Genomic DNA, 57,671 nt, shown 5'->3' with positions numbered 1-57,671 from the left:
GAACCCTCCAGGTGGATCATGGTCAGGGGTGGTCAGCCTATGGTCCGCCGATCGTCCCCAGGCTCTCGACCGTTGACACGCGCGCCGCGTCGATCGGGTTCATCCGTTGGGCCGTACTCCCGATCTTGCGTGGCTGTGTCGGTGGCCACCCGGAGCAGGCGACGGTTGTCGATGCGGACCGGGCGTGCTGTCATTGGCCAATGTCCGGTGCCGAGGAGCTGCTGCGGTCGAGGGGCCTTCGTGTCACGCGGCCACGCCTCGCGGTGCTCGACGTGCTGGCCGACGGCGGCCATCTGGAGGTCGACGAGATCACCCGGCGGGTTCGCGAACGCCTCGACTCGGTCTCCACCCAGGCGGTCTACGACGTGCTGGGCGCGCTGTCCCGGGCCGGGCTGTCGCGCCGGATCGAGCCGGCGGGCAGTCCCGCCCGCTACGAGGCGCGCGTGGGAGACAACCACCACCACGTGGTCTGCCGGGGCTGCGGCGAGATCGCCGACATCGACTGCGCGGTGGGCAGCGCCCCGTGCCTGGAGCCGAACAGCGCCCACGGGTTCGAGGTGGACGAGGCCGAGGTGACCTTCTGGGGCCTCTGCCCGGGCTGCCGGGCCCGCCGCTCCGCCGACGCCTGACCAGCGTCGCCACAGTCCAGGCACGGCACCGGCGGCAGGTGAACGGCGAGACCGGCCCGACCGTGGCACTCTTGGACGGTGGACTCCGATGACCTCGGCCTCTTCGGTCCGGGTTCGGTCACGTGGAAGGTGCACGACGAGCCGATCCTGATCGTCGCCGGCCTGCGCTCGCTCTACCTCCAGGCGTTGCACCCCCGGGCCATGGCCGGGGTCGCGCAGAACAGCAACTACCGCACCGACGCCTGGGGCCGACTGATCCGCACCGCCACCTACGTGGCGACCACCGTCTACGGGACCACCGCCGAGGCGGAGGCCGCCGGGGCGCGGCTGCGCCGCCTGCACGACCGGCTGCGGGCCACCGACACGCTCACCGGTGAGCAGTTCCGGATCGACGAACCGGACCTGCTGCGCTGGGTGCACGTGACCGAGGTCGAGTCGTTCCTGAACACGGCCCGACGCGCCGGGCTGCCGCTGAGCGACGACGAGGTGGACGGCTACTACACCGAGCAGCGCCGCGCCGCCGCCCTGGTCGGCCTGGACCCGGCCACCGTCCCGGGGACCGCCGCCGAGGTCGCGGACTACTACAAGGCCGTACGACCACAGTTGCGGATGACCCGGGAGGCAGCCGAGACGGCGGTGTTCCTCACCGCCCCACCGCTGCCGTGGAAGCTCAGCCTGCCGGTCCGGTTGGGGCTCACACTGGGCCCGCCACGCTGGGCGTACCTGGGGATCGCCAGCACTGCGTTCGCGCTGCTGCCGACGTGGGCACACCGGATGTACGGAGGTCTCGGTCTACCGACCACCGCACTGTCGGCGGACCTGACAGTGCGCGCGCTGCGGCTCGCGTTCGCCGCCGTCCCCCGCCGCTACCTGGAGGGGCCGTTGATACAGGCAGCCAAGGAGCGGGCCGCGCGGCAGGCCGCCGCCTCGCTGGCCGGCTGACCCGACCCTCGGCCGGGGTATCAGCCGTCGGCGGGCCGGTCCATGGCCGCCCACGGCTCCTTGCCCGGGACCTGCGAGCCCGTCGGGCAGTGCCGCCGGAAGTCGCACCAGCCACAGCGCGGGCCGGGTGCCACCGGGAAAGCCTCGTCCGCGTCGGCGCCGTCGGCGACTGCGCGCTCGGCGGCCATGATGTCGCGGGCCGTCTCTTCCGCGCGGGTCAGTTGTCGGGCCAGTGACTCGACGGTGTGGTCGTGGCCGGCGACAGTGCCGGTCGGCAGGTGGTGCAGCTCCACCCGGCGGCACGGGCGACGGAACACCCGCTCGGCGGCGTACGCGTAGAGCGCCAGCGCCTGCGAGCCTCGGGCGTCGTCAGTGTCCAGCCCGGTGCGACCGGTCTTGTAGTCGACGATGACCAGCTCCGGCCCCTCCGGGCCGGGCCGCGAGTCGATCCGGTCGGTGCGGCCGTTGAACGCCAGCACCGCGGTCTTGACCGCCACCACCCGCTCCACACCGAGCGGGTCGGAATCCGGCTCCAGCGTCTCGACGTACGCCTCAAGCCACCCCAACGCGCGCCGGTAGGCGGCCCGCTCCTGCTCGTCGTCGCGGTAGCCCTCGCGGACCCAGGTGCCCTTGAGCAGCGTGGCCAGCGCCTCGGGGCGCCGGCGGTCGGCGGGCAGCGCATACCAGTTCTTCAGAGCGGTGTGCACGCTGGCGCCGAGCGAGTTGTGTGCCCACGGCGGGCCCTTGGGTGGGGCGGGCCGGTCGACGTAGGAGTAGCGGTAGCGACGCGGGCAGTCCGCGTACGCGCCGAGCTTGCTCGGGGTGCAGACGAACAGCCGCTCCGGCATGCCCTCGAAGCCGAGCTGCTCGGCGTCGCCGGCGCGCTGCCGAGGGGCCCGGCCGCCGGCGGCCGGCCGCCCCGCTGATGAGGATCGTCGCACGCCTGCGATCCTGCCATCCGCCCCCGACATCGCGCGCGTGCCGTCAGGCCATGTTGACGTACTGCGTGACGAAGGCGGCCACCGCGTCGGCGATGAGCTGCACGGCGATCGCGGCCAGCAGCAGGCCGGCGATCCGGGTCAGCACCTCGATCCCGCCCGGCCGGAGGATCTTCACGATGCCGCCGGAGAAGCGCAGGACGATCCAGACGGCGACCATCACGGCGAGGATCGCCACGGCGATGGCGCTGAACTCTCCCAACCCGTCGGCCTGCTGGACGAAGAGCATGGTGGCCACGATGGCGCCCGGGCCGGCCAGCAGTGGCGTACCCAGCGGCACCAGCGCGATGTTGGAGGTGACCTGCTGGCTCGGGTCGTCGGCCTTGCCGGTCAGCAGCTCCAGCGCGACGAGCACGAGCAGCAACCCACCGGCCGCCTGCAACGCCGGCAGGTCCACGTGCAGATAGTCGAGCAGGGTCTGCCCCGCCACCGCGAAGATCACGATGACGCCGAGCGCCAACGCGACGGCCTGCCAGGCTGCCCGGTTGCGGTCGCGGGCGGGCAGCGGGCCGGTCAGCGCCAGAAAGATCGGCATCATGCCCGGCGGGTCGGTGATCACCAGCAGGGTCACGAAAACCTCGCCGAACAGCTTCAGATCCACGTGATCAACCTAGCCGCGCGACGATGGGCGAAATACCCGGATCAGCCCGAAGCGACCTCGGTCACCCCCTCGGCGACGATCCGCTCGTACGCCTCGACGCTGGTGCTGAACGCGCCGAGTTGGACTGTCTTGTGGGTGCCGTGAAAATCCGAGGAGCCGGTGACGAGCAGACCCAGCTCGGCGGCGAGCGCCCGCACGTGTTCCCGCTCGGCCGGGCTGTGGTCCTCGTGGTCGGCCTCGAGCCCGGCGAGCCCGGCGGCGGCCAGCTCGGCGATCAGCTCGTCGGGCACCACCCGGCCGCGTCGGGTGGCCCGCGGGTGGGCGAAGACCGGCACGCCTCCGGCCGCCCGGACCAGTCCAACGGCCCGGAACACGTCGATGTCCTCCTTGGGCAGCCGGTACCGCTCGCCCAGCCAGTCCGGGCCGAACGCCTCCCGAACGCTGCCGACGAGGCCGGCGCGGATGAGTGCCTGCGCGAGGTGCGGGCGTCCCACGGTGCCGCCACCCGCGCCGGCCAGGATGTCCGGCCAGTTCACGTCGACGCCGTCGGCCCGCAGGAGGTCGACCATCCGCTCGCCGCGCTCCTCCCGGGCGGCCCGGACCCGCGCCAGCTCGGCCACCAGCTCCGGGTGGTCCGGGTCGAACAGGTACGCGAGCAGGTGCAGCGGCACCGCCGGCTGTGCACCGGACCAGCGGCACGACAACTCCGCACCCCGGATCAGACGCAGACCTGGCGGCAGCGCGCCGACGGCCGGCGCCCAGCCGGCCGTGGTGTCGTGATCGGTGATCGCCAGCACGTCCAGCCCGGCGTCCGAGGCAGCGCCGACCAGCTCGGCCGGGGTCAGCGTGCCGTCGCTGGCCGTCGAGTGGGCGTGCAGGTCGATCCGGGGGGCGGGGCCGGTACGCGAGGTCACCGCCCGACGCTACCGAGGAAACAGTGAGCCCGGCTCACATGGGTCGCCCAGGTCACCCGGGATCAGAAGCCATTCACCAGGATCGGAAGCTCTCCGGCTGGCACGCCGGGCACCGCAGCGGGGGTGGCGGGCTTTCCCGCCCGCACCTGGCCGACGTCGACCTGGACCAGCTCGCCGGTGCCGTCGAGGTAGGAGGCCTGGGTCTCGTCACTCCACACGATCACCCCGGTCATCGGCGGACCGGCCGCAACGGCTGTCGCACCCGGCCCGAGCCGCTGGAGGTCGACCAGCAGGGACCGACCGGCCTTGCCGCTCCCCCCGTTGACCAGCAGCCAACGCCCGTCCGGCGAGACCCCGCCGACGCCGTCCTGGCTCAGGCCCGGACCGCAGCCGGTGCGGACCGGGTCGAGGTGACGTGTCGGGGCGAGGATGGCGAGGCAGGTCCGGCCCGGTTCGGTCGTGGTGACCTGGGCGACGAGCCGCCCGTCGGGCAGCCCCCCGTAGACGTTGAGGCTCTTCCGGTCCACGGCGTCGGGCAACGGCCCCGCACCGGGCCGCCAGAGCGTGTGACCGGCGCCGACCCTGTCGAGTCGGACCAGCACGCTGTCAGCGACGAACCGGACGGGCTCCGCCGACGCGGGCACCGGGGTGCGCACCGCCCCGATGAGTTGGGTGCCCACCACCCCTGCCACCAGCAGATCGTCTCCTTCGAGCCAGGCGACCTGGCGGCTGTCCGGGGCCAGGACGATCGCGCCGGCCCCGGCCAGCAGCACCTGCACCAGGCCGTCGTCCTGCACGACCGACAGCGAGCGTCCCGCGATGCTCGGCGCACCGATCACCAGCCAACCGCCGCCGCTGGGCAGCGGCTGGACGTGTTCGGCCGGCCCGACGTCGGGCAGCACCAGCCGCCGCCCGTCGGCGTTGACCAACGTCTCGCCGACCAGGTGGGAGGACGACGTCGTGGGCGAGGGTGCGGGGCCGGGAACGCTGGCCGTCGGGAGCGGTCGGTTGGTCGGGTCCGGGTCGCCGATCACCACGATGGGTGAGCCGTCCCGCCTGGTTTCGGTACCGAGCTGGGCCATGCCGGCACTGAGCAGCACTGTGGTGACCGCCGCGAGGGCGAGGCCGGCGGCGGTGCGTCGACGCCGGATGCGGTTCGCGCGGCGGATGGCCTGGCCGGCCGGATCGACGCGCAGTGGGCGGGCAAGGGCGACCTGGTGCGAGAGTGTCTCCCGCACCGCACCTTCCAGCTCGTCAGGCCGCACCTGGTATGAACGCTGCGGGCCGGCCGTCAGGTTGTCGCGCCGGCCTGGGAACTGACTCACTGCCCTTCCCCGGAGCCCGTGCCGACGGGCACGGCCGCCGGGGCGGTGGGAAGCACGACCTGCGGGGTGATCGCACGCGGCACGGCGGGGCGCGACGCGGCGGGGCGGGGCACGGGTTGGCTGGCCGCCCGTCCGGGCCGGGGTGTGGCGGCACCGGTCGGGACCCGCCCGGTCCGGGAGCCCGAGCCCGTGGTCCGGCCGGCGGCACCGGTCGCGGCACCGGCGGCAGCGGCCGGCCGGGCGGCGATGCCGGCGGCGGCCGCGAGCTCCGGTGCGTCCGCGCCGAGCCGCCGACGCAGCGTGGCGAGCGCCCGGGACGCCTGGCTCTTCACAGTTCCCGGTGAGATGTCCAGCATCGCGGCGGTCTGCGCCTCCGACATGTCCTCGTAGTAGCGCAGCACCAACACTGCCCGCTGCCGGTTGGGCAGCTCCCGGAGATGCCGCCAGAGCAGGTCACGGTCCAGTTGCTGCTCGATCTCGTCGACGCCGGCCCGCTCGGGCAGCACCTCGGTCGGGCGTTCACCGTGCCAGCGTCGCCGCCACCAACTGGTCGACGTGTTGACCATCACACGCCGGGCGTACGGCTCGACGGCCTCGATTCCGCCGAGCCGCTTCCACGCGAGGTAGGTCTTGGTCAGCGCGGTCTGGAGCAGATCCTCGGCCGTGGCCCAGTCTCCGGTGAGCAGATAAGCGGTGCGTAGGAGCGCGGCGGAGCGGGCCGCGACGAACTCGCGGAACTGCTCCTCCAACGAGTCCTTGCTCGCCACCGCCCACCTCCACACCCCTGCCGTCCTGGCAGAGTGCCACGTCAGGGGCGCTCTGGTCCATGACGAAAGGTGCGCACTTGCTCCGATGTTCGGTCGAAAACCTTTACGCCCCGTCGTCGGCCTTGGCCTCGTCGGCCTCCTTGCCGAGCCGCGCCTCGACCGCCTGCGGCTCGTACATCTCCTCGACGACGCGCAGGTAGAGCTCGTTCGGGTTGGGCAGGTTCTTGATCTCGCGGAGCGCCTGCTCCTGGCCGGCCGACTCCAGCACGAAGGTGCCGTAGTTGAGCGCGCGACCGGTCGGGGTCTGCTCGTACTTCATGTCGGTGACCCGGACCAGCGGCATCATCGCCACCTTGCGGGTGACGATGCCGTTGACCACCATGACCCGCTTGTTGGTCAGGATGAACCGGTCATACCACCAGTCGGCGACCTTCCACGCCACCCAGCCCATCACCGCGAACCACAGCAGCACGGCGATGGTGGTCAGCACGCCGACGTCCTGGCCGGCGAGGAAGCCGGAGAGGTAGCCGAGCACGAAGGTCGCCGCGACGCCGATCAACAGCGGGTTGGTGAGGTGGATCCAGTGTCGCTTCCACTCGCCCCGGTAGCGCTCGGTGGGGAAGAGGTAGCGAGCCACCAGCGAACTGGGCTCGTCTTCCAGTGGCAGCACCCGCCGAGGGGTCGAGCCGGTCGCGTCCGCGCGCAACCCGGCCAGCTCGTCCTCGGAGATCTGCGGTGGCTGGTAGCTGGCCTCCGGATCACGGACCCACCCCCGACCGGAACGACCCTGGCCGGCATAGCCGGGCCCGTCGCCATAGCCGACGTCGTCCGAAAGGGACGGACCGTCGGACAGGCCGGGACCGGCCCCGTAGCCCGGGCCGTCATCAGGCCCGATCCGCGGGATCGGCTCGGTGTCGCGCTCGCGGCGCTCCCGGTCGGGGTCGTCCGGGTCGAAGGGTGGTCCGGAGGGGCTGCCCATCGGCGGCTAGGCGACGAGACTGGTGAAGAAGTCGCCAAACCCCTGGGCAATATCCATGATCCCGCCGCCGAGCGACTTGAACACGTCCGCCGCAGAGTTTGGCCGGTAGGCGACGAAGAAGATCAAGAATGCGATTCCGGCCCAGGTGAGGACCTTCTTGACCATGGCGGGCCATCCTCTCGCGCGGCGCCGGGTCCCATTACCGCAGCGGCACCCAGAGTATCAGTGTGGTGTCGTACAGTGAATATCTGCGTCCGTTCTCCGTCAATCCGGAAGAGTTGTCAAGCTCTACCGGGTAGATACGGGGACGGTGCGCCGTACACGAGCTCGGGCGGAGTCCACTCGGTCAGGTCGTGTAGCACGACGTCTTCCGCGAGCAGGTGACCCGCACTCGCCGGCCAGGCTATCGCATGGAGCCACATTCCCCGAGCTTCGCCGGCGTACGCGCTTCGATCCGTTGGTGAATTCACCAACCACAGTGGAGTGGGGTGCCCGCCGACCTTGATCTTCGCCTGTCCGACGTGGTCAGGGTGACCCGACCCCGGGTCGGTCAGCGCGTCCACCAACTCCGGCCCCGGATCCGGGCCGGCCAGACCGGCGAGCCTGGTGCCCAGGCCGACACCCGGTTCCTCGGCCACGAAGACCAGATCGGCCGGGCCGCCACCGAGCGGGGCCGGGCCCGCGCAGGCCACCACCGTCGCCCGCACGCCCGTCCGGTCGTCCCCGGCGTACGCCACGCCGGTGAGTGTCCAACCGGGCGGCAGCGGCCACGGGCACCACAACGGCGTCACCGGCGGATCGCCGGTCGCGGTGATCCGTTCCACCACGCTCGCCACGATGTCCGCTCCGATGTGCTCCGGCACGTGCAGCGGCGGCACCGGGCCGCAGCGCACGCACCTCGAGTCGGTGTTCATCAGATCCGGCGCCCGTACCGGGCCCCCGCATCTCGGACAACTCACCGCGACACTCACATCCCCACCGTCTCCCCGCAGTGGCGGCACGTCAAGCCGGAACGTCCGATTCGGCACCGTACGTGGGTCAGTCCGGCGGCGTACCGGCGTGCGCACGGATCCAGGCGTGCATGGCGATTCCACTGGCCACGCCCGCGTTGATCGACCTCGTCGAGCCGTACTGGGCGATTGAGTAGAGCTGGTCGCACGCGGCACGGGCCGGCGCGGAGAGGCCGGGCCCCTCCTGACCGAACAGCAGCACGCAGTCCCGCGGCAGGGTGCCGGTCTCCAGCGGGCGCGACCCGGGCAGGTTGTCGATGCCGAACACCGGCAGCTGCCGCTCGGCCGCCCAGGCCACGAACTCCTCGATCGTCTCGTGGTGCCGTACGTGCTGGTACCGATCGGTCACCATCGCGCCGCGCCGGTTCCACCGTCGCCGTCCGACGATGTGCACCTCGGCGGCGTTGAACGCGTTGGCGTTGCGCACCACAGTGCCGATGTTGAAGTCGTGCTGCCAGTTCTCGATCGCGACGTGGAAGCCGTGCCGGTGCCGGTCCAGGTCGGCCACGATCGCCTCGTGCCGCCAGTAGCGGTAGCGGTCGACGACGTTGCGCCGGTCCCCCTCCGCCAGCAGCTGGGGGTCGTAACGGGGGTCGTCCGGTGGGTCCCCCGGCCAGGGGCCCACACCCACCTCAAGCTGGTCGTCGGTCACGGTCATCAGAGGGTACGGACCGTGTCGGCGCCCGCCGCGACGACCTGCCGGTCACCCCAGGTCGAGGGCGGCACCGAGCCGGTCCAGGAAGCGCCGGTCCGCCGGGTTGGCCGGTGGGTCCGCCCGGCGCACGCCGGCACCGGGCACCGCGCGACAGACCCGGGCCGCGACCGACTGCACCCACTGGCGGTACGCGGCCGAGTCGGCGGGGTCGGCCCGTCGCCGGAGGACCCGGCTCGCCGCCCGGCAGGCGGCCAGCAGATCCACCAGGTCGGTGAGCCGTTCGGCGGGTTGCGGGGCGCCGTCGTGGCGGGCGTAGATCGTGGCGACCACCGCGCGGACCAGGTCGCTGTCGGAGGCTCGGCCCGCGGCCACGGCATCCAGCCCGGCCAGGCTGGCCGACACTCCACGCTCCGTCCGGCCAGGACCGGGTGCCGCGGCGGCCACGAGAACCCGACCGGGCAGGCTGGTGAGCAGATCCCACTCGGCGGCGGAGTAGACAGCTGTGGTCAACGGTGCGGCTCGGCGGCCGGCAGAGGACGGCTCTCCCGCTACGGAGTGGCTCATCGGAACCTCCGGCGTCAGCATATGCCCCGAGACGGGAACAGGGCCCCTTCCCCAGCAGACCCGCGGTGGGGAAGGAGCCCGTGTTCGTCTACGGTCGAGCCCGCCGCGACGGTCAGCGCGGCTCGGGGAAGCTGGGCCGCTCCGGATCCACGCCGTCGGGCACCGCGGCGGCCGCGTACTCCCGCTTGGGGACCATGACCTTGCGCCGGAAGACGCAGACCATCGTGCCGTCCTGGTTGTAGCCGCGGGTCTCCACCGACACCACGCCCCGGTCGGGTTTCGAGCCGGACTCACGCTTGTCCAGCACCGTGGTCTCGCCGTAGATGGTGTCGCCGTGGAAGGTCGGCGCGACGTGCCGCAGCGACTCGACCTCCAGGTTGGCGATCGCCTTGCCACTCACGTCGGGCACCGACATGCCGAGCAGCAGCGAGTAGATGTAGTTGCCGACCACGACGTTGCGCTTGAACTGGCTGGCTGTCGCGGCGTAGTGCGCGTCCATGTGCAGCGGGTGGTGGTTCATCGTGAGCAGGCAGAAGAGGTGGTCGTCGTACTCGGTGACGGTCTTGCCCGGCCAGTGCCGGTAGACCGCGCCGACCTCGAACTCCTCGTAGTAGCGACCGAACTGCATGCTGGTCCCTTCGACGGGCGGCGATGGAGTTCGGCACAGCATGCCTTACCGATGGTTAAGGCGACCGGCGGGGCGCGACGGCGGCGGAAATGTCACACCGGTCACTCACCTGGGGGGAGACGCAATGAGCGGCGGGGCCCTCCCCGGCACCCGCCGCCCACGCTCTGATGTGAGGAATTCTGCCCTACGCCTGCGTAGGTTCACAGAGATCGCGGTCACATTTATCTTTTTGTAACACTACTGTCCGTGACGAAGCGGAGGTTGATCAGCGATCTCCGCAGGCGGGATACCTCCTTGTCAAGGCCCAAGTTACCGATTCGTAGTGCTCAATCGCGTGGATCTCCCTGGAAACGCTCCCATTACCGCAGGTCACGCAAGTGCGTCATGCACTTGCGTTCCGCAGGTCGGGTGTGAACAGATGCCTGTCGATGACCTGCGGCACCCCCCGGCAGCCCCGAGCACGTTTCGTGCCCCACCGCCCGGGAATTCGATACGGTCAGCCCTGGTTCTACGGGACGTAGATAAACCGCGGTGATCGGAGAGTGCAATGGCAACCGTTGAGCTGACCTCGACGAACTTCGACGAGGTGACCGGCAACGACGGCATCGTCCTGGTCGACTTCTGGGCCGACTGGTGTGGTCCGTGCAAGCGGTTCGCCCCGGTCTACGAGCGCTCCTCGGAGAAGCACCAGAACATCGTCTTCGGCAAGGTCGACACGGAGGCTCAGCAGGAGCTGGGCGCCAAGTTCGACATTCGTTCGATCCCGACGATCATGGCGATCCGTGACGGCGTCATCGTCTTCGCCCAGCCGGGCGCCCTTCCCGAGTCCGCGCTGGAGAACCTGATCGAGCAGGTCGAGGCGCTGGACATGGACGACGTCCGCAAGCAGCTGGCCGAGCACAACCACTGAGTCGTCAGCGCGACGACACGCGAGGCCGGGCCCGATGCGGGCCCGGCCTTCGTCGTACCCCCAGCAACCTCCACATGATCACCTGCCTGGTCAGGCCGAACTGCCCGTCGGAGGGACCCGAGGCCGTCGGTACATCCCGTATCGTCACGACCCGATGGAGAACCTGACCACCCGCGGGCGCGTGACCCGGCTGGGCGCTACCGCACTGGGGCTCGTCCTGCTCGTCGTCGGCACCTTCTGGGGCAGCGACGACGACTTCCCGTTCGGCCCGTTCCGGATGTACTCCACCTCCAACCCGCCGAACGCACCCGCACCCGACACCCGCGTCGAGGGGGTGAACAGCTCCGGGACGCTGATCGACCTCGACCAGAACGCGACAGGAATCCGCCGCGCCGAGATCGAGGGCCAGCAGGCCCGATACGCCGCCGACCCGACGCTGCTCACCGAGGTCGCCGACGCGTACGCCGAACGCCACCCGGACGCTCCCGCGCTGGTCGAGGTCCGCATCGTCATCCGCTGGCACGGCATCCGCGGCGGCCGACCGACCGGCCAGCACACCGACCAGACCGTCGTCCGCTGGCAGGCCACCCGATGAACCGCTGGCTGACCGAGGCCGTACCCCGGGGCCGGGTGGCCGCCTTCCGCACTCTGATCTACCTGTTCGTCGCCGCCGATCTGGTGATCTTCACCCCCTGGGTACGCACCCGGGTCAGCGTGCCCGGCGACCTGTACCGGCCACTCCTGATCGGCCGCCTGCTCCCACTGCCGACGCCAACCGAGACGCTGGTGACGGTGATCTTCTGGGCGTTGCTGCTGCTCGCCCTCCTCGCCGCCACCGGACGAGCGCCCCGGCTGCTCGGCTGGGCGGTGTGCGCGCTGTACCTGGAGTGGATGATCATCGCGATGAGCTACGGGAAGGTCGACCACGACCGGTTCGGGCTGCTCGTCGCGCTGGCCGTGCTGCCCACCGCCGGTCGGGCCCGACACGGCGACACCACCCGCACCGAGGCCGGCGGCTGGGCGCTACGCGTCACCCAGATCGCGGTCATCTGCACGTACTTCCTGGCCGCCTTCGCCAAGCTGCGCTTCGGCGGCTTGGACTGGCTGACCGGCTCGGTCCTGGCCCGCGCGATCATCCGGCGCGGCACCGACCTGGCGGACCTCATCGCCCAGGTGCCGCACCTGCTGATCGTCGCCCAGTTCGGCATCGTGGCGTTCGAGCTGCTGAGCCCGGTGGTCTTCCTGCTGCCACCCCGCTGGCGACTCGCCATGGTCGGCTTCTTCTACTCGTTCCACGCGGTCACCATCGCGACCATCACGATCTCGTTCGCGCCGCACCTGGCCGCGATGACCAGCTTCCTACCGCTGGAGCGGGTGCGCCCGCTGGTCTGGGCCCGCCGGCTCATCGGCCGTAGCCCTTCCGAGGCGGCGACGACGGATGCCCCGGAACCGCGCCAGACCGACGTCGAGAGGGTGCCGGCTGACCAGGACCCGGTGGTTGCCGGCGCGGAGCGGTCGCTCGACGATCAGGCGCCGGTGGTCGGGCGGCCGGCCGGCCCGTAGAGCCGCTCCCGGGCCTCCTGCGGGAGGGAGCAGGCAGCCGTGCCACCGGGAAGCCGGTGCCGGTTGCGCGCCACCCAGCGGTACAGCGGCCAGGCCGCAACGCGCACCGGAGGAATCCGCAGGCCGGCGCCGGCGACCCGCCAGAGCGGACCACTCGCGGCGAGAAGCTTCGCGATGGCGTCCGGACCGGCCGCGCGCGAGCCGTCCGCGCCGACCCACTGCACTGCCTCCTCGCACTCGGCCGTGGTGAGGCCGAGCGCGTCCAGGTCGGCGAACTGCCAGGGCACCACCCGGGCGGCGGTGGGGATGCGGCGCTCGATGAACTCCGCACAGCTCGTGCAGAACGCGCAGTCCCCGTCGTAGACGAAGGTCGACGTCTCCATGGCGTCCATCCTCCCCTCTCCGACCGCCCGAACGCCCACCGGTGTACGGCGGGTCACTTGCGCTTGCCTCGTACACGTGTTCGAATAGTGGCCATGCGCTGGGACAACCTCACCGCTCCCCCGGTTGAGGGAGACCCCGAGCGGGCAGCGCCAGCGACGCCACCCCTGCCGCTGGCGCTGCCCGGCGCCGTCGCCCGCACCTTCGACACCCCCGAGTTCGCCGGGATGACCTTCTACGAGGTGCAGGCCAAGTCCATCCTCAACCGGGTGCCCGGGCAGTCCCGCGTCCCGTTCGAATGGACGATCAACCCGTACCGGGGCTGCTCTCATGCCTGCGTCTACTGTTTCGCGAGAAATACCCACACTTATCTCGATCTCGACGCCGGCGCGGACTTCGACCGGAAGGTGATCGTCAAGGTCAATGCCGGTGAGCTGGTCCGGCGGGAGCTGGCCGCGCCGCGCTGGCGGGGCGCGCACGTGGCGATGGGCACCAACGTGGACTGCTACCAGCGCGCCGAGGGTCGTTACCGACTGATGCCGCAGATCATCGGCGCCTTGCGCGACTTCGCCAACCCGTTCTCGATCCTCACCAAGGGCACGCTGATCCTGCGCGACCTGCCGCTGCTGCGCGAGGCCGCCGAGGTCACCACTGTGGGCATCTCCTTCTCGGTGGGGTTCGTCGACGAGCATCTCTGGCGCACCGTCGAGCCGGGCACACCGCACCCACGCCGCCGACTGGACGCCGTCCGGGCACTCGCCGACGCCGGCTTCTCCGTCGGCGTGCTCATGGCCCCGATCCTGCCCGGCCTCAGCGACAGCGACGAGTCGGTCGACGCCACCGTCTCGGCGATCGCCGCCGCCGGTGCGACGAGCGTGACCGCCCTGCCCCTGCACCTGCGTCCCGGTGCCCGGGAGTGGTACGCGCACTGGCTCGCCCGCGAGCACCCGCACCTCGTGCCCCGCTACCGCGAGCTGTACCGGGCCGGTGCGTACGCCCCGCAGGCATACCAGCGGGAGTTGACCGCACGGGTGCGGATCGCCGCCCGCCGGCACGGGCTGCACCGCGGAGAGCGGGGCGACAACCGCAGCCTGCCCGAGCCTCCGCCACCGGCGGCGGCCGAGCAGCTGACGCTGTTGTAGTCGGAGCTACAGTCGGCGGGTGCGTACAGCTCAGCAGATCCTCGCCGACTCCGCCGTGATCGCCGTCGTGGGCGCGTCCCGCGACCCCTTCAAGGCCGCGCACGGCGTGCCGTTGCAGATGCAGCAGTACGGCTGGCGCATCATCCCGGTCAACCCGACTGTCGACGAACTGTTCGGGGAACGGGCCTACAAGACCCTTGCCGACATTCCGCACCCCGTCGACCTGGTGGACGTGTTCCGACCGGCGGCCGACGCCGTGCAGGTGGTCCGGGACGCGGCGGCGATCGGCGCCCCCGCGGTCTGGCTCCAACTGGGCATCGTCTCGGCGGAGGCACGGCGGATCGCCGAGGAGGCCGGCATGGACTACGTGGAAGACCGCTGCCTCATCGTCGAACGCGCCGCCGCCAACCTGACCCGCCTCCCCTGACCCGACCCACCTCCCCACCCCCGCGATCTTGCACTTACTGTCCCGGCATACCCGGCACAAGGGTCAATCGGGCAACCGAAAGTGCAAGATCGCGAGGGTGGGGGCGAGGGCGGGCGGGGCGGGTCAGAGCTTGTATTCCTTGAGGAGACCTCGGGAGATGATGGTCTTCTGGATCTCCGAGGTGCCCTCGCCGATGAGCAGGAACGGGGCCTCCCGCATCAGCCGCTCGATCTCGTACTCCTTGGAGTAGCCGTAGCCGCCGTGGATGCGGAACGCCTCCTGGACGACCTCGGCGCAGTATTCCGAGGCGAGCAGCTTGGCCATCCCGGCCTCGACGTCGTTGCGCTGGCCGGCGTCCTTGAGTCGGGCGGCGTTGACCATGAGGGCGTGCGCGGCCTCGATCTTCGTGCCCATCTCGGCGAGCTTGAAGGCGATCGCCTGGTGCTTGGCGAGGGGCTGGCCGAAGGTCTTGCGCTGCTGGGCGTAGCTCACCGCCAGCTCGAAGGCGCGGATGGAGATGCCGCAGGCGCGGGCGGCCACGTTGACCCGGCCCACCTCGATGCCGTCCATCATCTGGTAGAAGCCGCGACCCACCTGGTCGGCGCCGCCGAGGATCGCGGAGTCGGGCACTGTCACGCCGTCGAGCACCATCTCGGTGGTCTCGACGCCCTTGTAACCCATCTTCTCGATCTTGCCGGGGATGGTGAGGCCGGGGGCGGTCTCGCCGAAGCCCGGCTCCTTCTCCAGCAGGAAGGTGCTCATGTTGCCGTACACGGACTCGGCGCCGGTGTCGGTCTTGACCAGGGTGGCGACCACCGAGGAGTACGCCCCGTTGGTGAGCCACATCTTCTGCCCGTTGAGCACGTAGCTGTCGCCGTCGCGGACCGCCCGCGACTTGATCGCTGAGACGTCGGAGCCGGTCTCGGGCTCGGACATGGAGAACGCGCCGCGTACCTCGCCGGTGGCCATTCTCGGCAGCAGGCGGGCCTTCTGCTCGGCGGACCCGTGCTGGGAGATCAGGTACGCCACGATGAAGTGGGTGTTGACGATGCCGGAGATCGACATCCAGCCTCGGGACAGTTGCTCCACCACCAGCGCGTAGGTGAGCAGTGATTCGCCGAGGCCGCCGTACTCCTCGTCGATGGTGAGGCCGAACAGCCCCATCTCGCGCATGCCGTCGAGGATGTCGGTGGGGTACTCGTCGGCGTGCTCAAGCCGCTGCGCGTGCGGGATGATCTCCTTGTCGGCGAAGTCCCGAACGGTCTCCAGGATCGACTGTTGCACATCGGTCAGGCCGGGCGTCTGGGCGAGTCGGGCCATCTCAGCCTCCGGGGATCCGCGCACTACTCATGGGTAACTGAACGCTGGGTCAGTATCGGCCCCTCGGGTCGACGAGGCCAAGGTGACCAGTCCACACAACCGCTGTGAAAAGGTTCACCGCTGCGGGTAGCGTCCGGCAAGAGGGACTTTTCCGGCACCGGCAGGAGGAGGACAGCTGTGAGCTACCCGCCGCCGTCGGGACCGCCCGAGGACGAGCCGCCGCCGTCACCCTACGAGCCACCGAAGGACCAGTCGCCGTACGCGCCACCGCCGGCCGGCCAGGCGCCGTACGTGCCGCAGCCGGACCAGCCCGCGTACGAGCTGCCAGCGGAACGCTCACCGTACGGGCCACCAGCGGGCGAACCGTCGCCGTACGGCCACCAGGGGCCACAGCAGTCGGCGCACTGGAGCCAGCAACCGCCGTACCCCCCGCAGGGCCCCTACGGCCAGTACGGCCCACCGCCGGCCGGGCCGGGTCGGGGCACCAACGTGCTGGCGATCCTGTCGCTGGTGTTCGCCTTCGTCTTTCCGCCCGCCGGCGCCGTCCTCGGCCACGTGGCCAAGCGGCAGATCCGCACCAGCGGCGAGGAGGGCGGCCAGCTCGCGACGTGGGGGCTGATCCTGGGCTACGTCTTCACCGGGCTCACCGTGCTGGCCTGCTGTGGCTGGCTGGCGCTGGTGGCCTTCAGCAACAACGGCGACAGCGGCAGCTACTGACGAACGGGCCGGTGTGGCCCGTCGCGGTCAGCGGAAGCGGGCCTCACGGACGCTGTTGCCGCCGTCCACCACCAGCATCTGCCCGGTGATGTACGAGGCAGCCGGCGAGCAGAGGAAGCTGATCGCCGCGGCGACCTCGTCCGGCGTGCCCGGCCGCCCCACCGGGGTGCCCAACCCCTGCTTGATCTCGGCCATCGTGGAGGCCGCGGTGTAGATGGTGCCCGGCGCCACCGCGTTGACTGTCACGCCGTCGGCGATCATCTCCATGGCCAGCGCCCGGGTCAGCCCGACGACCCCCGCCTTCGCCGCGGCGTACGCGGCTTCGGTGGGCAGCGCGTTGACCGGGCCGGCCGTGGCCGACAGGTTGACGATCCGACCCCAGCCCCGCTCGGCCATCCCCCCGATGAACGCCCGGCTGCACAGGAACGCGGTGGAGAGGTTGCGGTCGATCTCACCGCGCCACTCGTCGTAGGTCAGCTGCGCCACCGGCCGCAGCACCCCCTGGCTGGCGCGACTGGCCAGACCGGCGTTGTTGACCAGCACCTCGACGTCGCCCAACTGCTCGGCGACCGCATCGGCCAACGCGCCGACCTCGGACTCGTCGGTCAGGTCGGCGACGAAGCCGGTCACGCCCAGCTCGGTAGCCCGCTCGTGGATGCGTCGGGTGGTGGAGACGATGGCCACCCGCGCGCCCAGGTCGGCGAGTCGCCGGGCGGTGGCGTACCCGATGCCGTCCGGGCTGCCCGCCCCGGTGACAAGGGCGACCCGCCCGTCGAGGCGCATGGTGACAGGGTCGGTGAGCGCGATCGGCTCGTCGGGGCCGGGGCTGCCCGCCGGGGCGGCCGTCCGGGCGCGCCGGGCCGCGCCCGGGCGGCTGACGTCCCGTCGGGGTCGACTGCCGGAGCGGTCCGCGGCGCGCGCGTCGTATGCCATGTCAGGGATCCTGCCCGTTACGACCGGCCCGAGCAACGCGGCACCCGGAAGCAGGGGCGTCGGGTTTGGGCGGCGCTGGCTACCCTGTCTCCGCACCCCAACCTGACGGAGAGTTCGCATGACCAATCCCCCGCCGCCCGGCAACTGGAGCGACCCCACGTGGTCGGCCCAACCGTCGAGCCCCGCACCGGATCCGACAGTGGTGGCCGGTCAGCCGGTGCCCGCACAACCTGGCCCGGTCGACCCGTACACCCCCGACCCGTACGCCGCGGCCCCATACGCCCCGGACCCGTATGCCCCTGTCGACCCGTACGCCGGCGCCAAGCAGCCAGCGACCCAGCCGATGCCCGGATACGCCCCGGCCGGTTACCCGCCGCAGTACCCCGGCTACGGCTACCCGCAGCCGCCGAAGACCAACGGGCTGGCCATCGCGGCGTTCGTGCTGGCCCTGATCGGTTTCACGTCCTGCATCACCGCGCCGATCGGCGCGATCCTCGGGCACGTGGCGCAGAAGCAGATCCGGCTCAGCGGCGAGGGCGGCGCGGGGATGGCGAAGGCCGCCATCATCGTCGGCTGGATCCTCACCGGGTTCCTGGTGTTGGTGATCGCCATCTACGCCGCCGCGATCATCTACGCGATCGTGACGAGCGACAACAGCAGCAGCAGTAGCTACTGACCGGCGGGCGGGCCGGCGTACCGCCGATTGTCGGGCCGGACCGACAGCCGGCGGCGGTCGTCCCGGCCCGGCGGTCACTGCTCCGGTGGGGTGAACGACGAGGTACGGCTCATCCCGGCGGCCCGGCCCTTGGCGGCGACCACCAACGCCATCTTGCGGGACGCTTCGTCGATCATCTCGTCGCCGAGCATCACGGCGCCGAGCCGGCCGCCGGCCTCCGAGGTGTAGTGCTCGTACGCGTCGAGGATCAACTCGGCGTGGTCGTAGTCGGCCTGCGCCGGTTGGTAGACCTCGTTGGCGGCGTCGATCTGGCCCGGGTGCAGCACCCACTTGCCGTCGAAGCCCAGCGCGGCCGAGCGCTTGGCCACCTCGCGGAACGCATCGACGTCGCGGATCTGTAGGAACGGGCCGTCGATGGCCTGCTTGTCGTGCATGCGCGCGGCCATCAGGATCCGCATCAGGATGTAGTGGTACGGGTCGCCCGGGTAGTCCGGGATCAGGCCGCCGACCACCATCGACTTCATGTTGATCGACGCCATGAAGTCGGCCGGGCCGAAGATGATGGTCTCCACGCGCGGCGAGGCGGCGGCGATCGCGTCCACGTTGACCAGACCGGCGGCGTTCTCGATCTGCGCCTCGATGCCGATCCGACCGACCTCCAGGCCTATCGTCTTCTCGATCTGGGTGAGCGTCAGGTCCAGCCACTGCACCTGGGCGGCGGTCTGCACCTTCGGCAGCATGATGCAGTCCAGGTTGGCGCCGGCGCCCTCGACGACCTCGATGACGTCCCGGTAGGTCCACGGTGTGGTCAGGTCGTTGACCCGGACCACCCGGGTCTTGCCGGCCCAGTCACCCTCGTTGAGGGCGGCCACGATGTTCTTGCGCGCGTCCGGCTTGGCCAGTGGGGCGACGGCGTCCTCCAGGTCGAGGAAGACCTGGTCGGCCGGGAGTCCCTGGGCCTTGCCGAGCATCTTCACGCTGGAACCCGGCACGGCGAGGCAGGACCTGCGGGGGCGACCGACTGCGGCCATGGATGCGCTCCTTCCAGCGTCCGGCGGGCATGCCGACGCCACCTGACGACAGATCCGAGACCTTAACGATCCCAAAGGGCGTTGTGACGCCACGGTAACCTCGCGCCGTGACCGGGGTGAATGGACCTGTGGAAGATCTCACTGGGCGCCGACTGGTGGTGGTGACCGGGGCCAGCTCCGGCATCGGGCTGGCCGCCGCCGTGAATCTGGCCTGCCGGGGCGACCAGGTGGTGCTGGTCGGGCGGGACCCGGCCCGCCTACAGGCTGCAGCCGTTCGGGTACGGGAGAACTCCGGTGAACGTCCGGAGCTGTTCCGGGCCGACTTCGCGATCCTCGACGACGTACGCCGACTGGCCGAGCAGCTCCGGTCCGCGTACGACCGGATCGACGTGCTCGCCAACAACGCCGGGGCGATCGCCCTGCAACCGCTGAGCACCGTCGACGGTTTCGAGATGTCGATCCAGGCCAACCACCTGGCCCCGTTCCTGCTGACCAACCTGCTCGCCGACCGGGTGGGCCGGGTCGTGGTGACCGCCTCCGGCGCGCACCGCTTCGGCGCGCTCGACCCGGACGACCTGAACAAGCCGCTGCGTGACTACCGGCCGATGGGCGCATACGGCACCAGCAAGCAGGCGAACGTCCTGTTCACCGCCGAGGCCGCCCGGCGCTGGCCGGACGTCGCCGCGTACAGCTTCCATCCCGGGGTGGTCCGTACCCGGTTCGCCAACGACAGCAGGCTGGTCGCGTTCGGCATGCGGTTCATGCCGTTCCGCAGCCCGGAGAAGGGCGCCGAGACCCTGGTGTGGTTGGCCAACCAGGAACGTGCCCGGCTGATCAACGGGGGTTACTACGTCGACCGTCGGCCGCGTCGGCCGCTCCGGAAGGCTGCCGATCCGCAGCTCGCCGCCCGGCTGTGGGCGGCGAGCGCCAAGGCGGTCGGTCTCGATGACTGACCGGGCCGGTGTGCTGACACTCGTCGCGATCGTCGAGTTCGCCGTCGGAGCCGAGGCCGCCGGGCAGCGCTACGAGGACGCCGTGCTGGCCCTGCTCGAACGGCACGGCGGCCGGTTGGAGCGGCGACTGCGCGGCACCGACGGGCAGGCCGAGGTGCACGTGATCCGGTTCGACGGGCGGGCCGGCTACGAGTCGTTCCTCGTTGACCCGGAGCGGACGGCCCTGCGTACCGCGCTCGGCGAATCCGCACCGACCACCCGGGTCATCGAGGTCCAGGAGGTTTAGCGGGCGGGCCGCCGAAGAGCATCGCCGCCGCCCCTGGTGCCGAGTCCCGGACCGAGGCGGTACGCAGCGGCGGGTCGACGAGTCGGGTGGGCAGGCCAGGGACGCGTGACGCGGGCCGGCCGGCATCGGCAGCGCCACCGGGTCACCTCCTGCGGGCTACCGCCGATGAGATCAGTTAGCTCGGGCGCGAGGACGCGCAGCCGGCCGAGGGCGTGCCGAGTCTGACTCTTCACGGTAGTCAAGGGGCGAAAGAAGCCACCTTCTCACGAATGCTGATGACCGACGCCCGCCGTCCGATGGCAAGAGGCGCTCGGATAGCGGTGTCGCCGCTGTCGCACACAGGGCACCATCACCCCGTAATGGATTCGCATCAGGCCGCCTAGCAGCATCAATCGGGTTTGAAGGGGCGGTGGCCAATTCGGGCGTCCTGCTGCGCGCGCTCTGCCGGGTCCAGAATCTCCCAGCCGGGTGGATGCGCTATGTCGGCCAGCAATTGTCTCCTGGGTCGGCTGCCGCTCAGTGCCAGAGGGGGCGGCAAGTGCAACGTCTGTTCAGCAAGCGTTCGCCGATCGGCGGCTTGCCCGACGGCGTCATCGCGGTCACGGTTCTGGAAAACACCGACGACAACGTCGACGTGATCGCTTCGGCGGGCCGGGATGGGCACCGCGACGACCCTGCGCCGGCACTTCCAGCGCACGGTCGGCGTGCCACCGGCCACCTACCGGCGTACGTTCTGGACCTGACAGCGCGGGTCAGGATCGCCGATGACCGCGCCGCCTCACACCTCGTGGGCATCCTTGCCGGGGTCGTGCCATTCGGAACGACGGGTCAGCAGCCAGCCGGCCAGCGCCTGAACGCCGACGAGGGTGTGGTTCTCCGCCCAGCCGCACCGGGTGGTGTTCGCCAGCGGCACGGAGTCTGCCTCACCGATCGCCACCAGGGCCTCGGCGAGCAGGTCGGCCATCTCCTCGAAATCACCGATTCCGATGGTGACGATGTAGAAGCCGGTCTGGCATCCCATCGGGGCCACCGTGGTGACCTTGTCGGAGGCTGACCGCAGCAGGGTGCCGAGGAAATGTTCCAGTGAGTGGATCACCGGCATCGCGACCTGCGAGACGTTGGGCTGGGCGAGCCGCAGGTCCCATTGAAAGACCTCGTCGCCGGACGGGGTCGTACGCCGGTCCGACACCCGCAGGAACGGAGGTGCCATGAACCGATGGTCGAGGTCTGCCATCCCGATGATCCTATCCCCGCATAGACCGATCTCCGCAGACGCATCAACCGGTATGCCGTACGTAGTGGCCGATCGGGCTCAATGTATCGCAGACAGGCGACTCGTCAAGGCCGCGCCTGGCTGGCTCCTGCGGTCCTCATAGGAGCGTCGTTTTAGCTGCCAACCGGTCCAATCCGGACGGACGTTGCGGAGATCCGGCGGACGGCGTCGGCGGCCCCAGCCGCGCGGCCGGATGTGGCGGGCCCCGATGCCGGAAGGTGCAATTTCAGAGTCGACGCAGGGAATCACCGTCGTGCATCCTGAGCCCGGCGCGAAAGCCTGCGCCGGAAAATCCTCCGGAAGGTCGACTGTGAATCGCTCGCTTTACCGCGTATTGGCCACCGCGGCTGTCGCCGCGACTGCCGTAATGATCAGTGCCGTGCCCGCCTCCGCGCACGTCACCGCCCTGCCAGGCGAGGTGACCGCTGGTTCGTTCGCCACCGTGACGTTCCGTGTGCCCAACGAGAGCGACACCGCGGCCACCAGCAAGCTCGTCCTCGATATGCCGCAGAACAACACGTTCGCCTTCACCTTCGTCCAGCCGCATCCGGAGTGGACACACAAGGTTCAGCGGAGCTCCGCCGAGGTGGGCGTCGGCGTCCAGAGCGTGACCTGGAAAGCCGACTCGCGGTCCAGCCGGATCGCACCCGGCGACTTCGACGAGTTCAAGATCCTCACTGGACCGTTCGCGGCGGGTCAGGTCTGCTTCAAGGCCGCCCAGCACTACGACGACGGTACGATCGTCAAGTGGGACGAGGTGCCCACTGCGGCGGTCCCCAACCCGGCCCACCCGGCACCCTGCATCAGGGTCGTCGCGGCTCCCGCCGCCGGCGCGGCGGCAGCGAACAGTGCCGACGCAGCGGGCTCCGCGGTAATTCCGGCCCGCGCTGACGTGTCGGACACCCGGATCGTCCTGGCGTCCGACGCTCCCGCGCCGAACAGTGACAATCGGTCGATGACGATGCTGGTGATGGCGATGCTCGTGATGACCGGCACCGGCATCATGATCGGCCGCTTCAGCCGCAGGCAGGCCCGGAACTCCTGATCTGCGACCGCTCGAACCGACAGTCTGCCCGCGCCTTGCGTTGGCAGACTGTCGGCATGCCCGATGAGCAAATTGTCACCTTCCAGCCACGCTGCGTCAGTTCTCAAAATCGGACTCCGGACGGTTTCGATCGATGAGTTTCAACTTTCGCTACCCTGATCACCGATGTGACACGCAGCTTTGACGTGTTGGTCATCCAGATGGAACCGGACGAACCTGCCGCGCCAGCCTCGACTGCGTGCGCGGCGGACGACCCGAACGGGCGGTTCGTTATCGAACCGGCCCGGATTTCTGTTTTGTACCACCTCATGACGGCGAGACTCTTCGGGCAAAGCAGATAGATAGTTGCTCTTACGCATTATTCGGGGGACTTGTGCAGCAAATGGTAAGCAGTGTGGTGGATACCATTCGAACTCGGTACAGCGAACCACTCCGCCTTGACGACCTGGCCAGCGCGGCTTTCGTGAGCAAGTTTCATCTACTTCGGACCTTCCACAAGCAGACCAACATCACCCCGGGGCGCTTCCTGGCCGCAGTGCGGTTACAGGAGGCCAAACGGATGCTGTACGTCACGTCGCTCAACGTGGCCAACATCGCGACGCAGGTCGGATACAGCAGCACAGGAAGCTTCACCCGGCGGTTCACCGACGCGGTGGGCCTGTCGCCGATCCGGTACCGCCGGATGAGCCGTGGTCAGCGTTTCGACTTCACCCACACCGGCCGATCGGCCAGCTGGTGTGAGGGGGCACGGGTCACCGGCGTGGTGAGCACTCCACACCCGATCGCCTCGCCGATCTTCGTGGGGGCGTTCGACAGCCCGATCCTGCAAGGGGAACCCAGGGCCTCCACGCTGCTGGCGGAGCCCGGACCGTTCGAGATCTGCGGCCTCCCGTGTGGACGCTGGTACTTCCACGCTGTCGCGCTGCGGCCTGGCGAGACCGCACCGTCCGAACTGGACCCCGAGGCGCCAATGCTGGCTGGTTGTGTCGGCCCGGTGCTGCACATCGATCGCGGGTTGCGGAAAGTGCCGTCGGACCTGGTCCTGACTCCACCCGAGCCGACCGACCCACCGATCCTGTTCGCGCGGCTCGGCTTGGCGCCCGCGGCGGACGCACACAGTGACGATCAGCGCTGACGGCCCAGTCAGCGGTGTGGCACCACTACGGCGCGGCCGGTCAGCCGGCGTTCACGCAGACGGCCATAGGCGGCCACCGCCTCGTCCATCGTGAAGTTTTCCACGCTGGTGGTGATGCGTCTGGCCTGGGCGAGCTCGATCACCTCGCGCAACTCGGGCCGGGTGCCCCAATACGTGGTGGACACCGACACGCCCCGGGCCGGCGAGTCGTATCCCACCGATAACGCGCCGCGACCGATCCCGACGATGACGATGTGGCCCGCCGACCGGACGACGGCCGCTGCGGCGTCGAGGGTTTCCTGGGTACCGACGAAATCGATGATGACGTCGGCCCGGTCGGTGACGGTCGCGCTGGTGCGGTGGGCACCCATCGTCATTGCGAGTTCCCGGGCTGCCGGTTCGGTGTCCACGGCGATCACCTCGGCCGGGGTCAGCGCGCGCAGGATCTGGACGGCAAGGTGCCCGAGCCCGCCGACGCCGACCACCAGCGCCGTGCTGCCCTCGGTGAGCTCTTGCCGCACGAGGGCGATCGCGTGGTACGGGGTGAGCGCTGCGTCCGCCAGCGGGGCGGCCAGAACGGGATCGAGGTCGCCGATCGGCAGCAGGTAGCGCTCATCCGCCACCAGGTACTCGGCCAGCCCCCCGGGCGAACCGAGGCCGGGCGGCTGGGCGGGGGTGGCGCAGTAGTTGTCGCGGCCCGCCAGACAGCTCCGGCAGGTGCCGCAACCCCACGCGCCGTACAGGACTACGGCCGTTCCCGGCGCCAGCGTGGTACCGGCGATCACCGTGCCCGCGGCCTCGTGGCCCAGAGTCAGCGGAAGCCGAATGCCGTTGCGGGCCAGCATCCCGCGCGGCATGTCGAGCAGCATCAGGTCCGAGTGACACAGCCCGGCTGCATCGACCCGTACCAGTGCCTGGCCCGGTCCAGGCTCAGGGTCGGGAACGGTGACGATCTCCGGCGGCTTGCGCGCGGCGGTGAGCTGGACGGCTCGCATCGGAGCCGCTCAGCGTGCAGGAGAGGATGACGGCCGGACCCTGGCTCGCTTCGCCTGGCGTTCGGCGGTGAAGTCGGCCAGCCCGAGCTCGACGGCTCGCAGCAGTTCCCCCACCTCATCCTCGGTGCAGGTCAGCGGCGGGATCAGCTCGATGGAGCTAGGACCGCCCTGCACAACGGCGCCCCGGTCGCGAATCCTGGAAAGGATCTTGGTGATGTGCAGCGGCCACAGCTCCGCACCGTTGGCCGCGCGCAAGCCCAGCCCCCGGAAGCAGCCCGCCCCGGTCACTTCGACGGCCAGCTCGACCCGGTCGACGAGGTCCTTGAGCCCCTCCTCAAGCAGCTTGGCCACCCGCGCTCCGCTTTCCAGCGCATGCAACTCGTCGAACTGCTGGAGCGTGGCCACGATCGCCGCGCAGCTGGCGGGTGTGCCCGCCTGGGTCTCACCGTGCACGAACATCGCGTCAGCCTTGGCGAACTCGGCGAACACCGAGTGCCCGACCAGGATGGCCGAGGCCGCGCAGGTGCCGTTGGTCAGCCCCTTGGAGGTGACCAGCAGGTCGGGGGACTCGGCCCAGCGGTCGCTGCCGAACAGCGAGCCGCTGCGGCCGAAGCCGAACGCCACCTCGTCACAGACCAGCAGGAAACCGTGCTCACGGCGCAACTCCAGCAATGTGCTGATCATCTCGGCAGGCACCACATGGGCACCGGTGCCGAGGACGGGCTCGATCACCACCGCAGCGACCTGGTCACCGATCTCGGTCAGCAACGCGCGCATCGCGGCCGGGTCGTCGTGCTTGACGTGCCGGATCAGGCTGGTGTCCACGCCGTACAGGTGTTGGCTCAGGTCGTCGCCGGACAGCGTGAACGAGCCGTAGGTCTGGCCGTGGTAACTGCCCTCCAGACCGACGATCACCTTGCGGTGGGTGTCGCCGCGCAGTAACGCGTGGTGGCGGGCCAACTTCATCATCGCGTCGTTGGCCGAACTACCCGACGTGGAGAACAGAACCCGGCTGTAGCGCGCCGGGCCTGCCGCCTCGATCAGCGCGGCGGCGGCCTCGATGGCGTAGTCGTGGGTGCGGCGGAACAGCGACATGTACGACGCGTCGCGGACCGCGCCGGTGATCGCGGCGGCAATGGCCTCGTTGCCGTAGCCGAGGTTGACGTTCCACAAGCCGCTGGTGCCGTCAATGGCATCCACGCCGTCCGCGAAGACGGCCCGGTTGCCGGACACTCGCACGATCCGGTGGCTGTCCCGGCCGTGCGCACTCGGTGGGAGCAGCGAATCCCACACGGGGTACTCGGTCATTCGACCATCATGGTGGCGTGGACCGGGCCGCCGCGCCTCCGAAAGTGCTCGATGGGCGGATCCCGCGACCTACTGCTTGTTCTTGTAGAGCCACATGGTCAGCGGGCCGAAGATGGCCACTATGACCGCGGAGCTGACCAGCACCCACAGCAGGTCGTTTCCCAGCGGACGGTCGAACATCAGGTTCCGGGTCGCGCTCACCACGTACGTGACCGGATTGACATCGATGAAAGCTTGCAGCCAGCCGGGCATGGTCTTGGGGTCGGCGAAGATGTTGCTGAGGAAGGTCAGCGGGAAGATGATGATCGCGCCCGCCGCCATGGTCGAATGCGGGGTCGGCATGACGAATGCCGCCGCGGTCCACATCCAGCTGATCGCGAATGAGAACAGCAGCACCACCATCAGACCGAGCGCCACGCCGATGACGCCGCCGGCCGGCCGAAAGCCGAGCGCGACCCCGAGCAGGACCACCAGGATGCCGGCGATGCTGTAACGCACGAGGTCGCCGAGCATCGCGCCGATCACCGAGCCGGGCCGCCAGATCGCCAGCGTCTTGAACCGGTCGAAGACACCTTTGGTGCGGTCGCTGTTGAGGGCCGCGCCGGTGTACTGGGTGATCATCAGGATGGCCATCACCAGGATGCCCGGCAGCAGGTCCTGCAGGTAGACCGTTGTGGAGCCGGCAATTGCGCCGCCCAGCAGGTAGGTGAACATCAGGGTCAGCATCAGCGGGAAGACCGTGACGTCGAACAATTGCATCGGGCCGTGCTTGATCTTCAGCAACGCACGCCAGCCGAAGGTCATGGTCACCGTGAAGGCGTTGGCCCGGGGCGGCCGGGTCCCTCGCATGAGGACATCGCGCAGGTCGGAGCTGCCCGAGGTGTCGGCGGCACTGGAGGTGAGTTGAACGGTCATGCTGCCTCCTCCTGGTCGTTCCGGTCGGTGGTGTGGCCGGTCAGGGCGAGGAACACCTCGTCCAGGCTGGGCTGGCCGAGGGCGAAGTCGGTGACCGAGATGCCCCGCCCGGCCAACCGGGACACGGCGCTCACAGCCAGGTCGGCGTCGCTGCCGGGCACCCGGGCGGTCAGGCCGACCGCGTCGGCCTCCTCCTGGGCGGTGATCTGGAGATCCTCGGCGAGGACCCGGATTGCCTCCGGCCGCTGGGCCGCTTCACGCAGGCGGATGCGCAGCGTGCCAACACCGACGCTGGATTTCAGCTGGCCGGGTGTGCCCTCCGCAATGACCTTGCCGTGTTCCATCACCGCGATGCGGTCGGCGAGTTGGTCGGCCTCGTCCAGGTACTGCGTGGTGAGCAGGATCGTGGTGCCCACCTCAACCAGGCCGCGCACCGTCTCCCACACCTGAGCGCGGCTACGCGGGTCGAGACCGGTCGTCGGCTCGTCCAGGAACAGCAGGTCAGGGGTGACGATGATGCTGGCGGCGATGTCGAGCCGGCGCCGCATACCACCTGAATACTTCTTCACCAGGCGGTCGGCGGCCGCATCGAGGCTCACCGCGCCGAGCAGGTCACTCGCCCGGCGCACGGAGGCGGCGCGGGAGAAGCCCTGCAGCCGGGCCAGCATGATCAGGTTCTCGGTGCCGGTCAGCTCTTCGTCCACTGTGGCGAACTGGCCGGTCAGGCCGATCCGCTCACGGACCTTCGCGGCCTCGGAGACCACGTCGCGGCCCAGCACCCGCGCCTGGCCGCCGTCGGGCGTCGCCAGGGTGGCAAGGATGCGGATCACGGTCGTCTTGCCGGCCCCGTTCGGCCCGAGCACGCTGTAGATCCCGCCGCGGGGCACGACGAGGTCAACTCCGTCGACAGCCTTCACTGCATGGAATTTCTTGACAAGCCCGGTTGCCTCGACCGCTGGTTCCGACCGCAATGGGAAAATCACCTTTCAGCGAGGGTGAACTGAGAGAACACTGTCAATAACTGACGGCTGTTTAGTATTCCGGCGACGGTCAGCCCCCGTCAAGAAGGGGGTCAAACACCATGAATGTCTCGTTGAGCAGGCGGAAACGCCTGCGTGAGGCGACGCTCGCCGAGATCCGGGAGGTGGCCCGGAAAATTTTTTCCGCCTGGACCTGCATCTACGGCATCGTGGCGATGGAGATCTTCGGTCACCCAGACCGCGGCGGTGACCGGCTCCGCAACGATGTTCGCCGAGGAGCTGACCGCCCGCCTGGGTCAACTGGTCGTCCGACGGTAGTCCAGCGCCTCCTCGAACCAGTCCCGGGCGGTGGCGGTGATCTCCCGCAGGGAGTCCGCCCGCATGACCGTGTAATGGTCGCCCGCGGTCTGCCGGATATCGATCTGCGGGCAGACGTCCAGCCATGACCTCGGGTCGGGTCCGGGTCCCGCCGCGAACAACAGGACCGGGCCGCCCGGCTCGGCGGGGGTGTAGTCGGCCAGCGCGGCCAGGTTGTGCGCGTGGGTGTCCGCCAGCCGGGTGTAGGTCGCCAGGTCGGTGCCCTCGGGCAGCAGACCGGCAGCCACTGCCGCACGATGGCCCTGCGCCGCGTCGGTGACCGGCTCGAACCAGGTGCCGCCGGCCAGATCGGTGAGGAACTCCCGTTGACGTTCGGCCTCGGTGGTCGGCACGCGGAACTCGCCCAACCTGCTGTCGATCATCACGACCGCGCTACGGTGGCCCTCGTCGGCCAACTGGCGGGACACCTCGTAGGCGAGGAAGCCGCCCATCGACCATCCGGCAAGCAGGTACGGGCCGGAGTCCGGAAGTTCCCGCCGGGCCGCCGCGGCCATCCCCACCAGGTCGCCCGCCGATTCCCGGCCCACCAGCGCCGGGCTCTGAAAGGCCATCACCGGGCCCGGCCATGCCGCGGCGACCGGCCGGTACGCGGTCACCGCACCGCCGACCGGATGAAACAGATACAGCGGCCGGCCCGGCCGGTCGGACAGGCGCACGACGCCGTGACCTGGGCCGCCCTCGGCGATCCGGGCCGCCAGCGCACCCAGCGTAGGCACCTCGAAAATCTCACCAAACCGCAGGTCCACGCCCAGTTCGTCACGTACCCGGTGCACCAGACGGAGCGCGAGCAACGAGTTGCCACCGCAGGCGAAAAAGTCCGCGTCCGGACCGACCGTGGGCAGGTCCAACAGCGACGACCAGATCGCGGCCAGCCGGGCGGTGTCAGCCGCGGGGACCACCTCGTCGGCCGGGGCGGTGGTACGGGCCGCGCTGATGTCGACCTTGCCGTTGGCAGTCAGCGGCAACTCGGGTACGACAGCGATCCGGGCCGGCACCATGTAGTGCGGCAGGCGTGCGCGGATGTGGGCGGCGACGTCCAGAGAGGCACCGTCCTCGGGCACCACCACGGCCACCAGGCGCATCCGCCCGCCGGGTGTGCCCTCGGCGGCCACGACGCACTCGCGTACGCCGGCCAGCTCACGGACCACGGCCTCGATCTCGCCGGGCTCCACCCGGAAGCCTTGGATCTTGACTTGCCGATCCGCGCGGCCGAGGAACTCGATGGTCCCGTCCGGCCAGTACCGGCCGAGGTCGCCGGTGGCATAGAGCCGATCGCCGGTCGCCGGATCGTGGACGAACTTCTCGGCGGTGCGCTCGGCGTCGCCCGCGTACCCCCGGGCGACGCCTACGCCGCCGATGTAGATGGCTCCGGTCGCCCAGGGGGCGCGGACGTTCAACCGGTGGTCGCGGACGGTCATCGTCTGGTTCCGCAGCGGGCGGCCGTACGGGATGCTGCGCCACTCCGGATCGACGGCGCCGACCTCGAAGATGTTCGACCAGATCGACGCTTCGGTCGCCCCGCCCATGGCGATCACCCGGGCCGCGGGCCACAGCGCGCGCAGCCGGTCGGGCAGGGGCAGGGGAATCCAGTCGCCGCTGAGCAGGATCGCGCGCAGCGGCGGCACGTCACGCCCGGCGGCGACTTCCACCAGCAGTTCGGCGAGCGCGGGCACCGAGTTCCACACGGTCGCGCCGTGCCGCCGAGCGGCAAGGAGCCAGGCCTCGGGGTCCGGCCGGGCCGACGCGGCGGGCAGCACCAGGGCGGCGCCCGCGGCCAGCGTGCCGAACACGTCCCACACCGACAGGTCGAAGCTCAGCGACGAGATGGCGAACACCCGGTCGTCCGGCTCCAACCTAATCCGCCGGTTGATGTCGACGACGGTGTTGAGCGCCGCACCGTGCTCGATCATCACGCCCTTCGGTGTGCCGGTCGACCCGGAGGTGTAGATGACGTACGCGAGGCTGCTGCCGTCACCGGACGGGGGCGGCAGCGGATCGTCGGCGGGCGCGACCAGGTCGACGTCGAGACTGTCCACATCGCGCACCCTCACCGACGACTCCGTCAGCACGACGCCCGATGCGCACGCGTTGACCAGGGTTCGGATCCGCTCCGCCGGCAGGCTCGCCTCCACCGGGCAGTACGCCCCGCCGGCCCGCAGCACGCCGAGCACTGCAACGACCTGCTCCCAGCCCTTGGACATCACCACGGGCACCACCACCCCGTCGCCGACACCCCGGGCGCGCAACCGGAGTGCCACTGCCCGGGACAGCGATTCAAGCTCGCCGTACGTGAGCGTCCGGCCGGAGCCGAAGACGGCCGGTGCCTCCGGGTGCTCAGCGGCGGACCGCAGAAAAGAGTCCTCCAGGCGGCCGGCGGGCGGGCGGGTCTGGTCGGAGTTGATCGTCGCGATCAGGTCCAGGTGCCCGGCCGGGGTGACGACGAGCGTGGTCTCCTGATCGCTGGTGATCGTCTCCAGCAGTCGCCGGTACGTGTCGAACAGCGCGTCCGGCAAGCCGGCCGGGAACGCCGCGTCGACCATGTCCCAGATGAACTCGACGCCACCGTCCTCGGCGTCCTGGGTCTGGTTGTCGATCAGAACCTGTGGGGTGCTCAGCGCATGGGTGACGGTCCGGCACACTGGCCGGCCGGCGGCGAGTGTCGCGGTGTCGTTGCCGAGCATGTTGTTGAAGACGTACGGGAAAGCCGGTCGCGAGCCCCACCCCCGCTGGGCGGCCAGCTCGCGGGTGATCCGGACTCCGGTCACGCTCGCGTGCCGCATGTCGCGCCACAGTTGCTTCTGCAGCTGTTGCCCGCGCGTCCAGAAGTCCTCAGCGCAGGTGAGGTCGACCTCGACCGGCAGGGTGGCGCCGAGCTGGCCGACAGGGTGGTCCGCCGGTGACTCGATGCCGGCCCAGTTGTGGTGCATGACCGTGACACTGAACCGGGGCGCGGCCGCCCACGCGCCCAGCACCTCGGAGTAGACGTGCAGCAGCAGGCCCATCGGCATGAGCTTGCGGCGGCGCGCATTGCCGCACAACGCCTTCCACTGCGGCGGGGTCATGGTGAACATCCGCCGCTGGAAGCGGACCGGCGACACCGCCGACAGCGGCCGGGCGAGCGGCAGTTGTGGTGCGTCGGGCAGGGTTTCCAGCCGTTGTTCCCAATACGCCCAGTCGGTGCTGTCGTCGCGGTCCCGTATGCGGGCGAGCGCTTCCCGGAACGTGGTGGTGACCGGGGCCAGTTCGGCCATCGGGTCGCGGACCAGGGCCAGGAACTCGCCGACGACCTGGTGGATGCTGCGGCCGTCGAGCAGCAGCAGCGTCATGGCGATCTGGAGCCGGACCCGGCCGGTGCGGATCCGATGAACAACCAGATCGAACAGCGGCCAGGTCGTCGGGTCGACACCCTGCTCGCGCATCCGCTGCCGGGTCGCGGCAATCGACTTCTCCTGCTCGTCGCGGCCGAGGCCGGTGACGTCCACGATCTCGATCTCGAAGGCGTCAGCGACGGAGACGTCCAGAACTCGCTGGGTGGCGTCGCCGGTGACGACGGTGCGCAGATGCTCGTGGCGGCGGATCAGCGCGCGCAGGACGTCACGCGCGCGAACGACGTCGAGCCCCACGACGTCGAGTTCGAGGTGATAGCCGGGCAGGAAGCCGCCGAGTTCCACCAGCTCGCTGGTGCCCACCAGGTAGGCCGCCTGCAGGTCGGTCAGCGGGAACGGCACGGTCAGGTCATCCACGAGGCAACCCTTTCGGCGAGCATGACGCACGTGAGATTGGTGGGCGCCCGGGTGATGGCCGGCATCACTGACGCATCGGCGACCCGCAGCCCGGACACGCCGCGTACCCGGCAGTACTGGTCGACCACCGCGGTGTCGTCGTGGTCGGGACCCATCCGGGCGGTGCCCGCGGGATGCCACAGCGGGGTGGCGAAGGCCGCGACCGAGCGACGCAACCGGACGTCGTCGAACACCCGTTTCTCCGTCCACAGCAGGACGTCGTCGAGCAGCGGTGACATGTGCTCACCGGTCATCAACGACCAGGCCAGACGGGTGCCGGTCGCGAGCGCGGCCAGATCGTCGGGGTGGCGGGCCATGTCCAGCACGATCTGCGGCCGGGCCTCCGGTCCGGCTCCGGTCACCGACACGTGGCCACGCCCGGCGGGGGCCAACAGCATCACCGAGATCGCCACGGTCATCGGCACCCGTTCGCCGTCACGGACGGCGGAAACCGATTCGTCGGCGACATTGGACGCGAGGACCAGTGCCACGTCCGGCTCGCCGCCGGTGGTGGCGAGCCGGGCCATCGCCTGGTGCCAGGGCCGGCCTTCGACGCAGACTCCCGCCGCGGGGATCGCCCAGATCAGGACGGCCGGGTGCTCCGCCAGGTTCGCGCCGACGCCGGGCAGCTCGACCACTGTGGGAATCCCCGCCTCGGCCAGCCGTTTACCGTCGCCGATGCCCGAACGTTGCAGGATCAGCGGCGTATTGATTCCGCCCGCACACAGCGTCACCCGGTCGGCGGCCACGGTGACCGGGTGACCGTCGCGGACCACCCGGACGCCGGTCACGCGATCGCCGTCGAGCACCAGGCTGATGGCGGTGGTACGGCTCCACACGGTCAGATTGGGACGGTTGAGCACCGGGGTCAGGTACCCGTCGGCGGCGGAGACCCGCCGGCCGTCCCGCGCGTTGCTGGGCAGCGGACCCGCACCGGGCTGCCCGCCGGCGTTCACGTCCGCCACCTCGGGCATGCCCGCCGCCCGGCAGGCGGCCAGGAACGCGGTCGCCATCGGATCCAGCTGGTCCGGTGCGGGCCGGACCACCGGGATCGGGCCGTCGGCGCCATGGACCGGGTCGGCCCCGAAGTCAGCGTCGGACTCCAGTCGGCGGTAGAACGGCAGGACCCGATCCCACGCCCACTCGGGGTTGCCTGCGGCGGCCCACTCGGCGAAGTCGGCGGGCACGCCGCGCAGCGCGATCGCGCCATTGACCGCACCCGAGCCACCGACCAGCCGGCCCGGCCCGTACGGGACCTGCCTGCCACGCGGCTCGGCGCCGGAATAGCCGGCGTAGTCCCAGTTGTAGCCGGACAACACCGACCGGCCCAGCGGCTGCCCGTCCCACTCCGGGCCGAGCCGGTCGACGCCGGCCTCCAGCAGCAGGACGCGCCGGGACGGATCGGTGGACAGCCGGGCGGCGAGCACCGAGCCCGCAGTGCCCGCCCCGAGCACGATGTCGTCCCAGCCCGCAGCCGTCACTGGTCGTCGGCGGGAGTCAGGGCCTCGGCGAGTTCGGCGATGGTCGGGTTGTCGAACAGCATCTCCAGGCCCTCGTCGCCGTCGTCGTCCAGGCCGAACTCGTCGCGCAGCCGACCGAGGATGTTCACCGCGTGCAGCGAGTCCCCGCCCAGCTCGAAGAAGTCGTCGGTGACACCGAAATCGTCACGCTTGAGCACTTCGGCCCAGATCCGGAACAGCTTCTCCTCGGCCGCGCCGCGCGGGCTCACCTGGTCGTCAGTGCCGGCTGCGAGCCACACCGAGGGCAGCGCCGACACGTCGACCTTCCCATTCGCGGTCAGCGGGAACGCATCCACGACCATGATGTGCCGGGGCACCATGTACTCCGGCAGCAGCGTCTCCAACTGCACGCGCAGCACGGCCGGATCGACACCGGCACGCGGCACGGTACCGGCACGCTGAGAAGTGGCCCGGGCGATCAGCACGTGCTGGCGGTACGGGGTGTCCGCGTCCTCGGGCACCGTGGTCAGATCGTCCAGCACCGTGTCGCGCGCCACCGCCCGCCACTCGGGGATGGTCAGCAGCGGCAGCCGTTCCTCGGCGCGGCCCTGCGCCAGGCCCTCAATGAACCCGACGGTGACCATCTGCTGGCGGCGGTTCGCCGTACCCTCGATCAGCACGGCGACACCGTCGGTGGCGAGCACGCCGCCCAGCTCTTGCAGCGACCGCTTGATGTCCTTGGCGTCGTGCATGACGTTCGCCGCGATGATCACGTCGGCCGAGGCCGGAGGGAAACCCTGCACGGCCGGGTCGCGGTCGATGTCCAGCACGCCGTAGTCGACGAACCCGTATTCGGCGAAGGACTCCTTGGCTCGCTGGGTGAAATAGGTCGACACGTCGGTGAACGTGTAGTGCACCGAGCTGCCGGCGACCGCGGCGAGCACGTGTGCGGTGGTGGCGCCGGTGCCACCGCCCACTTCGAGCACCCGCATCGTGCGTCCGTCGGCGCCGCTGACAGCAGCCTTGACCGCCGCGGCCGCCACCCGATTCTGCAACCGGGCGACCGGGTTGCCCGCGTACAGCGCCTCCGCGGTCGTCCAGTCACCGCCGGGCAGCAGGAGTTGCAGCGGGCTGACCTCACCGCGCAGCATCTCCACCTGGTTGTCCATGCAGCGGGCGAAGTAGTTGGCGAGGACCCGGTGCGCGGGGCGGGTGACCGGCACGGCCTCCCATTCGTGCTTCAGTCGGGCGCTCAGCTCGGCGGAGTCGAGACCGCGGACGACACGGAACTCGTCCGGCCGCCCACCCGGCGCCAGCAGGCCGTCCTCGACCAGGACACCGAGCCAGCGGCGCAGCAGCCCGGCATAGCCCAGTTTGATCCCGCTGTCGGCGATGATGCCGTCCACCGTCGCGGTGCCGGATCCGAATGCGTCCAGCCGGGCCACGGTATGCGCGATCACCGTGCCGGAGAGCTCTTCCAGCGCCTCCAGCATCCGGTGGTAGTCGGCGAGGTCGCCGGCCAGTTCCGTCTCGGCGGCACGCAGCTCCGCGGCCGCGGCGTCGAGCACGCTACGACGGTCGGCCGCGCCCGCCCTGCCGGCGGACTCCTGCGCGGATACGACGTGCGCGACCAGGTGCCGATGGCCGGTCGTCGGGTTCGTGTCCACGTGCACGACGGCCTCAGCGACGCCGGGTTGCCGGCGCAGCGCCGCGACGATCTCACCCTGTTCGATCCGATATCCGTTGATCTTCACCTGTGAGTCGGCGCGGCCGAGGAACTCGATGTCCCCGCTGGGCAGGTAGCGGCCCAGGTCACCGGTGCGATAAAGCCGCTCGCCGGTCACCGGGTGGGAGACGAACCGCTCCGCTGTGCGCTCCGGGTCGCCGAAGTAGCCCAGCGCGACGCCGATGCCGCCGATGCAGATCTCACCGGTCACCCACACCGGCCGCGGCGACCAGTCCGGCCCGTACACGTGCATGGTTTGGTTGGTGAGCGGCTTGCCGTAGGGAATGCTCGGCCAGGCCGGGTCGACCGCGCCCACCGGGAAGTAGATCGACCAGATCGACGCCTCGGTCGCGCCGCCCAGACTGATCACCTCGATCCCCGGCACCTGCGCGCGCAGCTGACCCGGCAGCGACACCGGGATCCAGTCTCCGCTGAGCAGGGCCAGCCGCAGCGGCGCCGCCGCCTGCGTCCGAGCGTCCAGCCACGCGCTCATCAGGGCCGGTACGGAGTTCCACACAGTCACCCTGTGCCGCTCGATCAGACTGCTCCAGTGTGCCGGGTCGGCGGTGTGGCCCGGCGCCGGCATCACGATCGCGCCGCCGACCGCGAGCGGGCCGAAGATGTCATACACCGAGAGGTCGAAGCTCAGTGCCGACAGCGCGAGCGTGCGGTCCTCCGGGCTGACCCGGAAGCGGCGATTGATGTCCACCACCGTGTTCACCGCGCCCCTGTGGTCGATCATGACGCCCTTGGGGCGGCCGGACGAGCCGGACGTGTAGATGACGTACGCGAGGTCGCCGGTCGACGGGGCGGTCGTGGGCGGCTCAACCGGGGCGGAACGCACCTCGAGGTCGGCGAACGTGGCGAGTTCCACGCCCTGCGGCCAGCTCTCGCCGTCACGCAAGGCCGGCGAGGTGACCACGATCCGTACGCTGCCGGATTCGAGCAGCTGAACGCGGCGAGCCTCCGGCCACGACGGGTCGATGGGCAGATAGGCGGCACCGGACAGGGTCACGCCGAGCACCGCGGCGACCTGCTCGAAGCCCTTCGGCAGTACCACCGCAACCAGCGCGCCGGTCTGGGCGCCCAGACCGGACAGGCGATGGGCGAGCCGGTTCGCGGCCTCGACCGTCTCCCGGTAGGTGTAGGAGATCTCGTCGGCGATCACCGCGACCGCGTCCGGGGTGCGCAGCGCCTGCTCCGTGACCAGGCCGCACAGCGTCCGGCCGTCGACCGGCGCGGCCGTGTCGTTGACGGCGGTGCGCTCCCGCTGCTGCCATTCCGGCAGTGCCGCCAGGATCGCCGGGGCGGTCCATGCGGCCGGGTCGGCGGCAAGGCGCTCCAGCGCACCGAGGTAAGCGCCGAACATGTCGTCGAGCAACCCGGCCGGGAACAACTCCTCGACGGTGTCCCAGTTGAACACCAACTGCCCGCGCTCCTCGGCGACCTGGTGGTCCAGCCACACCTGCGGGGTCTGGGTGATGCCGTACACGCGGTCGCCGAAGAAGCGGATGTTCACGGACGGGTCGTCGCCGGTGCCGCCGAGCACCAGCGCGCTGGTGAACACGATCGGCATGGTCGACGACGAGCGGCCCGTCGCCTTGGCGTGTTCCCGTTGCGCGCGGACGCCGCTGTAGCTCATGTGCTCCAGATCGCGCATCAGCCGGCGTTGCAGGACCGCCAATCGGCCGGCGAACGTCGATCCCTGCTCGCCCTCGACCGCGAGCATGGTCAGCGAGGTGAAGTCACCGACCACACCGTTGATCTCCGGGTGCACGGCCGGGCGGTTGAACAGGGTCAGGTTCAGGGTCAGGTCGGGCTGCGCCGACCACTGCCGCAGCACGTCGGCGAAGACCGTCATCAGCACCGCGGACGGGGTGGCGCCATGCCGGGTCGCGCTCGATTTGATCGCGTTCCACTTCTCCGCGTCCAGCACGGCCTCACGCCGGGTGAAACGGGTTCGCTCGATCTGTGCGGGCTGCTTGGCCAGCGGCAGCTGCGGTGCGGCCGGCAGCGCCGGTACCCGTTCCAGCCAGTACGCCTCGTCCGCCGCGTACTGCGGGCTCTGCCGCTGCCGTTCCTCGTGCTGCACGTAGTCCCGGTACGACAGTTCGAGCGGGGCCAGCACCAGGTCCGGGTCTTCGTAGAACCGGCGCCACTCCTCGAACACCAGGTACATGCTCAGGCCGTCGAGAATGAGGATGTCGAAGCTGACGAACAGGTGCAGATTGGTCTCGGTGACACGGGCGGCGCGAATGTCGAAAAGCGGCCACCGGCTGGCCGGCCGGATCTGGTGGTCCATCCCGGCCCGGATGTCCTCGATGCGGGCCTGCGCCCCGGCGGCGTCCAGGTGGCGCAGATCGGTCAGCTCGATCTCGTAGTCGGGCAGGTCGGTCAGGACACGCTGGCGCCCGTCCGGCCGCACGACCGAGCGGAGCATGTCATGACGGGCGATCACCTTGCGCAGCGCCGCGGTGAGCCGGCCGTGGTCGAGGTCGCGGCCGTCCAGCTCGAAGTACAGATGGGTGGCCACCCCGCCCAGATCCACCGCGGAGGTGCGGCCGATCCAGTAGGCGTGCTGGATGTCGGTCAGCGGGAACGGTTCGTGCCGGTCCGCGGGTGCGGGCACCAGGGCCTCCGGCTCGGCGTCCCGGCCGGTGCGCAGGAAGTGGATCACCTCGTCCCTGCGCTGCTTGAGCGCGTCGCGCAGTTCGGGGGTGAGCGCTCCGGGCGGCGCGATCACCTCGAGGCCGCCGTCGGTCAGCCGCAGCCTGATGCCCTTATCGGCGAGCGCGGTGAGCAGGTGCTGTGCCATCGGGGGGTTCCTCCTTGCGGGCCGGCTGCACCGGACCTCGTCATCAACGGCGGTTGAGCAGGCGCGCGACGTCCGCGGCGAGACCGCGGTCGTTGAGCAGGCTGTAGTGCGTTCCGGGGAGGGCGGTCGCGGTGGTCGCCCCGCTGGTGACCCGAGACCATCCCCAGTCCGGGGCCGCTCGGTCCGGATGGCCGGCGAACTCGCCGACCGTTCCCTTCGCGGCGCGGACCACGATGACGTCTGCGGCGATTGTCGGCGGGTGGTACGAGTTGCAGGCGAGCACCACCCCCCGGAACACCGCGAACGTCGCGGCCACGTCGGAGACGTCCGCCGTTGCCGGATGGTCGATCAGCGCGCTGATCGCAGCGGGCTGATCAGCCACGGGCAGCGCGGCGATGGCCGTGGTCTCGGCGTCGTAGCGGCCCTCGGCCAGGCCTTCGATGCCCAGGTTCAGGTCGGCCAGGAACCAGCGGACCAGCTCGACGGCACTGACCTCGCGCGGTGCGGTCGGCGGCGGCGAGTCGATGACCACCAGCTGTTCGACCCGCTCGCCCCGGCTCTCCATCTGGTGTGCCATCTCCAGTGCGATCACCGCACCCGAGGACCAGCCACCGAGCAGGTACGGGCCCTCCGGCTGCGCCTCGCGCAGCGCGGCGACGTACAACCTGGCGAACTCCTCGACCGTGCTCAGAGCGGGGTGGCCGGTGGCCGGGCCGGGTGCCTGGAAGGCACAGCTCGGCCGGTCCAACATCTCGGCCAGCCACCGGTAGCACAGCACGTTGCCGCCGGCCGGATGCACCAGGGACCAGGCCGTACCCGTGCCCTCGGTGCGCAACCGCACCAGCGGGGACCACGCGCTGGGCGCCGAGTCGAGGAAGTCCGCCAGCGCCCGTACGGTCCGCCTCTCCAGCAGGATGCCCATCGGCACGCGGCCGCCCAGCACCTCGGAGATGCGCCCGATCACCCGCAGCGCGGCGAACGATTGCCCGCCCAGGTCGAAGAAGTCGTCGTGCGGGCCGACCTCGTCCACGGACAGGATCTCCGCCCAGATCCGGGCCAGTGCCGTCTCGGTCGCGGTGCTCGGCGCCGCGTCGGCGTCGTCGGTCCGCTCAGGCCGGGCCAGCGATTCGAGCGCCACCCGGTCGAGCTTGCCGTTGCCGGTCAGCGGCAGCGCAGCGAGCGCGGTGATGGCACTGGGAATCATGTACGCGGGCAACCGCGCACCCAGCTCAGCGCGCAGCGCGGCGGCCTGCGCCGCGTCCGGCCCGACCACGAACGCGGCCAGCTGCCGGCCGGAACCGGTGGCGCGGGCCAGTACGGTGGCCTGCTCGACGCCCGCACATTCCAGCAGCGCCTGCTCGATCTCCCCGGGTTCGACCCGGAAGCCCTGGATCTTGACCTGGAAATCGGCCCGGCCGAGGAACTCGATGTTGCCGTCGGGCAGGTAGCGGCCGAGGTCCCCGGTGCGGTACAACCGCTCGCCGGTGACCGGGTGTCGGACGAAGGCCGCCGCGGTCCGGTCCGCGTCACCCAGGTAGCCCAGGGCGACACCGACGCCGCCGATGTGCAGATGCCCCGTCGTCCAGGTCGGTGCGTCCCGGCCGTGCTCGTCCAGGATGTGCCAGCTCTGCCCGGTCAGCGGCTTGCCGTAGGGAACGCTGACCCAGCTCGGATCCGGCTCGTCGATCGGGTAGCAGATCGACCAGATCGACGCCTCGGTCGCCCCGCCCAGGCTGATCACCCGGGCGTTCGGCGCGATCTGGTTGATCTTCGCGGGCAGGCCGACAGGAATCCAGTCACCGCTGAGCAGCACGGTCCGCAGCGCGGGCAACCGGATGTCGGCGCGAATCGCCGCCTCGGTGAACAGTTGCATGATCGCCGGCACCGAGTTCCAGACGGTCACCCCGTGCCCCGCCACCGTGTCCAGCCAGGCGGCCGGGTCGGTCTGGTTGCCGTCCGGCAGCACCAGCTTGGCGCCCGCCGCGACGGTGCCGAACACGTCGTACACCGACAGGTCGAAACACAGCGAGGAGACACCGAACACGACGTCGTCGGCGCCGATGCCAAAGCGGCGGTTGATGTCGATGACGGTGTTGAGCGGGCCACGGTGGTCGAGCACCGCACCCTTCGGCGTACCCGTCGATCCGGACGTGTAGATCACGTACGCGTGCTCGGTGGCGACGCGCCGGACCGGTGCGGGCGGTTCGGTGACGACGGGCGGCGACTGGATGTCTACCGTCAGCACCGGTACGTCGGTGACCGCGGTCAGCTCATCCCGCAGGTCTTCGGTGGTGACCACGGCCGTGGCCGCGGTGTCGGCGAGCAGGAACCGGAGCCGCTCCCGTGGCCACGACGGGTCGATCGGCACGTACGCCCCGCCCGCGGTCAGCGCGCCGAGCACGCCGGCGACCTGCTCGGCGCGTTTGGCCATGGCCACTGCGACGTAGTCTCCCGGGCCGACACCCGCGTCCTGCAGACGCCGGGCCAGGGCGGTCACGTGCGCGTCGAGGCTTCCGTACGAGACTGTGCCGTGTGCGTCGACCACGGCGGTGGTGTCCGCCAAATCGGCGGCGCGAGCGGACAACGCGTCGTGCAGCAGCCCCGTGGGCGGCGCGGCCACCGTCGCCGGCCGGTCCCGCTGCGCCTCGGGCAACAGGTCGAACGCTTGTCGTGACCAGGAGTCGGCATCGGTGGCCAGGGCGGTCAGCACCCGCCGAAAGCCGTCGAACATCGCGTCCACCAGGCCGTCCGGGAACATCTGCTCGATGACGTCCCAGATCACCCACAGACGACCGTCGCGCAGCTCCCAGAACTCCGTGTCGAGCAGGGTCTGCGGTGTCTCCAGCATCGAGTACGGGGGCCGATCGGTCGGGCCGACGAACAACGCGCTGCCCACCGCGAACGGGCACACCGCGCGACCGGGCGTCCGACGTACCTCGTTGAGGGTCTGCAGGACTTTCGTGCCGCTCCAGTAGACGTGCTCGGCGTCGGCGAGCACCTGCGCCTGCAACCGCTTGACCCGCTCGGCGAAACCCTCGGCGGGCCGCCAGTCCACTTCGAGCGGGTAGAGGGAGGCGAAGTTGCCCAGGATCTCGGGCAGTTGCGGATGCAGCGGCAGCACCCGGTGAGTGACCATGTTGTTCAGCAGGAAATGCCGTGACCCGCTCCAGTACGCCAGCACCTCCGCGTGCGCGCCCAGGAGAACCGTGGTCATGGTCAGCGCCCGGCGCTGGGCTTCAGCTTTCAGCGCGTCCCACAGCGGCGGGTCGATCAGCAGCTCGCGCCGGCTGAGCCGGGAGCGCCCACGGTGTTCAGCACCGGCCACCAGCGGCAGGTTCGGTGCCTCCGGCCAGTCAGCCATCCGCTCCCGCCAGTATTTCTCCGACGCCTGACCGAGCGGGCCGTCCTCCAGTTCGGCGAGAGCGCGCGCGCAGTCCCGGTAGGACACCTCCAACTCGGGCAGCGGTTGGTCGGGGTGCTCGTAGTAGTGCAGCACATCGGCGAGCAGCCGGACACCACTCGGCGCGTCGCCGAACAGGCTGTTGTGGTTGTAGTGCAACCGGACCCGGCCCGGCCCATAGACGCTGAGGTGCGGGGTCACCCACGGCCACCGGTCGTGGGCGGGCTCCTCGCGCCGCATGATCGCCCGCACCTGCTCCATCCGGTCGTACGCCTCGGCCTCGGGCAGTCCGGTGAGGTCGTCCACGGTCACCCTGACCGGGGCCGGGTCGACCACCGGCCGCAGCATCATGTCCGGGCCGACGACGACCAGATTGTGCCGCTGCCGGTGCAGCGCCGCGTTGAACGCCCTCTCGAACCGGGCCGGGTCCAGTTCGTCGAACTCCTGCTCGACGTACTGGTGCGGGCGGACATGGAACTCGAAGCCCTCGCGGCTGCCGATGATGAACGACTGCTGCAAGTCCGACGGCGGAAACGGCTCGGTCCAGTTCGCCCGGTCCGCCTGCACGGTCGGCACTGTGGGATCGGGTCCGACCGCACCGGCCCGGGAGAGCGCGACGATGATGTCGGCCTTGTGCTCGGCCAGCGCGGCGCGCAGTTCGGCGGACAGGCTGCCCTTGGGCGCACTGAGCTGGAGGCCGTCCGTGCCAACGAGCTTGATTCGGCCGCCGACACCGGCCAGCTCGGCGAGTACGCGTTCGACGGTGTTCACAGCCGGCTTCCTTTCGCAGTTCCGGGCATGGTCACAGCGTGAACACCTCGGCATCGTCGTCAAACGGGGTGTCGTCGTCAGCGAGCACGCCGCGCACCGCGAGCCCGCGCAGGACGTGATCGGCGACCGCGTCGGCCGTGCCGCCGAAGATGACATCGGACGGCACCTCGGCACCGAAGTCCGACCGAACCCGGCCACGCAGCCGGACCGTGGTCAGCGAGTCGAGACCCAACGTATTGAGGTGGCGGTCGGCGAATCCGGGCCGCAGCTCCGCCTGCGTGGCCGGGCCGATTCCCAGCAGCGTCGCGGTGAGATCGAGCAATCCGTCGAGCACCGCCCGGCGGGCCGCGGCCGGGTCGCTCGCGGCCAGCGCGGTCAGCGCGGTCAGGTCCAGCACGTCGGCGGCCACCGGCTCGTCATCGACGAGATCCCCCAGCAACGTGTACGGCCGCCGCCGCGGGTTGGCCGCCGCGTACCGCAGCCAGTCGACGGCAGCCAGACCCAGGTGGGCAGGCGCGGTCGCGGCCACCCGGCCGAACGCGTCCAGCGCGTGCCTGGCGGGCATCGCGTCGATACCGCCCGCGGCCAGCCGCTCGGTGAGGTCACGCCGGGCGGCCATCCCGGAGTCCGCCCACACACCCCAGCTCACCGATGTCGCGGCCAGCCCGTCGGCCCGCCGCCGGACGGCGAGGGCGTCCAGGAACGCGTTCGCCGCGGTGTACCCGGCCTGACCGGGCGAGCCGATCAGCGAGGCCATCGAGGAGAACAACACGAAGTGGTCGAGGTCGAGTCGGGCGGTGGCCTCGTGCAGCCGCCAAGCACCGGTCACCTTCGGGGCGAGAACCCTGTCCAGCGCGCCGGGATCGAGGTCCGCCAGCGGCTGGTCCTCGGTGACACCCGCGAGGTGGAACACCCCGCGTAGCGGGGGCAGACCGGCTGCGACGTCGTCGAACAGGGTCCGCACGTCGGCCTCGACGGTGACATCGGCACGCCGCACCTCGACCCGTACGCCTGTCGCCCGCAGACGGCTGACCTGTGCGGGCTCCGTCGTGCCGCGACCGGTCAGCACCAGCGTCCGGGCTCCCTGGTCGGCCAGCCACCCGGCCAGCTCCAGGCCCAGGCCGCCGAGGCCGCCGGTCACCAGGTACGTCCCGTCCGGGCGGATGCCCATCCGTGCCGTCGCCGATGCGGGTAGGGACCGCTCGGTGAGGACCGCGCGGTGCCAGCGACCGTCCCGCATGGCCAGGTGGCCGGATCCGGGCAGTCCGCAAGCGGCGGTCAGCACTTCGCGTGGGCTGGTCACGGCTTGGTCGACCTGTAAGCAGCGCAGGTCCGGGTACTCCGCGGTGACGGCGGCGACCGCTGCGGTGATCACCGCCTGGCTGAGGTCCCCGTCGTGTCCGGCACCGCCCGAGCACAGCACCAGGTCAGGCCGCTGACCGGCGTAGACGCGCAGCACGTCCTTGAGCGTCAGCAGCGTCTGCCGCGCCGCAGCGCTGTACGCGTCGGGGGTCCAGGTGCCGTCGAGTGGTCGGGTGTCCAGGATGATGCCGCTCACCTCGGGCTCGGGCTCAGGCCCGTCCCCGATGCTCAGCTCCACCGACTTGGCACCGAATTCGGCAAGTGCCTCCCGCCAGCGAGCTTGACTCTCGTGGTCGTCGCCGATCACCAGCCACACACCATCCAGGGCGGGCGCGCCGACGGGCTCGGCCTCCCGCCACTCCCGCTGGAGAACCTTCGGACGTGCGCCCGCGAGACGGCTCAGGCGGCTACGGGGCACCGGTTGGAACACCAGGCCGCGTACGGCAGCGAGCACGACACCACTGTCGTCGGCGATGTCGATGTCGATGGTGACGCCGTCGCCGTCCTGCTTACGGGCATGGCACCAGACTCGGGCGGGTAGGTCGGCACCCATTCGCAGGCTCTGTACGCCGGTGGGCAGCAGCAGAGTGTCCCCGCCCGGTTCCACGAACGCGGTGACCACTTGGAAGCAGGCGTCGAGTATCGCGGGGTGGGCAGTGAGTCCGCGCCCGTCGAGCCCGTCGACCTCGATCAGGGCCAGCGCAGCCGAACCGGTACGGCGTACCTCGCGCAGCCCTCGGAACAGGTGCCCGTACTCGACGCGGCTGCGGTGCAGGCGCTCGTACAGGTCGCCGGTCGGGCGCTCGGCCAGCCGGGTCCGCAATCCGTCCAGGTCGAGGGTGCCGGCGAGCGGTTCCGCGGGCGCGGCCGTGGCGATCACGTGCACAGTCCAGTCCGCGTCGTGCCCGGTGGCGGCCTGGCCGTAGCCGCGAATTCGCAGCGCGTCGCCGTCGGACTCCACGACGGCCTGCGCGGTCACGCCGACCCCGTCCGCGAAGTGCAGGAACTCGGTGAAGGCCAGATCGGACAGCTCCCAGTCGGGGCTCGGCCGGGCGGCACGGGCCGCGGCGAGCACCCACTCGACCATGGCCGCGGCGGGCAGCACGGGTACGCCGTGCAGGCGGTGCTGGCTGAGGAACGCCGGGTCCTCGGGGGTCAGCGTCCGGCTGAACCAGCTGCCCGGTGCGCCGGCTAGCCGGACCGGCGTGCCGAGCAGCGGGTGCTCGTCGCGCGGTGCGACGGCCGCCGGTGCGGGCCGCGCCCAGTGCGAGGTGTGCTGGAACGCGTAGGTCGGCAGCGGAACCACTGTGCCGGCGGTGCGCCAGTCGACGGTGTGGCCCAGGGTGTGCAGGTGGCCCAGAGCGTGCATCAGGCGTACCCGGTCGTCCGTGTCACGCCGCAGCGTGGTGACGGTGACCGCGCCGTCGAGCGTCTCCTCGATCGCAGGGGTCAACGTCGGGTGCGGAGAGATCTCCACGAACGTGTGCCCCGCGCCGATTTCGGAGATTGCCGGGGCGAACGCGACGGCCGCGCGGATCTGCTGGGCCCAGTAGTCGGCACTCTGGTGAGCCGGGCCCTCGACGGCAGCCGTGGGCGTTATCGGGATGCGGGACGCGGCGTGCGTCACGGTCGCCGCGGCCGCATGGAAATCGGTGACCGCGCCATCCATGTGCGGTGAGTGGAACGCATGCGAGACCCGAAGCGCCGTCACCCGTACGCCGTCGCCCTGCACCTCGCGGGTCAGTTCGGCGACGGCGTCGGCGTCGCCGGACACAACAGTGCTCCGGGGGGAGTTGACAGCGCCGACCGAGATCCGGCCGCCGTACGGGTCGATCCGCCGTTCGACCTCCGCCTCGGACAGTTCGACGGCGGCCATGGCTCCCCCGCCACTGTTCGCCGCACCCATCAGCCTGGCCCGGATGGTGACCAGCCGTGCCGCGTCGCGCAGCGTGAGCACGCCCGCGACGTACGCCGCTGTCAACTCTCCGATCGAATGCCCGACGAGCCGGGCCGGGGCGATTCCGTGATGTGCCAGCGTCTCGGACAGGGCCACCTGAATCGCGAACAAAGCGGGCTGGGTGTAGGCGGTTTCGTCCAGTAGTGCGGCTTCGGGGGTGCCGGGCTCGGCCAGGATCACCGCGCGCAGCGGGTGGTCGAGGTGGGTCAGCACGTCATCCAGGGCACTGGTGAACACCGGGTGCGTGCCGTAGAGGGCGCGGCCCATTCCGGCCCACTGCGCGCCCTGCCCGCCGAAGACGAACACCGGTGTGCCCGCTGTCCCCTGGCCGACGATCAGGTCCGGGTTGGGCCGGTTCGCGGCCAGGTCGGCGAGCGCGGCGGTTAAGGCGGTCCGGTCGGCGGCGACGATCACCGCGCGGTGCGTGAGGTGGGCCCGGGCGGTGGCCAGCGAGTGCGCGATGTCGGCGTCGGCCAGGTTCGGGTGCTCGGTCAGGTGCCGCAGCAGTCTGCGGGCCTGCTCCCGCAGGGCCTGCGGGGATTTCGCCGAGATCGGCCAGGCGAGCGGCCGGCCGTCCGGTTCGGGTGTGGTGGCGTGCTTCGACGTGGACGGAGCCTGCTCGAGGATCAGGTGGGCGTTGGTGCCACTGATCCCGAACGACGACACCGCAGCGCGGCGCGGCCGGTCGGTCCGCGGCCACGGCGTGTTCTCGGTGGCCAACGCGACCCGGCCGGCCGACCAGTCGACGTGCGGCGTGGGCGCGTCGACGTGCAGTGTGGCCGGTACCACTCCCGCATCGAGCGCCCGGACCGCTTTGATCACCCCGGCGACGCCGGCCGCGGCCTGGGTGTGCCCGATGTTGGACTTGATCGACCCGAGCAGCAGGGGAACCGTCCGGTTCTGGCCGTACACGCCGAGAATGGCCTGGGCCTCGATCGGGTCGCCCAGGCTGGTTCCGGTGCCGTGGGCCTCGACGACGTCCACCTCGGACGGCTCCAACCCGGCATCGGCCAGGGCACGCTCGATGACCCGGCGCTGGGCGGGCCCGTTGGGTGCGGTGAGGCCGTTGGACGCGCCGTCGGAGTTGACAGCTGAACCACGCAGCACGGCCAGAACGGGACGGCCCTGTGCCCGGGCGTCGGACAACCGCATCAACGCGACCATCCCGACCCCCTCGGCGAAGCCGGTGCCGTCGGCCGCGGCGGCGAACGCCTTGACCCGCCCGTCCCCGGACAATCCGCGCTGGCGGCTGAACTCCTGGAACAGCCCTGGGGTGGGCATCACGGCCACCCCACCGGCCAGGGCGAGATCGCATTCGCCGCCGCGCAGCGCCGTGGTGGCGAGGTGGATGGCGACGAGCGAGGAGGAGCAGGCGGTGTCAACGGTGATGGCCGGGCCTTGCAGTCCCAGCGTGTAGGCGATGCGGCCGGACGCGACACTCGTCGTACTGCCGGTCAGCAGGTAGCCGTCGTGGTCGCCGGACTGATCCGGGGTGAGGCCGCTGCCGTAGTAGTCGTGCACGACGCCGGTGAAGACACCGGCCGCGGAACCACGCAGCGACGTCGGATCGATGCCCGCGTCTTCCAGTGTCTCCCACGCGGTCTCCAGCAACAGCCGCTGCTGGGGATCCATAGCGGTGGCCTCGCGCGGCGAGATGCCGAAGAACGCGGGATCGAATTTGTCGGCGTCGGTGAGGAACCCACCGTGCCGGGTGTAACTGGTACCGGAGCGGTCCGGATCCGGGTCCCAGAGTGCGGCGAGATCCCAGCCCCGATCGGCCGGGAACCCGGTGATCGCGTCCTGCCCGGCCAGCACCAGGTCCCACAGCCCGTCCGGCGAGGTGACCCCGCCCGGGTAGCGACAGCCCATACCGACGATCGCGATCGGCTGGTGCCCGACCGCTTCGGCGGCACCCGGTGTGTGCGTCTCTCGGACCGGCAGCAGGTCCGCCAGCAGCAGATCCACCACCGCGTTCGGGGTCGGATGGTCGAAGACCAGCGTCGCGGGCAGTGTGCTGCCGATCGCTCGCGACAGCAGATTGCGTACCTGAACGGCGGTGAGTGAGTCAACGCCGAGCGCCTTGAACGTCTGGTCGCCATCGATGGCCGCCGGGTCGGGGTGTGCGAGCACGGCTGCGACCGTCGCGCGTACCACGTCGGTTACCGCGGCCCGCCGCTCGGCGGGTGGGAGACCGCTCAGCCGGTCGGCCGCCGCCGGACTCGTCCTGGCGGCGGCCGCCTGTGGCAGGGCGACCGACCGCACAAGCGTCCGCAGCAACGGCGGGACGGCGGCGGCCGGGTCGCGCAGCACGGCGAGGTTCACCGGTGCGGCGATCAGGTGCGGCTCGGGGGATGCCAGGGCCTGGTCCAGCAACGCGAGACCGGTCCGGGTGTCGATCGGCACCAGGCCGGTACGGGCGATCCGGCGACGGTCGACCTCGGTGAGATGGCCGGTCATCGCGCTGGAGTCGGACCACAGTCCCCACGCGATGCTGGTGCCGGGCAGACCCGCCGCACGCCGGGATTCGGCCAGCCCGTCGAGGAACGCGTTGGCCGCGGCGTAGTTGGCCTGGCCGGGCGCACCGAACGCCGCCGACGCGGACGAGTACAGGACGAACGCGGCCAGGTCGTGGTCGCGGGTCAGCTCGTGCAGATGGAAGGCCCCGTCGGCCTTCGGCGAGAGCACTGTGTGCAGGGCCTCGTCGGTCATGGCGTGCACCGGACCGTCGGCGAGCACACCGGCGGTGTGGATCACCGCGGTCAGCGGGTGATCGGCCGGGATGCCGTCCAACAGCGCCCGCACGGCCTCCCGGTCGCCGGTGTCACATGCGGCGACAGTAACTGTCGCACCCAGGGCGGCCAGCTCGGCACGGAGTTCGTCCATGCCCGGGGCGTCCGCGCCGCGACGGCTGGTGAGCATCAGGTGACGCATCCCACGCGTGGCGACCAGGTGCCGTGCGGTGAGTGCGCCGAGGGTGCCCGCCCCGGTGATCAGGACAGTGCCCTCCGGGTCCAACGCGGGCCGTACGGTGAGCACGATCTTGCCGGTGTGCTGGGCGCGGCTCATGTGGCCCAGTGCCCGCCGCACATCGAGCAGGTCCCAGGTGGACACCGGAGCCGGTGGCAGGGTGCCGTCGGCGAACAATGGTGCCAGCGCGGCGAGCAGTTCCTGTACCCGATCCGGTGGAGTCGCGGTCAGGTCGTACACCTGGTAGGTGAGCCCGGGATGCTCGGCCTGCACGGTGCCGGCGTCGCGGATCTGGGTCTTGCCCATCTCGATGAACCGACCACCGTCCACGACCAGCCGCAAGGACGCGTCGATCGCGGCGTCAGCGAGGGAGTTGAGTACGACGTCCACGCCGCGCCCACCGGTCGCGGCCCGGAACCCGTCCTCGAACGCCAGGTCCCGCGACGAGGCCAGATGCGCCGCAGGCACGCCCAGTTCGCGCAGCACCGACTGCTTCGCCGGGCTCGCCGTCGCGTAGACCTCGGCACCCCAGTGCCGGGCCAGGTGGATCGCGGCCATGCCGACGCCACCGCTGGCCGTGTGCACCAGCAGTGCACCGCCCGTACGAAGGGCGGGCACGTCACGCAGGGATTCGTACGCGGTCAGGTAGGCGACGGCCGCACCGGCCGCCTGCTCGAACGTCCACCGCGGAGGTATGGCCGCGACCAGCCGGTGGTCGGTCACCGAGACCGGGCCCACACCGTCCGGGAACAGGCCGTACACCCGGTCCCCCGGGGCCAGGCCGGTCACTCCGGGGCCGACCTCGGTCACCACGCCCGCGCCCTCACGGATGATCCCGGACTGGCCGGGGACCATGCCGAGGGTCACCAGCACGTCGCGGAAATTCACGCCCGCAGCCCGCAGCGCGACCCGAATCACCCCGGCAGCAAGCGGAGCGGCAGCCTCGGGCCAGTCCAGGGCCGCGACACCGTCGAGCGTCCCGGTGCCGGTGCTGTCCAGCTTCCACGCTGTCGCCCCGGGCGGCGGTGCGAGCGGCGTGACGGCCGACCGTAGTCGGGGGGTGTGCGGTACGCCGTCACGCACCCGCACCACGGGATGGGACCGCAGCGCGGCCATCACGGCCGGCGTGATGGCCGCGTCGGCGCGGTCGGTGTCCAGCACCGCGATCCGGTCCGGGTGTTCACTCTGCGCGGCCCGGAGCAGCCCGAACACGGCGGCATGCGCGGGATCGCCGTCCAACGCCCGGGTGGTGCGCACGGTCAGGCGAGCGTCCGGCCGGTCCTCGGCGAGCCAGGCGCGCAGGTCGGCCAGCACACCAGCGGTGAGCCGGTGCGCCGCGGCAGCGTCACCGGCCGGCGCCTCGGGCACGTTGAGGAGGACAGGGTCCGACGGGTCGCCGTCGGCCGTGATCGGCTCAGGCAGCGGCACCCACTCGATGGTGTGCAGAACGTTGGCGGGTCCGGCGGCGACCGGCCGTTCGCCGAGCGGGCGCAGCGCTAGCGATCCGACGGTCAGCACGGGTACGCCGAGCGGGTCGGTGACCGTGATCCGGACCGCGTTCGGCCCGGCCGGCGCCACCCGCACCCGCACGGCGGTCGCGTCCGCGGCGTGCAGGGTCACGTCGGCGAACGCGTACGGCACCAGGGTCGCGTCACCCGCGCCGAGCGGATGCAGCGCGAGGCAGTGCAGCGCCGCGTCGAACAGGGCCGGATGGATGCCGAACCCGCTGGTCTCGCCGCTACCGGGCAGGGTCGCCTCGGCGTACACCTCGTCGCCGGCCGTCCACGCGGCGGTCAGGCCCCGGAAGGCCGGCCCGTACACCAGCCCGCGCGTTTCGAGCCCGGCGTAGATTCCGTCCGGCTCGGCCGGAGAGCCCGCGGGCGGCCACTCGCTCACGAGGTCATGCGCAACGGGCGGGGCCGCGGTCAGGACACCGCTGGCATGGTGGGTCCACGGCTGGTCACCCACGTCGGCAGCGGGCCGGGAGTGGATCGTTACGGTCCGGTCGCCGCTCACGAAGACCTGCAGGGTGGTGGCCTCCGCACCCTGTGCGAGCGGCGCGTGCAGGGTCAGTTCACGCAGGTACGGCGTCGCGGTGTGGGTGCCCGCGTGCAGCGCCATCTCCACCATCGCGGCAGCGGGCAGCACAACGGTGCCGGCGACCGTGTGGTCGGCGAGCCAGGCCTGGTCGATGCGGTGCAAACGCCCGGTGAGGACGGTTGCGTCCACGTCGGCGAGGTGAATCACGTCGGTCAGCAGCGGGTGCCCATTGCCGGTTCGGGCCGCCGCGGTGCCGGTTGGCCGCAGCCAGTGCGAGGTGTGCTGGAATGCGTACGTCGGCAGCGGGACGTGGTTGCCCGTCGTGTGCCAGATCGGGTTGTGGCCCTGGACGAACAGCCGCGCGAGGGTGTGCAGCAGCGACACCCGGTCGTCCCGGTCGCGGTGCAGGGTGGCGATGACGGCGGCGTCCGGACCGAGGATGTCGCCGAGCGCCGGCGTGAGGGTCGGGTGCGGTGACAGTTCGAGGTACGTGTGGTGCCCGTCAGCGGCAAGCGCCCGCACGGCCGGGTGGAACCGCACCGGCTCGCGCAGGTTACGCCACCAGTATTCGGTGGTCGGCGCCTCGGCCAACAAACCGCCGACGACGGTGCTGTAGTGCGGCACCCGGGGCGGATGGCCGGCGACGGTCAGCTCGGCGAGCCTCGGTCGCAGCCGCTTCATGTGATCGGAGTGGCTGGCGTAGTTCACCGGCAGGACACTGGTGCGGACCCCCTCGTCGCTGAGCTCGGCGACGAGCCGTCGCACCGCGTCGACGTCGCCGGAGACGACCGTCGACGTGGACGAGTTGATCGCCGCGATCGACACCGCATCACCGGCGGCGGCGAGACGCGGCGCCAGGTCGTCGGGGGACAGCCCGACCGCGGCCATCAGACCACTGCCTTGAATCGCCGCGATGCAGGTGGCCCGGTGCGCGACCAGGTGCGCAGCGTCGGCCAGGCTCAGCGATCCCGCGACGTGTGCGGCGGCGATCTCGCCCTGCGAATGCCCGATCACCGCGTCCGGGACGATCCCGTGGTGAGCAAGCACCCCGGCGAGGCCGGTCATCACCGCGAACAGGGCGGGCTGGGTGACCTCGACCCTGCCGATGTCGGTGGCAGCGCCCGAGTTCACGACGAGATCGTGCAGCGACCAGTCGGTGTGCGGGGCGAGCGCCTCCGCGCACTCGTCGAGGCGCCGGGCGAACACCGGCTCGGTCTCGTACAGCCGTTTCGCCATCCCGGCCGCCTGGTTGCCCTGGCCTGGGAAGACGAACACGAGCCGGGGGTCGGCCGGTGCGCCGTCGGCTGGCGTGCTGACCACGTTCGGGTTGGGCACGTCGGCGACCAGGTCGGCCAGTGCCTGCCGGTATTCCGCGGCATCGCCGGCGACGATAACGGCGCGATGCTTGTGGTGGGTGCGCGCGGTGGCCAGCGTGTGTGCGACGTCGCGCGAGTCGAGGTCCGGGTGGGTGCCGAGGTGGGACAGCAACCTTGCGGCCTGGTCACGCAGGGCATCGGCAGTGCGGCCGGACAGCAGCCACGGGTGCGGCCCCTCGGTGGCGGGCTCGTCGTTGCGGGTTGAGGCTGGCGCCTGTTCCAGGATCAGGTGCGCGTTCGTGCCGCCGAATCCGAACGCTGAGACGCCGGCGCGCCGCGGCCGGTCGGTCGCGGGCCACGGCTGCGCCTCGGTCGCCAGTCGGACTCCACCCGTGTGCCAGTCAACGTGCGGAGTCGGCACGTCGGCGTGCAGGGTGGCCGGCACCACGCCCGCGTTCATGGCGTGCACCATCTTGATGACGCCGGCGATGCCCGCCGCGGCCTGCGAGTGCCCGATGTTGGACTTCACCGAGCCGAGCAGCAGCGGTACTTCGCGGTGCTGTCCGTACGTCGTCAGCAGCGCCTGGGCCTCGATCGGGTCGCCCAGCGTGGTGCCGGTGCCGTGCGCCTCGACGACGTCGATCTCGGCGGCGGAAAGGCCGGCGTCCGCCAGCGCACGCTCGATCACCCGCTGCTGCGCGGGCCCGTTCGGCACGGTCAGCGCGCTGGTCGCGCCGTCCTGGTTGACGGCGCTGCCGCGGATCACCGCGAGCACCCGCCGGCCCTGGGCCTGCGCGTCGGACAACCGTTGCAGCATGACCACGCCGACGCCCTCGGCCCACGCGGTGCCGTCGGCGTCCGCGGAGAACGCCTTGATACGCCCGTCCGGTGCGAGCCCGCGCTGCCGGCTGAAGCCGAGGAACACTCCCGGCGTGGGCATCACCGCGACACCGCCGGCAAGCGCGTGGTCACATTCACCGGCGCGCAGTGCCCGTACTGCCAGGTGCAGTGCCACCAGCGACGACGAGCACGCGGTGTCCAGGGTGATCGCCGGGCCGTGCAGGCCGAACGTGTACGCGATCCGCCCGGAGGCCACGCTGGTCGCGGTGCCCGTCAGCAGATATGCCTCCCGGCCGTCACCCGCCTCGGCCGCGCGGGGCCCGTAGTCGTGGGCGGACACGCCGGTGAACACGCCGGTGCCGCTGCCGCGCAGCGCAGCCGGGTCGATGCCGGCATGCTCGATCGCCTCCCATGAAGTCTCCAGCAGCAGCCGCTGCTGCGGGTCCATCGCAGTGGCCTCCCGGTGCGAGATGCCGAAGAAGGCCGGATCGAACTGGTCTGCGTCGTGCAGGAACCCGCCGTGCTTCGTGTAGGTGGTGCCGGGCCGGTCCGGGTCAGCATCGAAGATCGCGTCAACGTCCCAGCCCCGGTTCACCGGGAACCCGGTGATGGCGTCCCGCCCGTCGCGGACCAGGTCCCAGAACTGTTCCGGCCCGTCGGCGCCGCCCGGGAACCGGCAGCCGATGCCCACGATGGCGATCGGCTCGCTGTTCTGGCTCTGCACCTTCTGCAGACGCTCACGGGTCTGGTAGAGATCAGCGGTCATCCGCTTGAGGTACTCGACGAGCTGGGCCTCGGTCGGCATCAGGGTGCGCTCCGGTTCTGTTCCGCGGCAGGTGTAGGACTGGAGAACTCGCTGTCGATGAATGCGAGCAGGTCGTCGGCCGAGGTCGCGTCGGTCAGCCCGCCCGGCAGTACGACGGCGGGAGTGTCGTCGACGCCGAGCTTGCGCAGCAGGTCACGCAGCCGGTCGACGGCCTGTCCGCGGATGGCGTCGTCGGTCAGGCTCAGGCCTGCGACCACCGCGTCGAGCCGGTCCATCTCGGCCACCAGCACCGATTCCAGGCTCGGCGCGAGCCGTTCGACCAGATAGGCGGCCATCGCCTGCGGGGTCGGGTGGTCCAGCGCGACCGTGGTCGGCAGCGCGAGGCCGGTCGCCTGGTTGAGCCGGTTGCGCAGATCCACCACGCCGAGCGAGTCGAAGCCCAGGTTGAAGAAACCGGTGTCCACCGGGATCGAGGCCGCGTCCGGGTGGGCGAGAACCTCGGCCGCGATGGCCCGGACAGCCGCGAGAACGATCGCGGACCGCTCGGCCGGGACGGCCGCCGCCACCCTCTCCGCGAGACCGGCCGGGGCGGCGACGACCGGCGCCGCAGGCGTGGCCACCAGGGTCCGCAGCAGCGCGTTCGCCCGCGGGCCGCGCAGCGCGGCGAAGTTCAGCGGGCTCGCCAGCACCGAGGGCCCGGCGACGACGGCCCGGTCGAGCAGGGCAAGGCCCGTCGCCGACGTGATCGGGACCAGCCCGGTGTCGGTGACGCGTTGGCGGTCCGCGTCGGTCAGGCCGCTGGTCATGCCGCTGCTCTCGGCCCACATGCCCCACGCGATGCTGGTCGCGGCCAGGCCGTCCTGATGCCGCAGCGTGGCGAGTGCGTCCAGAAAGGCGTTGGCGGCCGCATAGTTGCCCTGGCCAGGAGTGCCCAGCGCGGCCGACGCTGAGGAATAGAGCACGAACGTCCGCACGTCCTTGGTCAGCAGGTGCAGCGTCCAGGCAGCGTCGATCTTCGGCGTCAGTACGGTGTGCAGCTGCTCGGGCGTCATCGTGTGCACCGGGGCGTCAGCCAGCACACCGGCCGCGTGGATGACGGCACTGACCGGCCGGTCGACCCCGTCCAGCAGGGCGGCGACCGCCTCCCGGTCACTCGCGTCGCACGCCGCGACGGTGACCTCGGCGCCCAGGGCGGTCAGCTCGTCCCGCACCTCACGGGCGCCCGGTGCCGCCATGCCGCGGCGGCTCAGCAGCAACAGGTACCGGGCGCCGTGCACCGTGACGAGGTGCCGTGCCGCCAGTGCGCCGAGAGTGCCGGTGCCGCCGGTGATGAGCACCGTGCCGGTGGTATCCCAGACCGGCCCGGTGTCCCCCGCGGGAACCGGCATCAGCCGTGGCACGTGCGTTACCCCCGCACGGTCCAGGGCTTCGGGATATTTTCCGAGCAGGTGCACCGGGACACGGGTTGCGTCCGAGGTCAGCAGGCTGAAGTGGCCCGGGTGCTCGTTCTGGGCGGTGCGCACCAGACCCCAGACGGCGGCGGTCGCGACCCCGCTGTGGTCGGCGTGCACCGTCAGGTGTGTCTCGGCCGAACGGGGACTGGCCAGCCACGTCTGGAGTGCCGTGAGCGTGAACGCGGCGAGTTCGTGCGCGCTCGCGGGCGTGTCCGCCATGGGGGGCAGGCTGAGCACTGCGTGCGCGGGTGCTGGTCGCGTGTCGGCCAGAAAGGAGTCCAGGTCCGGATAGGTGGGTGCTCCGGTCATTCGGGAGCCGATCAGTACCGTCTCGGAGCTCGCACCGGCGTTGGTCGGCAGATCGACCGGATGCCACTCGACGCGATGCAGTGCACGGGACGGGCCGAGTGCCGCCACCGGCGCGAGAGCCAGGCGGTCCACGGTGAGGATCGGCCGGCCCACCGGGTCGGTGATCTCCAAGCGGATGGCGGTGTGGTCGGTCGCGGTCGCGTGCACCCGGACCGCGGACGGAACCGGACCGTGCAGTGTGACGCCCTCGAACGTGTGCGGCAGCAGCAGCTCCGGGTGGTCCCGGGTGACCGCGTGCGGGGCAAGGCAATGCAGGGCGGCGTCAAGCAGGGCGGGGTGCACGGCATGGCCGGTGGCCGGTGTCCCGGCGGGCAGCTCGACGTCGGCGTGGATCTCCGTACCAGCGAGCCACACCCGGCGCAGCCCTCGGAACGCCGGGCCGTACTGGTAACCGCGGCTGGCCAGAGCCTCGTACACGGCAGCGCCGTCGATCTCCTCGGCGTCCGGGGCCGGTCCGCCGTCATACCCGGCTGCCGGCGCGGCCTCGGTGAGCACGCCGGTCCCGTGGTGTGTCCACGGGCCGTCGCCGGCCGGTCGCGAGTGCACCGTCACGTTCCGGTCCCCGACGACGACCTGCAGCTCCACCGCCTCCTGCCCGACGACCAACGGGGCGTGCAGGATCAGCTCAAGGAGGGCCGGTGTCGCACTGGACGAGGCGGCAGCCAGCACCAGGTCGACGAATCCGGCCGCGGGCAGGATCGCGGTGCCCGCGACGGCGTGGTCGGCGAGCCACGGATGTGACCCCGGCCGGATCAGACCAGTGTGGATGGTCGTCGCGTCGGTCGCGACCCGCACGCTTCCGGTCAGGAACGGGTGAGCCGGGGTGCCTGGCATCCGCCCGCGGTCGGCCAGCCAGTGTGAGCCGTGCTGGAACGCATAGGTGGGCAACGGCACCGGAGCGCCTGCGGTGCGGAAGTCCACCGCGTGGCCGAGCACGTGCAGCCGGGCCAGCGCTCGCGCCAGGTCGATCCGGCCGTCCCGGTCACGGCGCAGCGTGGGTACCACGGTGGCCGTCGGCAGTGTCTGTCCGATCGCCGGGGTCAGCGCCGGGTGCGGGCCGACCTCGACGTATGTGTGATTGGCGCCGAGAGCGGCCAGCGCGGGGGCGAACGTGACAGTGTGGCGCAGTTGGTGCGCCCAATAGCCGGCACTGACGTGTGGCTCCCCGGCGAAATCGCAGGTGGCTGCAATCGGCAGGGCCGGCGTGCCGTAGGTGATGGTGCCGGCTGTCGCGCGGAAGTCGGCCAGCACCGCATCCATCTGCGGTGAGTGGAACGCGTGCGAGACGGCGAGGCGTTTGGCCGGCACGCCGTCGGCGGCCATCGCGTCGATGGCCGCGGACGGCCCGGAGACCACCGTCGCCGTCGGCGAGTTGACGGCCGCGATCACGACGCCGTACCGCTCGGCTATCGCGGCGACATCCTCGGCGGGCAGTTCGATCGATGCCATCGCTCCGGCCGGGGCGGAGCCCATCAGTCGCGCCCGGGTGGCGACGAGGCGGGCGGCGTCGCTCAGCGACAGGATGCCAGCGGCGTGCGCGGCGGTCAGTTCGCCGATCGAGTGCCCGACCAGGCGCGCCGGGGCGATGCCGTGGTGGCGCAGCGTCCGGAACAGCGCGGTCTGTACGGCGAACAGCGCGGGCTGCGTGTACGTGGTGTCCTGCAATGCCTCGGGCCGGTCACGGATCACGTCCAGCAACGCGACGCCGTCCAGGTGCCGGTCCAGCTCCGCGCAGGTCTCGTCCAGGGCGGCGGTGAAGACCGGGTGGACCCCGTAGAGGCCGCGGCCCATGCCGGCCCACTGTGCTCCCTGCCCGCCGAAGGCGAACACCGGGTCGCCGGGAGCTTCGACGGCCTCGGCGGTGATGACGTCCGGGTTGGACCGCGCCTCGGCCAGGTCGGCCAGCGCCTGCCGGAACGCGCCTGGATCCGCCGCCACGATCGCGGCTCGGTGGCTGTGGTGCGTGCGGTTGGTGAGCAGGGCGTGTGCGACGTCGCCGGGGTGCAGGTCCGGATGACGGTCGAGGTGGCCGGCCAGCTTGACGGCCTGCGCGCGCAACGCTGCCGGGGTTCTGCCGGACAGCACCCAGACGGGTGCGGCATCGGCGGAGGCGGTGGTGCTGTTTTCGGTCGTGGTGTGGGGTGCTTGTTCGAGGATGAGGTGTGCGTTGGTGCCGCTGATGCCGAAGGCGGAGATCGCGGCGCGGCGTGGTCTGCCGGTGGTGGGCCAGGGTGTGGTTTTGGTGGTGGGGTGGATGTTTCCGGTG

39 protein-coding genes and 1 pseudogene are annotated in these 57,671 nt (G+C 71.0%); 14 read left to right on the top strand and 26 right to left on the bottom strand.

Translation table 11 applies throughout. From position 1 onward, the window contains the following. Nucleotides 1-200 precede the first annotated feature (200 nt). Nucleotides 201-629, top strand: coding sequence for a Fur family transcriptional regulator (locus NIE79_RS22415; RefSeq protein WP_238680426.1), 429 nt, complete (start codon nt 201-203; stop codon nt 627-629). Between the two features lie 78 nt (nt 630-707). Further along, nucleotides 708-1,571 (top strand): oxygenase MpaB family protein, encoded by an 864-nt coding sequence (locus NIE79_RS22410; RefSeq protein ID WP_238680425.1) that lies wholly within the window; start codon nt 708-710, stop codon nt 1,569-1,571. Nucleotides 1,572-1,591: 20 nt separating this feature from the next. Here NIE79_RS22410 and NIE79_RS22405 read toward each other — a convergent pair whose 3' ends face one another. The 11 genes from NIE79_RS22405 to NIE79_RS22355 form a co-directional block, all read right to left on the bottom strand. Then, complete coding sequence (locus NIE79_RS22405; protein ID WP_274524494.1) at nt 1,592-2,542, bottom strand: RecB family exonuclease; 951 nt, start codon at nt 2,540-2,542, stop codon at nt 1,592-1,594. A 13-nt stretch (nt 2,543-2,555) separates the two neighbouring features. Continuing rightward, nucleotides 2,556-3,170: a MarC family protein gene (locus tag NIE79_RS22400; protein ID WP_091394729.1), complete on the bottom strand. Its 615-nt coding sequence runs from the start codon at nt 3,168-3,170 to the stop codon at nt 2,556-2,558. A 41-nt stretch (nt 3,171-3,211) separates the two neighbouring features. Beyond that, nucleotides 3,212-4,084, bottom strand: coding sequence for a PHP domain-containing protein (locus tag NIE79_RS22395; RefSeq protein WP_238680423.1), 873 nt, complete (start codon nt 4,082-4,084; stop codon nt 3,212-3,214). Nucleotides 4,085-4,146: 62 nt separating this feature from the next. Next, entirely contained in the window at nt 4,147-5,409 is a 1,263-nt protein-coding gene (locus NIE79_RS22390; RefSeq protein ID WP_238680422.1) for a hypothetical protein, read from the bottom strand. Further along, on the bottom strand, nt 5,406-6,176 hold the full coding sequence (locus NIE79_RS22385) for a SigE family RNA polymerase sigma factor (RefSeq protein WP_238680421.1): 771 nt from the start codon (nt 6,174-6,176) through the stop codon (nt 5,406-5,408). The genes NIE79_RS22390 and NIE79_RS22385 overlap by 4 nt, the downstream gene beginning before the upstream one ends. Nucleotides 6,177-6,279: 103 nt before the next feature. Continuing rightward, on the bottom strand, nt 6,280-7,155 hold the full coding sequence (locus tag NIE79_RS22380) for a PH domain-containing protein (protein WP_238680420.1): 876 nt from the start codon (nt 7,153-7,155) through the stop codon (nt 6,280-6,282). A 6-nt stretch (nt 7,156-7,161) separates the two neighbouring features. After that, nucleotides 7,162-7,320 carry a hypothetical protein gene (locus NIE79_RS22375; protein WP_007455302.1) on the bottom strand — a complete coding sequence of 53 codons (159 nt, stop codon included), beginning with the start codon at nt 7,318-7,320 and terminating at the stop codon, nt 7,162-7,164. A 116-nt stretch (nt 7,321-7,436) separates the two neighbouring features. After that, a complete protein-coding gene (locus NIE79_RS22370; RefSeq protein WP_372471748.1) occupies nt 7,437-8,114 on the bottom strand; it encodes a DUF6758 family protein in 678 nt (225 codons plus the stop codon). 79 nt (nt 8,115-8,193) lie between these two features. Beyond that, nucleotides 8,194-8,817, bottom strand: a complete 624-nt coding sequence (locus NIE79_RS22365; RefSeq protein ID WP_091397287.1) for a TrmH family RNA methyltransferase — start codon at nt 8,815-8,817, stop codon at nt 8,194-8,196. 51 nt (nt 8,818-8,868) lie between these two features. Beyond that, nucleotides 8,869-9,405, bottom strand: a complete 537-nt coding sequence (locus tag NIE79_RS22360) for a hypothetical protein (RefSeq protein ID WP_238680419.1) — start codon at nt 9,403-9,405, stop codon at nt 8,869-8,871. 91 nt (nt 9,406-9,496) lie between these two features. Then, complete coding sequence (locus NIE79_RS22355; protein ID WP_030486570.1) at nt 9,497-10,012, bottom strand: MaoC family dehydratase; 516 nt, start codon at nt 10,010-10,012, stop codon at nt 9,497-9,499. Between the two features lie 547 nt (nt 10,013-10,559). On the opposite strand from NIE79_RS22355, the gene trxA reads away from it, so the two are divergent. The 3 genes from trxA to NIE79_RS22340 all read left to right on the top strand — a co-directional run bounded on the left by trxA (nt 10,560) and on the right by NIE79_RS22340 (nt 12,485). Further along, a complete protein-coding gene (gene trxA, locus NIE79_RS22350; protein ID WP_007455291.1) occupies nt 10,560-10,922 on the top strand; it encodes a thioredoxin in 363 nt (120 codons plus the stop codon). A 154-nt stretch (nt 10,923-11,076) separates the two neighbouring features. After that, complete coding sequence (locus NIE79_RS22345; protein ID WP_238680418.1) at nt 11,077-11,517, top strand: hypothetical protein; 441 nt, start codon at nt 11,077-11,079, stop codon at nt 11,515-11,517. Continuing rightward, nucleotides 11,514-12,485, top strand: a complete 972-nt coding sequence (locus NIE79_RS22340; protein ID WP_238680417.1) for an HTTM domain-containing protein — start codon at nt 11,514-11,516, stop codon at nt 12,483-12,485. Before NIE79_RS22345 ends, NIE79_RS22340 begins: the two co-directional genes overlap by 4 nt. Here NIE79_RS22340 and NIE79_RS22335 read toward each other — a convergent pair. Next, nucleotides 12,449-12,868, bottom strand: a complete 420-nt coding sequence (locus NIE79_RS22335) for a thiol-disulfide oxidoreductase DCC family protein (RefSeq protein ID WP_238680416.1) — start codon at nt 12,866-12,868, stop codon at nt 12,449-12,451. The two genes, NIE79_RS22340 and NIE79_RS22335, sit on opposite strands and share 37 nt — an antisense overlap. Nucleotides 12,869-12,961: 93 nt before the next feature. On the opposite strand from NIE79_RS22335, the gene NIE79_RS22330 reads away from it, so the two are divergent. Together NIE79_RS22330 and NIE79_RS22325 are read left to right on the top strand one after the other, a co-directional pair. After that, entirely contained in the window at nt 12,962-14,008 is a 1,047-nt protein-coding gene (locus NIE79_RS22330) for an Rv2578c family radical SAM protein (RefSeq protein WP_238680415.1), read from the top strand. A gap of 19 nt (nt 14,009-14,027) precedes the next feature. After that, a complete protein-coding gene (locus NIE79_RS22325; RefSeq protein ID WP_196928457.1) occupies nt 14,028-14,435 on the top strand; it encodes a CoA-binding protein in 408 nt (135 codons plus the stop codon). A 123-nt stretch (nt 14,436-14,558) separates the two neighbouring features. On the opposite strand, the gene NIE79_RS22320 is transcribed toward NIE79_RS22325, so the two are convergent. Further along, on the bottom strand, nt 14,559-15,755 hold the full coding sequence (locus NIE79_RS22320; RefSeq protein WP_238680486.1) for an acyl-CoA dehydrogenase family protein: 1,197 nt from the start codon (nt 15,753-15,755) through the stop codon (nt 14,559-14,561). Nucleotides 15,756-15,932: 177 nt separating this feature from the next. Here NIE79_RS22320 and NIE79_RS22315 point away from each other — a divergent pair, with 177 nt between their 5' ends. Beyond that, the gene (locus NIE79_RS22315; protein ID WP_238680414.1) at nt 15,933-16,472 is read left to right on the top strand and encodes a DUF4190 domain-containing protein; all 540 of its coding nucleotides are present in this window, start codon (nt 15,933-15,935) and stop codon (nt 16,470-16,472) included. 27 nt (nt 16,473-16,499) lie between these two features. Here NIE79_RS22315 and NIE79_RS22310 read toward each other — a convergent pair whose 3' ends face one another. Continuing rightward, nucleotides 16,500-17,405, bottom strand: a complete 906-nt coding sequence (locus NIE79_RS22310; RefSeq protein WP_238680413.1) for an SDR family NAD(P)-dependent oxidoreductase — start codon at nt 17,403-17,405, stop codon at nt 16,500-16,502. A gap of 118 nt (nt 17,406-17,523) precedes the next feature. On the opposite strand from NIE79_RS22310, the gene NIE79_RS22305 reads away from it, so the two are divergent. Next, entirely contained in the window at nt 17,524-18,081 is a 558-nt protein-coding gene (locus NIE79_RS22305) for a DUF4190 domain-containing protein (protein WP_238680412.1), read from the top strand. Between the two features lie 74 nt (nt 18,082-18,155). Here NIE79_RS22305 and NIE79_RS22300 read toward each other — a convergent pair whose 3' ends face one another. Then, entirely contained in the window at nt 18,156-19,112 is a 957-nt protein-coding gene (locus NIE79_RS22300) for an HpcH/HpaI aldolase/citrate lyase family protein (RefSeq protein ID WP_238680411.1), read from the bottom strand. Between the two features lie 128 nt (nt 19,113-19,240). On the opposite strand from NIE79_RS22300, the gene NIE79_RS22295 reads away from it, so the two are divergent. The 3 genes and pseudogenes from NIE79_RS22295 to NIE79_RS22285 form a co-directional block, all read left to right on the top strand. Then, nucleotides 19,241-20,065 carry an SDR family NAD(P)-dependent oxidoreductase gene (locus tag NIE79_RS22295; protein WP_238680485.1) on the top strand — a complete coding sequence of 275 codons (825 nt, stop codon included), beginning with the start codon at nt 19,241-19,243 and terminating at the stop codon, nt 20,063-20,065. Next, complete coding sequence (locus NIE79_RS22290) at nt 20,058-20,351, top strand: hypothetical protein (protein ID WP_238680410.1); 294 nt, start codon at nt 20,058-20,060, stop codon at nt 20,349-20,351. Before NIE79_RS22295 ends, NIE79_RS22290 begins: the two co-directional genes overlap by 8 nt. 595 nt (nt 20,352-20,946) lie before the next feature. Next, nucleotides 20,947-21,094, top strand: a pseudogene (locus NIE79_RS22285) (AraC family transcriptional regulator); the annotation flags it as partial. A 35-nt stretch (nt 21,095-21,129) separates the two neighbouring features. Here NIE79_RS22285 and NIE79_RS22280 read toward each other — a convergent pair. After that, a complete protein-coding gene (locus NIE79_RS22280; RefSeq protein ID WP_274524492.1) occupies nt 21,130-21,585 on the bottom strand; it encodes an S-ribosylhomocysteine lyase in 456 nt (151 codons plus the stop codon). Between the two features lie 247 nt (nt 21,586-21,832). Here NIE79_RS22280 and NIE79_RS22275 point away from each other — a divergent pair, with 247 nt between their 5' ends. Next, complete coding sequence (locus NIE79_RS22275; protein WP_238680408.1) at nt 21,833-22,669, top strand: YcnI family copper-binding membrane protein; 837 nt, start codon at nt 21,833-21,835, stop codon at nt 22,667-22,669. Nucleotides 22,670-23,051: 382 nt separating this feature from the next. Next, nucleotides 23,052-23,804 (top strand): helix-turn-helix domain-containing protein, encoded by a 753-nt coding sequence (locus NIE79_RS22270; protein ID WP_238680407.1) that lies wholly within the window; start codon nt 23,052-23,054, stop codon nt 23,802-23,804. An 8-nt stretch (nt 23,805-23,812) separates the two neighbouring features. On the opposite strand, the gene NIE79_RS22265 is transcribed toward NIE79_RS22270, so the two are convergent. From NIE79_RS22265 to NIE79_RS22220, 10 genes are all read right to left on the bottom strand, one after another. Continuing rightward, nucleotides 23,813-24,799 carry an alcohol dehydrogenase catalytic domain-containing protein gene (locus NIE79_RS22265; RefSeq protein ID WP_274524491.1) on the bottom strand — a complete coding sequence of 329 codons (987 nt, stop codon included), beginning with the start codon at nt 24,797-24,799 and terminating at the stop codon, nt 23,813-23,815. A gap of 9 nt (nt 24,800-24,808) precedes the next feature. Then, entirely contained in the window at nt 24,809-26,107 is a 1,299-nt protein-coding gene (gene mpaD, locus NIE79_RS22260) for a daptide-type RiPP biosynthesis aminotransferase (protein WP_238680405.1), read from the bottom strand. A 69-nt stretch (nt 26,108-26,176) separates the two neighbouring features. Continuing rightward, nucleotides 26,177-27,022: an ABC transporter permease gene (locus tag NIE79_RS22255; protein WP_372471744.1), complete on the bottom strand. Its 846-nt coding sequence runs from the start codon at nt 27,020-27,022 to the stop codon at nt 26,177-26,179. Then, a complete protein-coding gene (locus tag NIE79_RS22250) occupies nt 27,019-28,005 on the bottom strand; it encodes an ATP-binding cassette domain-containing protein (protein ID WP_372471742.1) in 987 nt (328 codons plus the stop codon). The genes NIE79_RS22255 and NIE79_RS22250 overlap by 4 nt, the downstream gene beginning before the upstream one ends. A gap of 293 nt (nt 28,006-28,298) precedes the next feature. Continuing rightward, nucleotides 28,299-32,123: a non-ribosomal peptide synthetase gene (locus NIE79_RS22245; RefSeq protein ID WP_238680403.1), complete on the bottom strand. Its 3,825-nt coding sequence runs from the start codon at nt 32,121-32,123 to the stop codon at nt 28,299-28,301. Further along, the gene (locus tag NIE79_RS34060) at nt 32,111-33,643 is read right to left on the bottom strand and encodes a GMC family oxidoreductase (protein WP_238680402.1); all 1,533 of its coding nucleotides are present in this window, start codon (nt 33,641-33,643) and stop codon (nt 32,111-32,113) included. The genes NIE79_RS22245 and NIE79_RS34060 overlap by 13 nt, the downstream gene beginning before the upstream one ends. Continuing rightward, on the bottom strand, nt 33,640-38,163 hold the full coding sequence (locus NIE79_RS22235) for a non-ribosomal peptide synthetase (RefSeq protein ID WP_238680401.1): 4,524 nt from the start codon (nt 38,161-38,163) through the stop codon (nt 33,640-33,642). Before NIE79_RS22235 ends, NIE79_RS34060 begins: the two co-directional genes overlap by 4 nt. A 43-nt stretch (nt 38,164-38,206) precedes the next feature. Beyond that, nucleotides 38,207-42,334 carry a non-ribosomal peptide synthetase gene (locus NIE79_RS22230; RefSeq protein ID WP_238680400.1) on the bottom strand — a complete coding sequence of 1,376 codons (4,128 nt, stop codon included), beginning with the start codon at nt 42,332-42,334 and terminating at the stop codon, nt 38,207-38,209. Nucleotides 42,335-42,365: 31 nt separating this feature from the next. After that, nucleotides 42,366-53,624: an SDR family NAD(P)-dependent oxidoreductase gene (locus NIE79_RS22225; protein WP_443677169.1), complete on the bottom strand. Its 11,259-nt coding sequence runs from the start codon at nt 53,622-53,624 to the stop codon at nt 42,366-42,368. Continuing rightward, on the bottom strand, nt 53,621-57,671 hold a 4,051-nt coding region (locus tag NIE79_RS22220; protein WP_238680398.1), incomplete at its 5' end, for an SDR family NAD(P)-dependent oxidoreductase. The genes NIE79_RS22225 and NIE79_RS22220, both read right to left, overlap by 4 nt.

The sequence above is a fragment of the Micromonospora trifolii genome (assembly GCF_022229005.1).
Lineage (GTDB): Bacteria > Actinomycetota > Actinomycetes > Mycobacteriales > Micromonosporaceae > Micromonospora > Micromonospora trifolii.
The sequence above is the reverse complement of the archived record's forward strand: the minus strand, read 5'-3'. Positions and strand labels throughout refer to the sequence as shown.

Bases quoted from the DNA above. Each gene is read 5' to 3' on its own strand.
- NIE79_RS22415 (WP_238680426.1), top strand. From the start codon at position 201: ATGTCCGGTGCCGAGGAGCTGCTGCGGTCGAGGGGCCTTCGTGTCACG.
- NIE79_RS22405 (WP_274524494.1), bottom strand. From the start codon at position 2,542: ATGTCGGGGGCGGATGGCAGGATCGCAGGCGTGCGACGATCCTCATCA.
- NIE79_RS22380 (WP_238680420.1), bottom strand. From the start codon at position 7,155: ATGGGCAGCCCCTCCGGACCACCCTTCGACCCGGACGACCCCGACCGG.
- NIE79_RS22375 (WP_007455302.1), bottom strand. From the start codon at position 7,320: ATGGTCAAGAAGGTCCTCACCTGGGCCGGAATCGCATTCTTGATCTTC.
- NIE79_RS22360 (WP_238680419.1), bottom strand. From the start codon at position 9,405: ATGCTGACGCCGGAGGTTCCGATGAGCCACTCCGTAGCGGGAGAGCCG.
- NIE79_RS22355 (WP_030486570.1), bottom strand. From the start codon at position 10,012: ATGCAGTTCGGTCGCTACTACGAGGAGTTCGAGGTCGGCGCGGTCTAC.
- trxA (WP_007455291.1), top strand. From the start codon at position 10,560: ATGGCAACCGTTGAGCTGACCTCGACGAACTTCGACGAGGTGACCGGC.
- NIE79_RS22345 (WP_238680418.1), top strand. From the start codon at position 11,077: ATGGAGAACCTGACCACCCGCGGGCGCGTGACCCGGCTGGGCGCTACC.
- NIE79_RS22340 (WP_238680417.1), top strand. From the start codon at position 11,514: ATGAACCGCTGGCTGACCGAGGCCGTACCCCGGGGCCGGGTGGCCGCC.
- NIE79_RS22335 (WP_238680416.1), bottom strand. From the start codon at position 12,868: ATGGAGACGTCGACCTTCGTCTACGACGGGGACTGCGCGTTCTGCACG.
- NIE79_RS22330 (WP_238680415.1), top strand. From the start codon at position 12,962: ATGCGCTGGGACAACCTCACCGCTCCCCCGGTTGAGGGAGACCCCGAG.
- NIE79_RS22320 (WP_238680486.1), bottom strand. From the start codon at position 15,755: ATGGCCCGACTCGCCCAGACGCCCGGCCTGACCGATGTGCAACAGTCG.
- NIE79_RS22310 (WP_238680413.1), bottom strand. From the start codon at position 17,405: ATGGCATACGACGCGCGCGCCGCGGACCGCTCCGGCAGTCGACCCCGA.
- NIE79_RS22305 (WP_238680412.1), top strand. From the start codon at position 17,524: ATGACCAATCCCCCGCCGCCCGGCAACTGGAGCGACCCCACGTGGTCG.
- NIE79_RS22300 (WP_238680411.1), bottom strand. From the start codon at position 19,112: ATGGCCGCAGTCGGTCGCCCCCGCAGGTCCTGCCTCGCCGTGCCGGGT.
- NIE79_RS22290 (WP_238680410.1), top strand. From the start codon at position 20,058: ATGACTGACCGGGCCGGTGTGCTGACACTCGTCGCGATCGTCGAGTTC.
- NIE79_RS22280 (WP_274524492.1), bottom strand. From the start codon at position 21,585: ATGGCAGACCTCGACCATCGGTTCATGGCACCTCCGTTCCTGCGGGTG.
- NIE79_RS22275 (WP_238680408.1), top strand. From the start codon at position 21,833: ATGCCGGAAGGTGCAATTTCAGAGTCGACGCAGGGAATCACCGTCGTG.
- NIE79_RS22270 (WP_238680407.1), top strand. From the start codon at position 23,052: ATGGTAAGCAGTGTGGTGGATACCATTCGAACTCGGTACAGCGAACCA.
- NIE79_RS22265 (WP_274524491.1), bottom strand. From the start codon at position 24,799: ATGCGAGCCGTCCAGCTCACCGCCGCGCGCAAGCCGCCGGAGATCGTC.
- mpaD (WP_238680405.1), bottom strand. From the start codon at position 26,107: ATGACCGAGTACCCCGTGTGGGATTCGCTGCTCCCACCGAGTGCGCAC.
- NIE79_RS22255 (WP_372471744.1), bottom strand. From the start codon at position 27,022: ATGACCGTTCAACTCACCTCCAGTGCCGCCGACACCTCGGGCAGCTCC.
- NIE79_RS22235 (WP_238680401.1), bottom strand. From the start codon at position 38,163: ATGGCACAGCACCTGCTCACCGCGCTCGCCGATAAGGGCATCAGGCTG.